The following is a 56,999-nucleotide window of genomic DNA, read 5'->3' on the forward strand; positions in this document are numbered from 1 at the left end:
CGTGCTGGTAGCCGAGGTGGGCATCCATCTCGGCGTTGAGGCCCCGGTTGATCGAGGCCTGGAGCAGGCCCCGGACGAGATCGTTGGCATCCGTGGTGGAGGTGCCGAGCTCGTCGATCAGCTTCGCCATCTCAGGATTGGCGAGGAGCTTTTCCTCGATCGCTTTGATCTTTGCGGAGTCCTCTGGGTTTCGTCGTGCCACGGTAGTCATTCTGGTTCATCTCCTTGGTGTGAGGGGAATCCCTCACACACAAACCATCTGACACCCTCTTGTACGATGCATTAGGGCTCGACCGCTCCCAAAATTCCTTTGATCTCGCAAAGCAGATTGATCAGAAGATCAACTCCGGGGTCGCTACCAATCCAGGTGGACCAGAGGAACTTCGCATCGCGCGGGATATCTTGGGCAACGATCAGCGTCGCCGCATGTACGATTCCAAGCTCAATGATTCTACCGCGCCAGAAATCAACATTGCTGCTCTGCGTGATCTGGCGAAGCTACAGGTCGTCGAAAGCAACTCGACAGCGGATGCTGCTCCCACAGTTGCCTCGCCGACAAACAACTTGCAGTTTACGAGCCCTAACTCACCCCAGCAGAACCAAGGACATTCTTCGGCAGACAAAGCGCGTCAAAATTTCAGCAAAGAGTTGGAGCAGCGCAAAGGACAAATTGTCACCTGTTGTGTCAAAAACGCGCGACAAATTTCAAGGCTCCTCCGGGAGCATTAACGGTCGACTCCTTCTTATAATCGCGCTGGTTATTGTTCTGATCTTCGTCCTTTTCGCTCTCGTGCCGCGGCTTGGTAACGATGAACGTCAAGTAAAAGCAGTAGCCAATGATTTCCTAGAACTGCGCACCAGCGAAGAAACGGAGTCATGGCTTGCAGACAATGCATTCAGTGATAGGCGTGACATTTTGATGTCCGGCCTCAGCGTCAAGAGCGACTTCGCTGGTATCGATAATACGTTAAAGGTCACCGATCCTCGGGCTGGCGAAGTTATCAACCTGGACGGTGTTTTCCACGCTTTCTCGTATGGATCTGAAGAGGATTACGAGACTGCCTACCGCGCCGCAGGCTTCGACCAAATGGCTGTGGTAACCGTCAACAACAAGGACGGAGAAGACACCGAACATCGCCTGATGTTTGTATCGGTCGACAACGACTGGAAGCTATTCGACCTAGACGACGTTCCACGCATCGACAGGGATGCCCTGAGGTATTAATAAGCACTAGTACTCCCACCTCACACACCATTTGATAAGGAATCATGTTCTCATGGACACGACGGCCCTAGCCCAGCAGCTCAACGATCAGTACGGCCTCAGCCAGCTTAAAGAGATCGGCACCACCGAGATTTCTACTCTCCTGCGTGCAACAAACACCTGGGGCACCACGGTCCGCGAAGTCGAAGTCTTCCGCAAAGAAGTGCCCGAACCTGACCGCGATAGTGTCCCTCAGCTTGAGGCGGCACTTCAGTCAAGTGCTCACCCAGGGTCAGTCACAGTTACAGGATGTGGCTTGACCCCCGGCAGCCAACTATTCGTTCTCAGAGACCAAGTTACTGGCCGCAGTTTAGAGTCGCTTATCGAAGGGCGTGCGGCATGGGGCAATCACTTCACCACAGAGGAAGCTACCAAACTTCTTCAGCAGATCGCGAGCGCTATTGACCAGTTCAATAAGGCCAACCATTCGTCGTTCTTGCTTCGAAGCATCAATACGGAACGGATACTCATTCAGGACGGGTCTAACCCGGCGATTTTAACGTTGGTTGGTCCTTCTATTGGCGCTGGCACCGCTTCACCAGACGATAACCGTCGCGCTTTCGCAGATGTCATAGCCAAGATGACTGGAACAGCCATCGACGAGGATATCTTTGCCGATGCTGCTAGCTGTACGGAGTACTTGGAGGCTCTGACGCGCCCAGCTTCCCGAGAGCCAGAATCAACCGCCCCATCCAAGGACTCCAATGCTGCCGGATTCAGCGTTGTGGGGCCTTCAGAAGCTGACACTATCGATTACGCACAACACCATGAGAACTCGAACCCTGAGGAAGATACTGTAGTCACTGACGTTGCGAGCACTAAAGAGCACGCTGACAATGGGGAAAACGTGCATCACGCCGACAGTCGGAACACTTCAAATGACTCGGATGACTCCCCGGCCAGAGTGGATGATGCTCGCCCCGTCCAGCACTACCCCAGCACTGACCCGTCAATGCGTGCCGTAGAGCAGGATGGCACATATGCCTACTCCCAACAGGACTACCAAGGGCCCCCACCGGGTTACCAGGGCTATGAAGAACCCGAGAAGAAGCGCAAGGTATGGCCTTGGGTGCTTGCGCTGGTGCTCATCCTAGCTCTGATCGCCGGTGGTGTCGCCGTCTGGTACTTCTTCTTCAATAAGGAGCCATGGTCCGACACCGACCAGCAGACCGTCGACGCCTTCCCAGGCATCGTCTCCGAGAACCAAGGCGGTTCTGGCTGGCAAGACCTGACCTGCACGTCCATGGAAGCAGAAGCTTGCCAGGACTCTGAGATTCGCTGCGCTGACGAAGCACTCGGTGTGACCATCACGCGCTTCCCATCCGAGGAGGACCGCGAAGACGCGCTGCCCAACGGCGATGCCGTTACCTTGGGCGCTGACCAGTGCGAAGTCACTTCCTACGAGATCGAAAGTCAGGAACCACCTGCCTTCATCATGGCGCCAGAGGGCGATAACAGCTCCTACCTGATCACCATCAACGGTGCAGACGCCGAGCAGAAACGCCTGTCAATGCCGATCTGCTAAACGCATCAGCCCAACCACCGGGCGCGCCCCACACAGCACGGTTGTGTGGGGCGCGTTTTTCGTCGTAAAGCAACCCGTCACCCTAAGGGTGATCCCTGACCCCGTTAAAGGGGAACTGCAGCTCAAGCGTTGATTTCGCCGATCTTTAAGGCTTATCTTTAACTTGCTTAAGTTGAAAAGGCGGCTCAATAAGAGGTCGCTCCGACGAAGAAAGAGGCCACATCCATGTTGGCGAAATTGCGTAATCTACCCCTCTGGGTGTGGCTGACGGGCGCGGCAGCCGTCATCGTGGCCATCGCCCTCATTAGCGTGTTCGCGCTAACGCAGGCGGGCCCAAGCAACCACGTCGATTCCAGCGATGTCTATGCAGTGGAAAGGCGCGATATCACGAATTCCGTGGTCGCCTCAGGCACGGTCGACTCCGACAACACCGCGGAAGTCTACACGCGCCTTACGGCCCCGGCGTCCCAGGTCGCGGTGAAGGTCGGCGACCGCGTCCAGAAAGACCAGGTACTGCTGCGCCTCGACGGCACCGAGATCACCCGCCAAATCGCCGTCGAGCAGGCCACCAAAAACTCCACGCAGGCCAGCAACGAAGAAGCCCTGCGCGCCGCTCAGCAGGCGTATAACCAGGCCTACAACGCCTACAACCAAGCGGTCTCTGAAGGCGGCGCAGAAGCCGTCGACCGCAGCGCACTCACCGAAGCCGAATCCGCCCTCGCCGCGGCACAAAGCGCGTACAACAACGGCACGTTGGCCTCCGACGCGACGATCGGCCACTTGGAAAATGACCAAGCCAGCACCACCATCATCTCCCCGATGCCGGGCGTGGTCGCCCAAGTCAACGCTCAGGTCGGCCAGCCCGCCGGCGGAGTACTGGTCAAGGTCGCCGACGACCAGCAGCTCATCATCAACGGCACGGTCGACGAAAAACAGCTCAGCCGCATTACCCCTGGACAGAAGGTGGAATTCACCACGGGCGCCACCGGTGAAAGGAAGTTCACCGGCCGCGTCGATTCGGTCTCTAAGATCGCGCAGACTCCCTCGCCAGAGGAGATGGCCGCCGAGATGAAACCGAACGAGAAGAAATTCCCCGTCAAGATCATCGTCGACGGCGAAAAGGAGGACCTCGCCATCGGGGCCAGCGCCAAAGCGCACATCATCAGCGAGCAGGTCAAGCAGGTCTTGGCCGTGCCGCGGGAGGCAGTGCTTGTCGACGAGGACGGCACCACCAGCGTTCTCGTCGTGGTGGAACGCGACGGCCTTACCTTCGTCGAAAAGCGCGAGGTCACCACGGGTATACAGGATGATTTTTACGTAGAGATCACGGGCGAGGCACTTGCCGACGAAGGCATCAAGGTTCTGAACCAGGCGACAAAGTACCGCGATTTCGCAGACCAAGAAGTCCTGCTCATGGCTACGGAAGAAGAGAAATAATGTCGGTCGTCGATATGCGTGCCATCACCAAAACCTTCGGGCAGGGTACTGACAATGAGCTGACTGTCCTCAAGGGAATCGATGTGCAGGTCTCCCCCGGCGAGTTCGTCTCGATCGTCGGTACGTCCGGCTCCGGCAAATCCACGCTGATGAATATCATCGGCTTGCTCGACCGGCCCACCACCGGCACCTACCAGTTGGGTGGCCGAGATGTGCTGGAGGCGTCCGACAACGAACTGGCGTTGATCCGTTCCTTGGAGATCGGTTTCGTGTTCCAGAACTTCAACCTCATTCCGCGGATTTCGGCGCTGAAGAACGTGGAGGTCCCCATGCTCTATGCCGGCGTGTCGAAGCGGGAGCGCAGCCATCGCGCCGAAGAATTATTGGCCGCGGTGGGCATGGGCGAAAGGATGGATCACGATCCTAGTCAGCTGTCTGGTGGACAGAAGCAGCGCGTGGCCATCGCGCGCGCCATGGCGAATAACCCCAGCTTGATCTTGGCTGATGAGCCAACAGGTGCCCTCGACACCGCGACCGGCGAGATGGTGATGGACATTTTCACCCGGCTTAACGCTGCCGGAACAACCATCGTGTTAATCACCCACAACCCGGAGATCGCCGCGGCCACCGACCGCGTGCTCACCATGCGCGACGGCCTCTTCATCTCTGGCAGCGAGCCGGTCACCGCGCCGATTGTGAAGGCGGAATAATCATGAACTTTTGGGAATCAACACAGCTGGCCTTGACCAGCCTGCGCGCCAACAAGTTGCGCTCCCTGCTCACGCTGCTGGGCGTGATCATCGGGATCGCCTCCGTCATCGCGATCATGACCATCGGTTCATCGCTGAAGGCCCAGACGATGGAGGGGCTCGAGTCCTTCGGCGCGGGCGACGTCCAGGTGACGGTCACGGAGAGAACAGCGCGTGACGACGAAACCTCCGACGACTCAGCAGGCTCCGACAGCGGCGAGTGGGTCGAGCCCATCAGAGCCGCGGACCACCCGGAGGAACTGATCACGGAGGAGATGCTCGGCCGCATCTCCCAGCAGCTCGGCCCGTCCTTGGTGGGCTACTCCGTATCGTCGGGAAGCATCCCGAAAGCGGAGGTGCTTTACGACGGCTTCACCGGCACTCTCGCCGACGCCACAACGTCGGCCTCCGTGCAGGGTATCAACGAGAACTTTCTGTCTTTTAACAGCACGGATCTGGCGGCCGGTCGTGGTATCAGCGCAGAAGATGTGACGCAGTCCCGGCCCGTCGCGGTGATTTCGGAGAAGGCTGTCCAGGCCATGTTCCAGGGCGATGCGTCGGCAGCCCTTGGCAAAGATATTCGGGTGCGCGATGCCACGTCCGAGGCCACGGTGACCGTCATCGGGGTGGCGAAATCTCAGGTGGGTTCCGGGTTGGTCGGGTTCAACGACGGAGAAGCGCGCGTGTACCTTCCTTACCCGGCGCTCAATGCCATGGTCGATGGCCCGGAAGGCTTCGCGAACGTGTCATTCCGTCCCGCGGATAAAGACTCACTGCAGGACATGCGCCAGCGGCTGGTCGATTTCTTCACCGCTGCCTACGCCGATAGCACGGTGGCAACAGCCAAGGTGTCTGACTTTTCTCAGGGCATCGAAGAGATCAACACTGTGATCTCGTCGATTTCGCTAGCGGTGTCTGCCATCGCCGCGATTTCTCTGCTGGTCGGTGGCATCGGCGTGATGAACATTATGTTGGTGTCGGTGACGGAGCGCACGAGGGAGATCGGGATCCGCAAGGCACTCGGCGCCACGAACGCGGCGATTAAGACGCAGTTCATCACCGAAGCGATGGTGGTGTGCCTGCTCGGCGGAATTCTTGGAATTCTGCTTGGCGGCGGGCTCGGTTTCGCGGCCAGCTCCGCGTTCGGCGCCCCGGGGCTTCCACCGCTGTGGGCCGTGCTGGTTGCTTCGCTGTTCTCGCTGGGGATTGGCCTGTTCTTCGGCTACTACCCCGCCGCGAAGGCAGCGAAGCTCCACCCGATCGACGCGCTGCGCTACGAATAGGCAGTACCGCGTCTCGAACCTCGGGGCTACTTCTCGGGCTTGACCATCGGGAATAGCACGGTCTCGCGGATGCCCAGCCCGGTCAGGGCCATCAGCAGGCGGTCGATGCCCATGCCGCAACCGGCGGTCGGTGGCATCGCCTGCTCCATGGCCTGCAGGAAGTCCTCATCAAGCACCATGGCCTCGTCATCACCGTCGGCGGCAAGGCGCGCCTGGTCGACGAAACGCTCACGCTGCACAACCGGGTCAACCAGCTCGGAGTAGCCGGTGGCCAGCTCAAAACCGCGCACGTACAGGTCCCACTTCTCAGTAACGCCTGGCTTCTCGCGGTGCTGGCGGGTCAGCGGAGAAGTCTCAACCGGGAAGTCCTTCACGAACACCGGCCCGTAGAGCTGGTCTTCGCACAGCAGCTCCCATAGCTCTTCGACGAGTTTGCCGTGGCCCCAGCCCTGGCCCTTCGGCACATCCAGGCCCACGGCCTCCGCGATGGCCAGCAGCTCGTCGACGGTGCTTTCGACGGTCACCTCTGGCTGGCCCGGGTGCTTGCGCTGCAGCGCCTCATTCAGCGACGGGTACATTTCGAAGACCTTCCACTCCCCGCCCAGGTCATACTCGGTGCCGTCGGAAAGCGTGACGGTGGTGGAGCCGAAGACTTCCTGCGCCACGAACTGGACCAATTCACGCATGGTGCGCGCGCCGTCCTCGTAGGTGCCCCACGCCTGGTAGGTCTCCAGCATGGTGAACTCTGGCGAGTGCGAAGAGTCCACGCCCTCGTTGCGGAAGTTGCGGTTGACTTCGAAGACGCGCTCGAGGCCACCAACGACGGCTCTCTTCAAAAACAGCTCCGGCGCGATGCGCAGGTACAGGTCAATGTCCAGGGAGTTGGAGTGCGTAATAAATGGACGTGCCGCCGCACCGCCGTGCAGGGTCTGCAGCATCGGGGTTTCAATCTCCACGAAGTCCTGGCCGGTGAGGTACTTCCGCAGTGCCGCCAGCACCTTGATGCGGGTCATGGCGTTGGTGCGGGCATCCTCACGCATGATCAGGTCGGTATAACGGTGGCGGATGCGTTGCTCTTCGTTCATATCCGCAAAAGCCACAGGTAGCGGGCGCAGCGCCTTCGAGGCCATGTGCCACGATTGCGCCTGGACCGACAGCTCGCCTCGTCGTGAAGCGATCACGCGCCCGCGGACCGACACGATATCGCCAAGGTCGGTCAACGCCTTCCAGTCAGCCAGGGCGTCCTCGCCGACTTCCGCCAGCGACAGCATGACCTGCAGCTGCGTCCCGTTACCCTCTTGGAGGGTGGCGAAGCACAGCTTGCCCGTGTTGCGCTGGAACATGATGCGGCCAGCGATCGCAACCACGTCGTCAGTCTCCTGGCCGGCCTCCAGCTTGTGCTGGCCGTCGCCCTGGCCCTCGTCCACGATCTGGTACTTCTCGCGGATCTCGGACAGGGAGTGGGTGCGGTCGACGAACACCGGGTACGGGTCATGGCCGGCGTCGATCAGCGCATCGCGCTTGTCTCGACGAATCTTCTGCTGCTCTGAAAGGTCCTGGTTAGTCACAACACAACAGGGTAGCCGATCAATCGGCCCGGTAGTGCCCCAACCCGCTTTATGCGGCTCTACCAGTACTCAGGCAGGTCCCACACGGGCGTATCCACCAGCGTGCCGGAGATGGAAATTTTCCCGTCGGGCGCCGTTATCTTAAAGGAGTCGTGGCCGGAGGTGCACTGGAGGGTGCCGTCGTCCGGGTACCAGCACTTTGCGTTGCCCACCGAGATTGACTGGCCTGGGTTTAGTTTGCCTTGGGAGGGGCCGACGCCCTCGAAGATGGTCCAGTGCATGCCGTCGCGCCCGATATAGATGGCGTCTGCTTGACGCGGCGGCAACGGGCGGGCGGTGACCATCGGCGCATCGGTGGGGGTGCCGCCCTGGCAGGTCGCGCCGTGGGGGCTGATGGCGCAGTCGCCCTGCACGCCGTCGATGTTGTAGGTGAAAATGCTCATTCCGGCGCGTTCGTAGTCCGCCGGGTTGACCTGGGTGTGGGAGCCACTGCGTGTCGTTGTTTCGCTTGTCGACGAGGATTCGGACGAGGAAGGCTCTGTCGTTTCTGATTCGTCTGTTTCTTCTGCTTCCGTCGTCTCCTCCACCGTGGTGAACGCGGCAGAGGTGAGTGCTTGGCCGCCACCACTGCTGCTGCCACCGCCGCCGACATCACACCCTGTCAATAGGGCCGTGGCGGCGAGGAGAGGGAGGATTCGGCTGAATGTAGACGATCGCATGCTGCCTGTACTAGTTGAACCGCTTAAGAAGTTGAGGAAACTGTGACGGCACCGTGACGGCTCGGTGTATTCAAAGGAAGGTGTACGGACTGTGCTTCGCCCTGGGCAACTGTATATCGATGATCTTGCGGGGTCCACGATTCTCCTGACCCCTGGCACATCGGTGGTGGTGGGGCGCAAAGGAAATTTCAAAATTTGCACGGATGACATGGCCATGCATCGGAAATTTTTGCAGTTTTGGGATGTCAATGGTGCGTGGCAGGTGCACAATATGGGGTCGCGCCTGGTCGCCACGTTCGCTGCCACAGGCAACTCTGAGTACTACACACCTCTACGTCTGTCGCCGGGGCAGTCCTTGCCGGTGCCTTTGGGCTATTCGACGATCACCTTTGAGACTCCAATGATGGCCTATGAAATGGAAATCACTAATGCGCGCACGGCCCGTCCGCCGCGACAAGAGCACCCCGGCTTCGTTGGCCTGACGGAACACCATTTCGAACCGACCGAGGAGCAGTTCGTGCTGCTGCGCGCTTTGGCGCTGCCGGTGCTTCAGAATCCGACGGAGCCCGCCCACCAGGTGGTCCCCGGCATTAACCAGTTGGCCGAGGAGCTGGGGTGGAGCGAGAAGAAGACGAACCGCAAGATGGCCAACATCGTTGATGCTTTGGCCCAGGCCGGGGTGCCCGAGTTTCAGCCTGGTCCAACGCGGGTGAACTGGCGTATCCCGTTGGCGCGCTACGCGGCTGAGGTCTGGGGACACACGCTGCGATGAGTAATCATCCCCTCTCTGCTGAGCAGCGCGCCCGGTTCATCGCCGATGCCCGCGCAAAACATTATGAGGTCGCGGGCCAGCTCGGAAAAGGTGGCATGGGCACGGTATTCGCGGCCCGCGATATGCATTTGGACCGGGAGGTGGCCCTGAAGGCGATTCAGCCGCAGTTGATTTCTCAGCCAAAGGCACAGAAGCGTTTCACCGATGAAATGCGCACGATGGCGAAGCTCAACCATCCTGGCATCGTCACGATTTATGCCGGGGGAATCACAGCTAGCGGCGTGCCATATTTCGCGATGGAGCTGGTCAAGGGACAAAGCCTCGCGGACTACTTGCGTCAGCGCGGCCAACCCCTGTCGTTGCGGGAGACCGTCCATATCTTGCGCCCCATCGCCTCTGCGCTGGACTATTTGCACTCTCCCTCTGACCGCCATGGCACGATCGTGCACCGCGATATCAAGCCGGGCAATATTTTGCTGTCACCAGAGGGAGCGAAGCTGACCGATTTCGGGATCGCCTTGGAATCTGAGGTGACCCGCTGCACCGCCGAGGGCCTGGTCATCGGCACCGATGCGTACATGGCCCCGGAATTGTTCGGCGGCGGCGCATCGCTACATCAACCCGCGCCTGGACCCACTCCAAGCTCCGACCGCTACGCCCTCGCCCTCGTCGCCTTCGAGATGTGCACCGGGGTGTCGCTACGGGACCGCTTTCAGGCTGCGGCGTGGCGCGGCCCCCGCAAGTTCAAGCTTCAGGGGGCACCTGCACGCGCGGTGTTTGAGCGTGCGCTTCACGACGATCCCTCGCGCCGTTTCACCAGCTCCACTGAGTTTCTCGATGCTCTTCTTGCCCCGCAAGTGTCTGGGAAGCGCTCGTCGACAAGCAAAAAAGTCCTGGCGACGCTGGGGGTCATCGTGCTGGGCGTCGGGGTGGGTGCGGCACTTCCGGCGCTGGTCAGCGACGAGGAGGGTGGCTCGGGGTGGCGGGAGGCCACCTGCGAGAGCGCTCGTCCGGATGAGGGGCAGCTGGCGAAGATCGTGTGCCGCAACGGGGCCGAGGCTTTCACGGTGGCCGACTACGGGACCCAGGAGAGCCGGGATGAGAAGATCCCGGCGGAGGGGGCGCAGAGGTTTTCTTCCGCTGGGTGTTCGATGCGCTCAGCGGAGGTCCCGGGCACGCAGGTGCCGACGTTCACGGTGCTTCCCGACGACGAGACCGGCCGTTTTGCGGTGTCGCTTTCCAGCGATCTGGCTGAGTCAATTCGCTTGTCAATGCCGGTATGTCAACTTTCCTATCGGCTAGATAGGCAAAATAACCCCGCTACTATTCACCAACTTGTCTCCCAGATTTAGCGGACTGGTCATATCCGCCTCCTAGGCTTTCCTCAGTCCTGAGATATGGAACTACCACCGATGAACATTCCAGAGGAGACACCCATGGCGTTTAAGGGCCTGAACCTGTTGGCCAACCCATTTCAGTCAAGCCGTTCACGCTTGACCTGTACCTATAAGTGCGGCAACGCCTGCTTCGGCGAGTGCAAGAACACTACTGATAATGAGTACTTCGGCGACATGACTCGTCGTAACGTGTTGAAGGCCGGCGGCCTGTCCGTCGTCGCTGTTGGTGGCGGTGCAGCCCTGGCAGCCTGCTCCCCTGCGGAAGAAAATACGGCGGCTTCCTCTTCTGCTGCAGGTTCGTCCTCCTCTGACGCAGCACCCACCTCCGAGGCGCAGGTGGAGCACGTCTCCGTCGAAGGCATGCAGTTCGAGCCAGTCGCGCCGAACACCACCGACGACGTGACCGTGCCAGAGGGCTACGAGTACTCCGTGCTGATCGCCTGGGGCGACCCAATGTTCGAGGGCGCACCAGAATTCGATATCAACAACCAGACCGCTGCCGCGCAGGAACAGCAGTTTGGCTTCAACAATGACTTCCTGGGCCTGTTCGAGCACCCAGAAGATCCCAACAAGATGGTCTACGTGTGCTCCCACGAGTACACCACCGAGCCACAGATGCACCCGAACTACGACGTGGAAAACCCCACCGAAGAGCAGGTCAACATTGGCTTGGCAGCGCACGGCCAGTCCATCCTCGAGGTCTCCAAGGTCGAAGGCACCGGTGAGCTGAAGGCAGAGTTCGGCCCGCTGAACCGCCGCATCACCGGCACCACCCCAATGACCTTCTCCGGCCCTGCTGCCGGCTCTGATCTGCTGAAGACGAAGGAAGACCCGACCGGCAACCGCGTCCTGGGCACCCTGAACAACTGCGCGGGCGGCGTCACCCCATGGGGTACCTACCTGTCCGGCGAGGAAAACATCGACCAGTACTGGACCAACTCCAACGCACTGGACGGCCGCAATAAGGAATACGCCGACCGCATCGGCGTGGCCGAGGAAGGCCAGTCCGAGCGTGCATGGGAGCTGTACCACGATCGTTTCGACATGGCCAAGGAGCCAAACGAGATCAACCGCTTCGGCTACATCGTGGAGATCGACCCGATGAACCCGGACTCCACCCCGGTCAAGCACACCCTGCTGGGCCGCTTCAAGCACGAGGCTGGCAACACGCACATTGCCGACGATGGCCGCGCCGTTGTCTACATGGGCGATGATGAGCGCTTCGAGTACATCTACAAGTTCGTCACCGCCGACAAGTACATCGAGGGCGACCGCGAACACAACATGAAGCTGATGACCGCCGGCACCCTGTACGTCGCTTCCCTGGAGGGCAACTCCCCAGAAGACGAGATCGACGGCTCCGGAGAACTGCCTGAGGACGGCCAGTTCGACGGCACGGGCACGTGGCACAAGCTGGTCACCGTGGACCTGGACGGCAACGCAGAGTCCCACATTGAGGGCTTCACCCCGGAAGAGGTCTGCGTGTACACCCGCCTGGCCGCCGACACCGTGGGCGCTACCAAGATGGACCGCCCCGAGGACTTCGAGCAGAACCCTGTGACCGGCAAGGCCTACGTGGCCCTGACCAACAACAAGTACCGCGGTGCCACTGGCGACGACGCTGCCAAGAACGAGGAAGACCCCACCGAGTACGCGCCGATCAAGGAAAACAAGAACGGCCTGGTCATGGAAATCGACGATGCCGCACAGGGCACCGCCGAGGAATTCAACTGGAACCTGTTCCTGGTCTGCGGCGACCCAGAAGAGGCCTACACCTACTTCGGTGGCTTCGACAAGGAGAAGGTCTCCCCGATCTCGTGTCCTGACAACGTCGCATTCGACAACCACGGCCTGCTGTGGATCTCCACCGACGGCAACGCTCTGGGCACCCACGACGGCCTGTACGCAACCAACACCGAGGGTGACACCCGCGGTGAGCTGAAGTGCTTCCTCACCGTCCCAGCGGACGCTGAAACCTGTGGCCCACACATTGACGACGAACGCGTCTTGGTCAACATCCAACACCCAGGTGAGGGCGACGAGTCCACCGTTGAGAACCCATCCTCCCACTGGCCAGGTGGTGGGGATTCCAAGCCACGCCCAGCAGCAGTGGTCGTGTGGAAGTCTGACGGCGGCCCAATCGGCATCGCCTAACCACAATCAACGCTCAAGCCGCCCAGAACCCACGCAAGGGTCCTGGGCGGCTCATCGTTTTAGTCGACTTAAGCTTCGTCGCCCAGGTTCTTAAACCCGATGCCCACGGGCACGCCAACATTATCGATGAGGCGCACCCCACCTAGGTCCACACCCACCAGCAGGCGGGCATCGCCCTTCTCTGGGGCGGGCCCAAAACCGAGGTCACGCAGCTCCAAGTAGGCGGGCTCTACTTCCCCGGCCTCAAGCACACCGCGGGCGGTAGACACAACTACCTCGGCGCCCTGCTCGGCCACGTGGGCACCGGCGGTGAGTGCTGCGGAGACGACGACGGCCTTGGCGCGATCCGCCTCAGCGACATCGGCGTTGCGCAGCGAAATTGCCAGCCCGTCGGGCATGCGCACCGTCGGCACCGAATGCAGCTGCACCTCCAGCTGCAGCGCCCACACGGCATGCTGCACAGCAACCAACAGCTCGAAGTCTTTCTCACCCAGCACCACATCGGTAGCGCTCGCCGCGATGGTAGCGGCCAGGATCCGGGTGGTGGCGTCGTCGATAAGCGCCGGCTGCTCTAGGTGATCCAAGCCAGAGGTGATGCGCACGCCGTGGGTCGGGAATTCGCCGTGGTAGACGACGTCCACCTTCTCGCGGGCGAAATCCTCAGGCACCTCGTCGCCGCTGAACGTGACCATGACGACGGCGCCCGTGATCGAGCGGGCGGCGCGGATCAGGGAGATCTGGCCGGCGTGAACACCGCGCCCCAGCGGGATCAGGACGATGCGGCGGCCGGTCTTACGGAACGCGCGGCCGTAGGTTTTGAACAGGGCAAGATCGTCGACGACGGTGGCTTCGCCTGGGGTAAAAGTCATGTCACTCCTTGTAGTCCAGCTGGGAAATTGCCCACAGCTCAAGGTCTTGGTCGTGCTGCAACTCGGCGCGGCGGCGCACCAGAGAGGCAAAGATGTGCGCGCGCCCGGAATCCTCGATGGTGCGGTGCATTCGGTCGTAGGCCTGCGCGTCGAGGTGTTCGCGCGTGTGTGGGGGCCGCGGGGGCGCGGGAATCAGGTCGTCTGCCAGTTCCGGTCGGTCAAGCGTATCGACGAGCATGGCGCGCGCATCCAGTTCCGCCTCCACGGCGAGGTCCCGGTATTCCAATGCGGTGCGGATGGCTATCCGCTGGTCATCGCTGACCGGGATGGATGTGCCGCCGAACTCGCCGACGAGCAGTTCGATGATGGTCTCCCCGAGCTCATCGGTGGCGGCGGTGATCCAATTATTGTCGCCGATGTGGTGGGCAGCCAGCACGATGGCGCCGGTGACCTCGATTGGGTCCAGCACCTGCACCCCGTGGTCCAACGAGGTGTGGATGAACATTTGCCCGTGGCGAGCGTGATCGGCGATCTTTTCGACGAGCGCAGCGGCAGAATCGTGGTCGTCGAAGTCAATCACGACGAGGTCGTAGAGGCTGATCTCGGCCGGATCCGCATTACGCGTCACGGTGTGACCGGTGGATTCCAAACTGTCCGCCAAGAAATGATCACCGATCACGCCAATATTGAGGCGTGGTGCGCTCACTCCCGCTCAGCTCGCTTTGCGCGCGCCAGCAGTTCGGCGACGGAAATGCCGTCCTTGTTCTCATCACGGCGGCGGCGTCCGCGGGAATCCTCCGCTGGCTCTGCATGCTTAGGTGCAGACTGTGGTGCGGACTTCTCCGCTGCTTCTTCGCGTCGCTCGCTGATCAGCTGGGACAGCGGGTTCGACTCGCGGTTGGTTGGCTGCTCGTATCCGCCAACACGGCCGGCCACGGCTTCTGGTGAAGGTGCGCGCGGGGTCGGCGCAGCGGCTGGCTTTGCGGGTTCGGCAGGCTCCTTCGGCGCTTCAGGCTCTTCCTTCTTCGGAGCGTCCTCGACAACGCCTAGCTCCGTGGTGTCCACGGTGGATGGGCGCGGTGCGAAGTCCTTCTTGTCCTTCTTCGGCGATTCCTCCTCCGGAATCAGTTCCGAATCGACGGGGGCTTCGTCGTCAAGCACCTTCTTTTCCGCGGCCTCGGTTTTAGCCTGCAGCTCACGTACGCGGCGCGCCTCGGCCTGCAGGGCGGCGGGCTCGTAGCCCCATTCGCGGCCGGCGAGGTCCTCAAGCTGGGCGCGCAGGGCGGCCAGCTCGTCCTTAATTTCCTGGAGCACATCCGTGTCGACCACAGGCAGGCCCTCCTGGGCGCGTGCGAGCTCCAAGGAGGTCCTGCTGTTTTCTAGTTCAGCTTCCTGGGCCTTGAGTTCCGCGGCGTGTGCCTGTTGTGCCAGTTCCAGTTCGCGCTCGGCGGCAAGTTTGTCCTGCCGGGAGCGGCTGACCATGAAGGCGCCAATCGCGGCGGCCCACAGTGCGGCGAGGAGGGCGATCTTCAATCCCACGTTGGAGTCGGTGAGCAACATGATGATTGTGGCAAGGATCGCCAAACCGACGAGCCCCCACAGCCACAACTGGCCACGATCGTTCGAGCGGTTGTCCTCAGTCATATTGTTTACCCTATCCAACAGTTTCGCCGTCAGCGGGTGGCGACACCTCACACGCCCGCTCCAAAATAACTCCAGCAATACTCAAGGCTACCCCACCAATTGCCCCGGAAAGCACACCCGGAAGGTCCGCCTGGGCCGCTGCCAGCACGGACGCGTTCGGCACCACGTACACCGCCATGCCCACATATCCGCCGCTGACGATCGCGCCCGTCCACGCGCTCGCCTTCCCGATCACCATGAAATTGGCCACCATCATGGGGTTAAGCTGGGAGCGGTCCAGGCCGATCAGCCCCTCATTGCGTCGCTTCTTCACCCAGTACGTCAGGAAGGCGCACACCACCGCCATGATCCACAAGGCTGCGGACGCCAGCGGGGAGATCGCGGTGAAACTGCCGTAAAAACCCCAGGTCAGTATGGCCAGGGCGGCTGCTGTGAACAGTCCTGCCCCGACGAGTCCTGAAATGGGAGTGCGTGTCACCTGTGCACCAACCGAATCTGTTCAACTTCATCGGCATCAAGTTCGCCGATCAACTCCGCGACCGGCCGGCCGTTCAACTGCGCATCCGGGTCGGCGTCGAGCCATGGCACCAGCACAAACGCACGCTCGTGGGCGCGCGGGTGCGGCAAGGTCAGGACCGGATCGTCGCTTGTCACTTCGTGCTTATCGACGATCACCTGAACCACGTCCACATCCAACGTGCGCGGACCCCAACGCACTTCGCGGGTGCGGTTGGCCTGGTTCTCGATCTCTTGGCACCGTGCCAGCAGCTCGTCGGGCGTGCCATCGACCTCAACAATGAGGATCTGGTTGAGGAAGTCGCCTTGTTCCACAGGCCCCCACGGCGGGGTGGAGTACACACCCGAAGAAGCGATGACGCTCGAACCGAAGGCCTGGCTCACGCTATCGAGGTGAGCCCCAGAATCCTCCAGATTGGAGCCGACGGACAGTACTGCGCGCATTAAGCCCTCCTGGTCTCTCTAGCTTCTGCTGGGAGGATACGCGGCCCGGATTTGCGCGAACGACGAGCAACCACTGCCACGTCCTCGAACGCCAGCGGGATCGGCGCGTGTGGTTTGTGCAGCGTGACCTCCACGGAGTGGAGCTGCTCAAAACGCGCAATCGCAGTGTCGGCGATCTCTGAGGCCACCGTCTCGATGAGCTGGCGCGGCGTACCACCGGCGATGTCGTAGGCCAACTGGGCCAGCTCGGCATAGTTGATGGTTTTCGTCAGATCATCCCCGGCCGCGGCCTCTGCGAAGTCGAGCCAGCAGGTGATGTCCAGGCTGAATGCCTGGCCGTGCTCCGTTTCATGTTCCAGAACGCCGTGGTGGGCGTAGACCTGGAGACCTTTCAGTTCGATCCGGTCCGCCATTAGCTCTTCCCCTGGCCGGCCATATCCTCAGGTGGGGTGCCCATGCGCCACGACGCAGCCACGTCCACGGCGTCGCGGGAGACGGCGACCTCGTGCACGCGCACACCCCACGCGCCCAGCTGTGCGGACAAAGCGGTGACGGCCGCGGTGGCCGGATCAGCATCGAGTGGCCCGTGTTCCAAACCACGCGCCGCGCGGATCCCGGTGAGGAAACGCTTCCGGCTCGCACCCACCAGCAGCGGGAATTCACTATCGATGAACTCGGGCAGCGCGTTAAGCAGCGCCCAGTTATCGGCGGCGGTCTTGGCAAACCCCAGGCCCGGGTCCAGCACGATCTGGTTGCGCTCTACTCCGGCAGCCAGCGCATTATCGACGAGGCGCCCCAGCATCTCATGGACGTCGCGCACCACGTCACCGCCGTGGTCGGCGGAACCGGCCGCATCACCAAACTCGCCGGACTGAACAGTGCGCCAGTGCATCAGGCACACCGGCAGCTGCGTGTCAGCCATCACGTTATACATCTGTGGATCGGCGAGCCCGCCGGACACATCGTTGATCATGTCCACACCAGCTTCGGCGGCCGCCAACGCGGTAGAAGCACGCATCGTATCCACAGAGGTGCGGATGCCTTCGTCGTGAAGCACTTTGATCAACGCCGATGCCCGCTGCGCCTCTACCTCGGGGTCGACGCGGGTTGCGCCTGGGCGTGTGGATTCGGCGCCCACATCAATCATGTCGGCGCCGAGGCGGACGAGGTCATGCGCGTGGGCCACGGCGTCGTCGATGGCGAGCCACTGCCCACCGTCCGAAAATGAGTCCTCGGTGACGTTGACGATGCCCATGACCATCGTGCGGCCGGGCGTGGACAAATCTGCAACTGTAACCATTGTTATCCCCTAATCAGACTGAGAACTTCGGCGCGGGAGGCCGCATTGCGCTGGAAACCGCCGCGCACCGCACTGGTAGTAGTGATCGCGCCCGGCTTGCGGATGCCCCGCATGCCCATGCACATGTGCTCGCATTCGATGACCACAATCACCGATTGGGCTTCAAGCTTTGCGACGAGGGCGTCGGCGATTTGGCTGGTCAGACGCTCTTGGACCTGGGGGCGTTTCGCGTACATGTCCGCCAGGCGGGCCAGCTTGGACAGGCCCGTGACCTTGCCCTCCTTGTTCGGGATGTAGCCGATGTGCGCCTTGCCGTAGAACGGCACCAGGTGGTGTTCGCAGGTGGAGTAGATCGGGATGTCGCGCACCAAGACCAGTTCCTGGTGGTTCTCCGCGAAGGTGGTCCCGAGGACCTCTGTGGGGTCTTTGTGCAAGCCGGCGAAAGTTTCGGCATAGGCGCGCGCGACCCGTGCAGGCGTGTCCTGCAGGCCCTCGCGATCCGGGTCCTCGCCCACGGCAATAAGCAGCTCGCGCACCGCGGCTTCAGCGCGGGCGTGGTCGAAGTCGGCGACTGCGGGGATATTGGGGTTCTTGTCCATCTTTAGTCCCTCCGGTGCTTTCCGGGGTCGTCACTATCAGCGTGGTCTGCCGGATCATCCGGCAGCTGTGGCTCAGGTGCTTCTGGTTGCGCGACCTCAGTGGGGTCAACCTTCGGCATCTGCGTGGTTTCTTCCTCAGACGGCCAGGCGTGGTCGGGCCGCTCGTGCTCCGGGAGGCGGAAACCGATCTGCTCCTCCGGCTGCTGCTGGCTCTGCTCGCCGGAACCATAGTTCTTCACACCGGGGTGTTCGGCGGGAGCCTGCTGCGCTGGTTGCTCCGGCTGCGCTGGTTGCTCCGGCTGTGCCGGCTGGCTCGGGGTGCCCGGCCATGCGCCACCTGGCACCTGCCACCCAGCTGGCGGCTGCTCGCCGTCGTAACGTGGTGGCTGCGCGCTGCGGCCGGGCTGCTTGCCCGCACCGATCGCGGTGGAACCAGCATTCGCCGGATTCGGCGCCCCAGCGTTGCGCTTGGCCTGCTCCTCACGTTCCTTCGCGCGCTTGGCACGCGCCGCGCGCGAGGCCTCCAGCAGGGAGAACTGCTTCGGCGGCTCTTCGCCGCGTTCCTCGGCCAGCTCCACAGGTGTCTTCACTGGCTCGTATCCGGCCTGCTGTGGGAAGCGCTCGTCGAGAAGCTCCAGGCCCGAAGGCTGCGGCTCGATGTCGTCGAAAATCACTTCCAAGTCCGGGCGGCGCAGAGTTTCCTTCTCCAGCAGCTTGGTAGCCAGAGTGTCTAGGTACTCGCGGTGATCGCGCAGGATGGTGTAGGCGCGCTCGTGGGCGGCGTCGATCAGCGCGTGGACTTCGCGGTCGATCGTCTCGGCCACGTGCGGGGAATAATCCAGGGATCCCCCACCGCCGCGACCAGAGAAAGGATCGCCCTGCTCATCGCCGTACTTCACGGTGCCCAGGCTCGCACTCATGCCGTACTCGGTGACCATGGCGCGCGCGATCTTCGTGGCCTGCTCAATATCGGCCGATGCGCCCGTGGTGGCCTCGCCGAAGACCAGCTCCTCGGCGGCGCGCCCACCCATGGCGAAGACTAGGCGGGCGTAGAGCTCATCGCGGTTGTACATGCCCTTATCGTCCTCGGCGGCGGTCATCGCGTATCCGCCGGTGCGGCCGCGGGCAAGGATCGTCACCTTATACACGCGCTCGATATCCTTCAGCGCCCAGGCAGACAGGGTGTGGCCGCCTTCGTGGTAGGCGGTGATCTTCTTCTCGCGCTCAGAGATCACGCGTGAGGAACGGCGTGGCCCGCCGATCACGCGGTCGGTTGCCTCTTCCAGGGCGTCGGCGGTAATCACGTTGCCACCGATGCGCGCGGTCAGCAGCGCCGCCTCATTCAGCACGTTGGCCAGGTCGGCGCCACTCATGCCGGCGGTGCGCTTGGCCAAAGAGTCGAGGTTGGCGTCGTCGGCAAGCGGCTTGCCCTCCGCGTGCACCTTGAGGATCTGGGCGCGTCCCGCCAGGTCCGGGTTGGTCACGGGGATCTGGCGGTCGAAACGGCCCGGGCGCAGCAGAGCCGGGTCCAGGATGTCGGGGCGGTTCGTCGCCGCCATCAGGATGACGCCTTCGCGGTCGCCGAAACCGTCCATTTCGACGAGCAACTGGTTCAGCGTCTGCTCGCGCTCGTCGTGACCGCCGCCCATGCCGGAGCCACGCTGGCGGCCCACCGCATCAATCTCGTCGATGAAGATGATGCACGGCGAGTTCTCGCGGGCCTGCTTGAACAGGTCACGCACACGCGAGGCACCCACGCCGACGAACATTTCGACGAAGTCCGAACCCGAAATGGTATAGAACGGCACGCCGGCCTCACCTGCAACGGCGCGGGCCAGCAGCGTCTTACCCGTTCCAGGAGGGCCGTAGAACAGCACGCCGCGCGGAATCTTCGCGCCCAGCTTCTCGTAGATGGAAGGGTCCTTGAGGAAGTCCACGACTTCTTGCAGCTCGTCCACGGCATCGTCGGCACCTGCGACATCCTTGAAGGTGTTGTCGGGGTTGTCCTTCGTCATCTCCTTGGCCTTGGAGCTGCCGATGCCGAACATGCCGCCTGACTGCATGCGGTACATGAAGAAGAACAGCAGGCCGAAGATCAGGATCATCGGCAGCATGAAGCTCAGAATGCTCATCAGGAAGGAATCCTGCGTGACATTCGTCGTGTATTCTTCAGCGCCGGAGTTGGTCACCGCGTCGAACACCTGGGGGGTGGTCCGCGCGGGGTATTGCGTCATGATCTCTTCGACGCCTTCACGCTCTTCTACCGTGATCGGCTCATGCAGGGTGAGACGCAGACGTTGCTCGCGGTCATCGATTTGGACCTCTTTGACGTTCTGGTTTTCCAACTGCTCCATTGCGATGGAGGTTTCCACGCGCTGGAAGCTGCGGGTGTCGTCGCCAAGCAACGTAAAGAGGTACAAAATCATCAGCACTACGGCTGCGATGATGCCGTAGCGCAAGACTTTCGAATTTTTCATTGAATACTTTCGTCAACCGGAAAAGTAGCTACTGGGTGTAACGGTTCACCCGGGGTTTTCGTTCCCCGGTCTTCTGCCTGGTCTAATGGTTGTCGCTGTACACACGCGGATGGAGCGTGCCGACGAACGGCAGGTCGCGGTAGCGTTCTGCATAGTCTAGGCCGTAACCCACCACGAACTCGTTGGGAATATCGAAACCAATGTCCAGCAGGTCCACGTCGGCTGTCTGGATCTCTGGCTTGCGCAGCAGCGTGATCGCGCGCAGGGAGCGGGGGTGGCGGCCGCGCAGGTTCTTCATCAGCCAGCTCAAGGTCAGGCCGGAATCGATGATGTCTTCGACGATGAGGACGTCGCGGTCAGCGATTTCCTTGTCCAAGTCCTTCAGGATGCGCACCACGCCCGAGGAGGTGGTCGAGTTGCCGTACGACGACACCGCCATGAACTCCATCTCCGAGGGGATGGACAAGGCGCGTGCGAAGTCGGTGAGCATGAACACCGCGCCCTTGAGCACGCAGACCAAGATGAGGTCTTTTTCGCTGTCGGCGTACTGTTTGCTCACCACGTCGGCAAGTTCCTGGATACGCTCCTGGATTTCTTCCTGGGTGATTAGGACCGCTTCAACATCGTCGCCGTAGCGGTTGGCAGGTACGTTGAAGTCTTTCTTGTCATGCATGTCAGTCATGGACGCCCTCGAATACTCGCTGAAAGGTGGCTGCTGGGAATTGTGGCCCTTAGTCTAGTTATTGCTGACTAAGTGGGGAAACTGTGCCCGCCCCCGTTCTGTCCTAGCGCGCGGCAACATAGTCCGTGGCGATCACGGACGGCTCCGCCTTTTCTTCGCCGACGTTACGCAGGTTCATCGCTGTGAGGTCCTCCGTGGTCAGGTCGCGGTTGATCGCGGCGAGCGCGTCGAGGGCTTCCTGAGGTACGCCGCCGGCGGTGTAGATCGGCAGCACGTTTTGCGGCAGGATCATATTTTCCGGGTCCTCTAGCTCGACCAGCTCCACCTCGTTGCCGTCGGAGTCCAGGTGGGGCGAGGTGGTGTAGATGTCGGCCACCGTGGCTTCTCCCTGCAGGAGTGCGGCGATGGTCAGGGGGCCGCCGCCGTCGGAGATGGGGTTCATGGTGATGGAGTCCGCCGGCACGTTGTATACCTCGTCGAGGCCTTGCGGGCCGTAGGGTCGCTCGGCCAGCTCGGGGTTGCCGGCCAGGACGATGGAATCAATCGCCGAGAGGTCGTAGAGCGTGCTCAGGTCATACTGCTCGGCGACTTCCGGGGTGACCATGTAGGCATCTTTGGATTCGGCCGGGGCGTACTCGCCTGCTGCTAGGGCTTCGGGGAGAGCGTTTTCTACCTCCGCGTACACCGCCTCCGCGTCGGCGCCCTGCTCGATATCCGCTCCGTAGAACTGGGAGAGGTTGCCGGTGTATTCGGGCACGATGTCTACCTCACCGTTTTCCAGGGCAGACAGGTACACCTCCCGCGAGCCAATGCCGGAGGTGACCTCCACGTCGAAGCCGGCCTCGCGCAGCGCCTCGGCCCACACCTGCCCGATGATTTCAGATTCGGGGAAGTTGGCGGTGCCGATCGTAATCGTATCTGCGCCACCACCGTTGTCTGCCTGGTCGGTGGCCAACGGGTCCTCAGACGCGCACGCGGTGACCGTGAAGCTGGTCGCGGCGAGTGCGGCCACAGCCAGCGGGGCGCGGCGTGCGGGGAGGGAGAAGAAGTGTGTCATGACTGCCTGATTCCTTTCGGTTGCGCCAGCTTCTGGCCGGCGGCGAGGATGAGGTCAAAGATGAGTGCAAGGAGAGCGACGAGAATGGCGCCTGCCAGCATGAGGGGATAATCCCGCAGCGCCAGCCCGTCAATGAGGTAGCGGCCTAGGCCCGACAGCCCGATATAGGCGACAATGGTGGCCGTCGCGATCACCTGGACGGTCGCGGAACGGATACCGCCGACGATACCCGGCGCGGACAGCGGTAGTTCGACCGCGCGCACGATATGGGCTTCGGAAAATCCGGAGGCGCGCGCGGAGTCCACCACGTCGCGTGGGATGGCGACGAACCCCGAGACGGTCGCGGCGACGATCGGCGGGATCGCCAGGATGACCAGCACGATGATGGAAGGCACGATGGGCATGCGTACCCCGATGCTCATCTCCAGGGTCAGCCACGTCAGCAGGCCCAACGAAGGCAACGCGCGCATCGCCCCAGAGAGCGCGACCACCGCGTTGGCGCCGCGCCCGCTGTGCCCGATGGCGATGCCCACCGGCAGCGCGATCAGGGCCGCGATCCCCACGGAGACCAGCGTGTACAGCACATGGTGAAGCGTGCGCGCGCCGATACCCTGGTCGCCGGACCAGTTCTCCGCGGTGGTGATGAAGCTCAACGCTTCGACAAGGAAGTTCATCGGGCTGCCCTCCTCGACCTAGTCCAGGGCATCAGCCACTTGCCGACGATCACCAGTACCAAGTCCACCACGACCGCTAACAGCACCGTGCCGATCAGGCCGGCCATGATCTGGGTGGGGAAATTGCGCTGGAAGCCTTCAGTAAACAGGGTGCCTAGGGACTGCACGCCGATCAGCGCGCCCACCGAAATCAACGAGATCGTGGACGCCGACACCACGCGCAGTCCCGACAAAATCACAGGACCCGCCAACGGCAGATCCACGCTGGCGATGCGCCGCGGGGTGGCATACCCCATGGCAATCGCGGACTGGCGCACACTATCCGGCACCGTATCGAAAGCATCCGCAGTCGAACGGACCTGCAGCGCCAGCCCATACAAGGTCATGGCCACCACCACGTTGATGGGAGACAGCATCGAGGTCCCCAGAATCAGCGGCAAAATAATAAACAGCGCCAGCGAAGGGATCACGTACAGCAAACTGGTGGCCGCCACCACCCACTCACGCACACGCGGGTAGCGGTGCGCCACCCACCCGATCGGCAAGGCCAGCACGAACGCCGCTGCGATCGCCGGGATCGCCAGCAGCAGATGGTCGACCGTCAGGTCCCAGATCCGCGGAAAATTGGCCCCGATCCAGTCCCACCTCATAGGCGTTCGGCCCCATCGTCGTAAAGCCCTACGACCTTGCCGCGCGTATCGACGACCACCTCAACGCCATCGCGGCGCTCCACGTGCAGCTGGCGGGAATCCATCCCGACGAAATGACGAACCTCCCCGTTGGCAGGGTCGGTGATGAAATCATGCGGAGTACCGGCCTGCTGGATGCGGGCGCGTTCGCCGAGCAAGACGATATCGTCGCCAAGCAAAAAAGCCTCATCGATATCGTGGGTGACCAGCACGATCGTCTTGCTCCACCGCTGCTGCAACTCAAGGACCTCGCGCTGCAGCTCACGCCGGACCACCGGATCCACAGCGCCGAAGGGCTCATCCATCAACACGATTGTCGGATCGGCCACCAGCCCGCGCGCCACCCCGACGCGCTGTGCCTGCCCGCCCGAAAGCTCACCCGGGTAGCGATCAAAAAGCGCCGCATCCAAGTGAACGCGCTCCAACCACTGCGCCGCCCGCTCCCGCGCCTGCGCCTTGCTAGCCCCCGACAGCCGGGCCACCGCCGCCACATTCTCCAGCGCGGTCTTGTGCGGCAGCAGGCCGGAATTCTGCATCACATACCCGATGGAGCGGCGCAGATGCACCGCGTCCTCCTCGGCGATGTCTTTGCCGTCGATACGCACCTGGCCCGCGCTCGGGTCCACCATGCGATTGATCATGCGCAGCAGTGTCGTCTTGCCGCAGCCGGAGGGTCCGACAATCACGGTGGTCGCACCGCCTGTGATGGCGTAGCTAAACGACTCCACAGCGGGGGCCGTCGCGCCGGGGTATGTCGTGGTCACATTGTCGAACTCGATCATGGTCCTACCCACACTACCGACCCCACGACAAATAAGCCTGTTTTTATCCGTTTATTTCCGTCCCGCGCATCACCAGGCGCCCGCCCTCGCGCACCACCGCCAGCCCGCCACCTACCGGGATCGGGCCCTGCCCACGCCAGTGCGTACACAGCCGCGCGATCTCGCTTATCGACGACGCACTGGGCACTATCCCATTCTCGTGCAGCCACGCAGCAATTTTGCGCTCACGCACCGCGGGATGATCTCCAGCAAGAGCAGCGCAATCAGTTGTGGGCCGCGCCAAAGGCGTGAGGAAATCTTCCGTGGCGACCAGCTGCTCAGCGGCATGCGCCAACGGTTCGACTGCATCCCCGCCCAGGACCTCCGCCAGCAGGGGCAGCACTTCTTGGCGGACCCGCACTCGTCGATAAGCACTGTCCGCGTTCATCGGGTCCTGCCAATACGCCAGACCAAGTTCTTGGCAGGCGCCCACCGTGTCCGCGCGGCGAACGCTCAACAGCGGGCGCACCACCTGACCGGCGCGCTCACTCATCCCGATGGGACGCGCGCGCAACGCCATCAACAGCAGGGTCTCGGCCTGATCGTCGCGGGTGTGCCCTACCCAAATATCGCGGCCACCAGCCACCTCATGCAAAGCGGCGTAGCGGGCGGTGCGGGCCTGCGCCTCCACATTGCCCGGCGCGACCTCCACCGCGACAACCCGCGCAGGCACGCCAAGGCTGCGGGCCTGATCCGCGGCCTGCTGCGCGATCGCGGCCGAACCTTCCTGCAGGCCATGATCAACCACCACGGCCTCCACGTCCTTCTTCTCCGCGGCGGCTGCCGCCACCAGAGCCAACGAATCAGGCCCACCAGACAGGCCCACCACCGCCGGGCCCTCCCACCGGCGCACCGCCTGCCGACACGCCAAGAAGTGCGGCGAATGACGCGGCCAGAACGGGTCCATCAGAAATCGCGCAGGGCCGAGGCCATCGTGTCCATTGCCCGGCGTGCCGGGTCGATCTCTACCCCGTTGGAGAGGAACGCGAAGGTGTACACGTTGCCTTTATCGCTGGTCACGGTGCCGGCCAGTGCGTTGACGCCGGTGAGGGTGCCGGTTTTGGCGCGTACCCAGCCTTTGCCCTGCAGGTCACCGTAGCGGGTGGTCAGGGTGCCTTCACCACCGGCGACGGGCAGGGTTGTGAGAAGCAGCGGGATCTCGTCCTCGCCGGCGCTGCGGACGAGGATGTCGTCGATAAGCGCCGGCGTGATGCTGTTCACGGTGGACAGGCCGGAGTTGTCGGCGAGGGTGACGTCGGTCAGGTCGAAGCCGTGATCGCGCAGCACGTCGAGGGTGTGCTGCGGGGCGTTGACCACAGCACTACTATCGCCGACCACCGCGGCGGCGACCTCGCGCCCGATCGCTTCGGCCATGACGTTGTCAGAGTTTTTCATCATCACACGCAGGCGCTCGATCAGCTCGGGCGACTCCACCTCGGCCACGACTTCGGCGGCGTCGGGGGCCTCGGAAAAGCCCACGGTGGTTGCACCCACCTGGTCGGCCACGGCCTGCGCCACGTCGAGTGCCGGGGTGTGGGAGCGCGGCACATCACCCTCGGACGCCCCGATGCGGCCGCCGTTGATCATCACCGGCTGCAGTGGCGCCACGTACCCGGAGTCCACGTTTTCTGGGTCCCACTCGGGCATCATTTCTTGCTGGCCTGCCCACGCGCGCGTATCGACGAAGACCGCGTTGGCCTCGCCGATCTGCTCGGCAAGCTGGGCGATGGTCTCCTCGGTGAACCACACATCGCCGGCGGCCTTGATGACCACGTCGCCCTCATTGGCGCCGCGCACCACCTGGGTGGTGATCCGGTCCGTGGGCTCCAGCGTGTACAAGGCCGCCGCGGCGGTGAGGACCTTCGTCGAGGAGGCCGGCGTCAGCGGTTGTTCGGAGGAGGCGTCGAAAAGCACCTCACCTGTGAAGCCGTCGGAAACGCGGGCGTGGAAAGTGCCCAAGGCGGGATCGTCGGCAAGCGCCTGCAAAGTGGCGGTCAATGCGTCCCGGTCGATCGGGTCCGGCGTAGCGGGGACCAGGATGTCCGTGGCCGTGGGCAGGCTATATGCGGGGGCGACCTCAAGCTCGGATAGTTCCGAATGGACGTAATAGCCCGTACCCGCGACGGCGCCGACCGCGCCGAGGGCGACCACCGTCGCGATTGCTGCCACTGTTTTCTTCCCACTCACAAGCAACCAGCATACGCAAGGTAAGGTAGAACATGATTTTCACGCCTATAGATAAAGGAGTACGCCCCATGGCCATTGAAGTCATCATCGAAATCCCTAAGGGTTCGCGCAACAAGTACGAAGTGGACCACGAAAGCGGCAAGATCTTCCTCGACCGCTACCTGTTCACCCCCATGGCCTACCCTGCGGACTACGGCTTCATCGACAACTCGCTTGCCGACGATGGCGACCCACTCGACGCGCTGGTCATCACCCCAGAGCCCGTATTCCCAGGCGTGACCGTCATCGCCCGCCCCATCGGTGTGTTCAAGATGACCGACGAGGCTGGCGGCGACGACAAGCTACTCTGCGTTCTCGACGACGTGCGCTACGAGAAGTACCAGGACATCGACGACGTCGACGACTTCACCAAGGACGAAATCGAGCACTTCTTCGTCCACTACAAGGACCTCGAGCCAAACAAGCACGTCACCGGCTCCGGTTGGGGCAACCGCGAAGAGGCAGAGCGCATTCTGCAGGACTCCCTTGACCAGTTCAAGAAGGTTGGCGACAACTCTCGCGAGAACCTCGAGGCCGAGAAGGAAGCAAAGACCGAAAACTAAGGGCTTTACTTTCCTGCGCAGGCTTTAAAACCGCGTAAACTTGGGCAGCATGAAGGAAGTTAACGTAAAAGAAGTTCCCGACAATGCCCAGCTAATCGACGTACGCGAGGTCGACGAGTTTGAGGAGGTTCACGCCAAAGGCGCTGTGAACCTGCCCTTGAGCAACCTCACCCACCTGGCAGACAAGATCGACCCGGACCAGCCGATTTACCTGATCTGCCGCTCCGGTGGCCGCAGCGCCCAGGCCGCGGAGTACCTAGAGAATGTCCGCGGCTGGGAGGCCATCAACGTGCTTGGTGGCACCACCGAATGGGTGGAGCAAGGCCTACCCACTGAGTAACTGAGTCTTTCTAGCTCACCGCCGTCATCGTTTTGCGCGATGGCGGCGGTTTTCTTTGTGCCCTTGGCCATCTTGCACCAGGTCCCTCCCCCTATGACCAGGGGCTTTAGATTGCAGCGGTGCAAGATGGCGCCATCCTGCACCGCTGCCAAATAAACCCGCAGGTCACGTGACCCCTGACCTGGTGCAACTTTGCCCCAAATCAGTGGGCGCACCACAATCATTTTACTTTCTAAAGATAGATTCCTACCATAGTGGACATGTCACAGCCGATTACTCTCCCCGCAGCACTGCTGTCCTCCCCCTCGTTCCAGATTGAGCGCGTCCGCCGCCGCACGCGCGACGAGGTCGAGGCTGTGCTGGCGAAAGAAGACACCACGATGCGCGAATACTGGGTACTCACCTGCATCGTTGAAGAAAACGCAGCTTCCCAAACCCACCTTTCAGAAACTCTGGCGATCGACGCCTCCGACATGGTGCGCCTCATTGATGCGCTAGAGAAGCACGGGTGGGCCGCACGCGAGCGCGATGCCGATGATCGCCGCCGCCAGATCATCGCACCCACCAAGGAAGGCAAGAAGGCGCAGAAACACCTGTCCACCCTTGTCGCTGAAGCAGAGGACCGCGCCCTAGACGCGTCGACGACGAAGCAGCTGAAGCATTTGAAGAAGCTGACTAAGGCGATCCTCAAGGAAGAGGACTAGTGCAGCAGTTCCACGCAAGTGATAAGGCTCCCGCTCCGCGCACACTGATCGATATCCTGGTCGCCACCGCCTCGGAGTTTCCGGAGGCCGCGGCGATCGACGATGGCGATGTGGTCACCTACGCCGAGCTCCTCGAGGAGGTCCAGGCGTGGTCCGCTGAGCTGCATCGTAACGGGATTCGTCGTGGGGATCGCATCGGCATCCGCATGACTAGCGGTTCGCGCGAGCTCTACACGGCGATCCTAGCCACGCTTTACGCCGGCGCCGCTTACGTGCCCGTGGACGCGGATGATCCGGACGAGCGCGCGGAGTTGGTCTTTTCGGAAGCCAGCGTGAACGGCATGTTCACCGACGATGGCTTCCGCATGCTTTCCGACGATCGCTCCGGCGACACCGAGCTGCCAGCGCTTGACGACGACGCCTGGATCATTTTTACCTCCGGTTCCACCGGCACCCCGAAGGGTGTGGCAGTGCAGCACCGTAGTGCAGCCGCTTTCGTGGACGCGGAGGCGCGCATCTTCTGCGCCGATAATCCGCTGGGCCCTGAGGACCGCGTGCTCGCGGGTCTCTCGGTCGCGTTTGATGCCAGCTGTGAAGAAATGTGGTTGGCGTGGCGCTCGGGCGCGTGCCTGGTGCCGGCCCCGCGTTCTTTGGTGCGTTCGGGCCAGGACTTGGGTCCGTGGCTGATCCGCCGCGACATTACCGTCGTGTCCACTGTTCCTACCCTGGCTGGCCTGTGGCCCGCGGAGGCGCTCGACCACGTGCGCCTGCTGATTGTCGGCGGTGAGTCGTGTTCGCAGGAGCTCGTCGATCGGCTTGCCACGCCAGAGCGCGAAATGTGGAATACCTACGGCCCCACGGAGGCCACCGTTGTTGCGTCGGCCGCACAGTTACATCCGGGTCAGCCGGTGGGCATTGGTCTGCCTTTGGACGGGTGGGACCTGGCGGTCGTCGATAAGAACGATGAGCAGGTGGGATACGGCGAGGTCGGCGAGCTGATCATCGGCGGTGTTGGCCTGGCGCGTTATCTAGATCCGGAGAAGGATGCGGAGAAGTATGCGCCGATCCCCACGCTGGGCGCGGAGCGGGCGTATCGCTCGGGCGACCATGTGCGCTTGGAGGAGGACGGCCTGTATTTCGTGGGGCGTGTTGACGATCAGGTGAAGATCGGCGGCCGGCGCATCGAGTTGGGCGAGGTGGACGCGAATGTGGCCGCCCTGCCGAACGTGTACAACTCGGCGGTGGCGGTGCAAAAGACCGGCGCGGGCGATTCCGTGCTGGTCGGTTACGTGTCGCTGGATGATCCGGACCTGGGCTTTGATCACCAGCAGGCCCAGGAGCAGCTGGCGGAGACGATGCCGGCGGCGCTCGTGCCGCGCATGTGCGTGATGGATGAGCTGCCCGTGACCACCTCCGGCAAGGTGGATAAGAAGGCGCTTCCATGGCCGCTGCCCGGCGTGGGCGTGGAGGCAGCGGGACTGACCCCGACCGAGTCCTGGCTGGCTGAGATCTGGGTGGACGTGCTGGGCGTGTCCGTCGACGACAAGAATGCGGATTTCTTTGAGCTCGGCGGTTCTTCGCTGGCCGCCGCGACCCTTGTGGGGCGGGTGCGCGAGAAGGTCCCCACGGTCGCGGTGCGCGATCTTTATGATCACCCGCGTTTGGAAAAGCTTGCGGAGACGATCGATAAGATCGCTGCCGATCGGGGCATTTCGCTTAACGACGATACCCCTGCCGAAATCCGCACTGTCACACCCGTGGGGGCTAGCACACGTGTTGCCCAAACGCTGTTCAATGTGGCTGCGATGACGCTGCAGGCGGCCAGCTTTGTGTCTTTGTGGCTGGTGGTCTCCAACGTGTTGTTCATGGTGGGTATCGAGTGGGCGGTGCACACCAACTGGTGGTTGGTCGTCGTTCTTGTTCTTGTGTTTGCCACTCCCCTGGGCCGGATTCCGATCGGCGGGCTGGGCGCTCGCCTGCTCATCGGTTCCATAGAACCGGGCACTTACCCGCGCGGTGGTAGGACCCACCTGCGGATTTGGATGGCGGAGCGCTGGGCGGATGCTTCTGGCTCGCGTGCCATTTCGGGTGCGACCTGGGTGAACTATTATGCACGCCTGCTGGGTGCTTCGGTGGGCCGGGGTGTGGACCTGCACTCGCTGCCACCAGTCACCGGTCTGCTGAGCTTGGGTGACCACGCCGCCGTGGAACCCGAAGTGGACCTCAGCGGCTACTGGGTGGACGGCGATGTGGTGCACGTCGGCCAGATCACGATTGGCGACGAGGCCCGCATTGGGGCTCGCTCCACCCTCTTGCCGGGGACGGTCGTCGGCACGCGCGCCCATGTTGAGGCGGGCTCCACCGTGACCGGTGATAAGCCGATCAAGAAGGGGGCGCGGTGGTCTGGGTCGCCGGCGAAGAAGGTCGGCCGTTCCAAGCACCGCTTCCCCGATGAGCTGCCGCCGCGGCGTTCGTACTGGGTGTGGGGCTACGGGCTGACGTCGCTGGCGCTGGAACTACTGCCCGTGGTGGCTGCCGCCCTGGCGGTGGCCGTGACCGTCGCGCTGATCGAGACCACCGGCGGCAATCCTTATGTGGGCGCGCTGCTGTTCGCCCCGCTTGGTGGGCTGGCGATGTTCGCGTTCACCATGGTGGCGACATGGATCGGCGTGCGTGTTCTGCAGATCGGGCTGAAACCTGGGGTGACCCCGGTGCGTTCCTTCGGTGGTTGGCGGATCTGGGCGATCACCCGCTTGATGGACGATGCCCGCACCCGCCTCTTCCCGCTCTACGCTGGCGCGATTACGCCGGCGTGGCTGCGTAGCCTGGGCGCGAAGATCGGCACGAACGCTGAGGTATCCACCGCGGTCATGCTGCCCACCCTCACCGAGGTGCGCGAAGGCGCCTTTCTTGCCGACGACACCCTGATCGGCGGCTACGAACTTGGTGGTGGCTGGATGATGACTGGTGAGGCCACCGTCGGAAAGCGCTCCTTCGTGGGTAACTCGGGCATTACCGCGCCCGGGCGCAAACTGTCCAAGAACTCGTTGGTGGCCGTGCTCTCGTCGACGCCGAAGAAGGCGAAGGCGGGAACAAACTGGTGGGGTTCCCCGCCTGAGCGGATGCGTCGCGTCGAAGTGGAGGACGCTGCCGGTGAGGCGCGCACCTATTCCCCATCGCTGGGGATGAAGGTGGCCCGCGGGTTCATTGAGACCATGCGTCTGTTGGCGCCGATGACTTTCGCGCTGATCGCGGCCGGGGTGGCTGGTGGATTCCACTACCTGCTGGATTCTTTGGGCGTATGGGCGCCGTTCGTCTTCGGCGGCCTGATCTTGATGGCAGCCGGTTTGGTCGCGATGCTGGTGACCGTGGTGGCGAAGTGGGTGTGCGTGGGCACGCATCGCCCCGGCGACCACCCACTGTTCAGCTGGTTCGTGTGGCTCAATGAGTTGCAGGATGCTTTCGTGGAGGCCGTCGCCGCCCCGTACTTCCTCAACCCGGTCTCCGGTTCGGGTGAGCTGAATCTGGCGCTGCGGGCGCTGGGTGTGAAGGTGGGCCGGGGCGCGTGGATCGAGTCCTACTGGTTCCCCGAAACCGACCTATGCTTTGTCGGCGAGGGCGCGACCGTTGGCCCTGGCACCGTGGTGCAAACACACCTGTTCCAGGACCGTGTGATGAGCTTGGACACCGTCACCATTGAGGCCGGTGCCACCTTGGCGGCGCACTCTGTGGCGTTGCCGGCATCGTCGATAGGCGAAGGCGCGACCGTGTGGCCGGGCTCCCTGATGATGCGCGGCGACCAGGTTCCCGCCGGCACTGTGTGGCAGGGCAACCCGATCGAGCCGCGCAATTAGCTGAGTTGAATCAGAGCTGGTTTAGTACAGCGCTGGGCGGATGTGCTGCCAGGCTGGCTCCAGCTCTTCCTCGAAGTTCTCCCAGTTGTGACGTCCATCGCCCTTGTAGTGGACCTTCTGGTGCGTCATGCCGGCAGCGCGCATCGCGTTGTCCAGGTTGCGGGTGCACTGCAGCACGCCGTTTTCAAGGACGTAGCCAACGACCATGCCTTCAGTAGAGGACTCGTCTTCGGTAGGCACCGGGGAGATTCCACCATCAGCTGCGGAGAGGTATACAGGCATGTTGGCGAGGCCCTCCGGATGCGCGACGGTGTTATGACGGCGCCACTGCTCGCTACCATAAGGGCCGAACATGTTGGTCACGTCGCCGCCGCGAGATTCCACGACCGCGCTGGTGATCTGGTAGCCGATGGAATCCATCGTCGAGTAGCAACCTGATAGGCCGAAGACGCCGTCGAACTTATCTGGGTGGGTCGCCGCGAGGTGAACCGCGCCGGTCGCGCCCATAGAGAGGCCGCCGATGGCGCGCTTGCCATTGAACTGGATGTCTGGCTGCTCCTCAATGAGTGGCAGCAGCTCCTCCATGATGAACGTCTCCCACTTCTGGCGGCCAAGTTTTGGATCGTCCTCCGCCCAGTCGGCGTACCAGGTGCCGTTGGCGTCGAGTGGGAAGACGAGGGTGGCAGGTTCGTCGCCAAATGTCTCATCAATCTCTTCTTCGCCTGGGCCGTAGAGCCAGCCGGAGCGGATTGGTGCCTCCACGCCGTCCAGCATCACGACGATTGGCCCCTCGGACTCTGCGGTCGGGCGGACATCGACGAGGATGTTCCTACCCATCGATGGGGATGCGACGGTCCAGCGCTCGATGCGACGCTCTGCCGCACTGGGCGACTGCGGCGAGGTCTCGCGGTTGACCAGACGTACTTCGGTGATCGTTGGATCGACCGGATAGGGGTAGCCTTCCGGCAGCTCAACGAAATCATCCGGGACAGAGAACGCGCTCGAACCAGGGAGGGTGACGGAACTTAGGACGGCTTCGATCGCTGCAATTGAGGACAGTGGGCGCTGGCTTGAGTTAGCGATGAGCTCACGAAACCGTTGGTCAGAGTTTTCACTGCTTTCCGGGCTGGAGCTGCTGCTGAGGCTGGAGCCGGTTGCAGACGGGTCAGCTTGACTCGACTGTGCGTGCGCGACGCTTGTTGATCCTGCTGCCACAGCAATACTGGTAAGGATTGATGTAGCAAGCACCACTGGCTTACTTGAAGTAGATACTTTTATCATGTTCTTAAGTCAACAATATTCCGACCGAATTGGCTACTTAATGAGTAAATTGTCATAAAGCGGGGGCATTATTAGCTTGCCCTCAACTACTCTCCGCGGAAAACCGGCGTTCTCCTCTCCTGGCGGGCGCGACCGACTTCGCGGAAATCGTCCGACTCCCACGCGGCAGTGCGCGCGGCGTCGCGCTCGACCTCGGTGAAAGGCTGGGAAGAGGCGTGGGCGAGCTCAGCTTTGAGGTTTCGCAGCGTCAGCGGAGCGAGGCCCGCAACGGTCGTGGCCAGCGTGGTCACCGCTTCCTCGCCGCGCTCTGGGAAAAGAAAACCGCAGGCTTGCGCTTCTTCGACGCTCATTGTGGCACCAGCAAGCAGCATCTGGCGCGCACGGGAACCACCAATCAGCAGCTCGAGGTTGCGGACGGTTGCGGTGTCCACGCCGATCGCCATTCTTGCCACCGGGAGCGAAAAGTAGATGCCTTCGCCGCCGCCTGCGACGCGGAGATCGCAGGCCATGGCCAGCAACATGCCGGCGCCGATCGCGGGGCCCTCGATGAAGGCGATCACGGGAACCGGCAAGCGCTGGATATGGGCAAAGAGCTTCTCCAGCTGTGGATACAGCCCACCGCTGAAATCCTTTTCTCCGAGGTCAGCTCCGGCGCTAAATACGGGGCCTTGCGCGGTGATCACAATGGCGCGAGCCCCGTTATCCACGCAGCGGTCGAGTTCGCCTATGAGCTCGTGGCACATTGCGATGTTGAGCGCGTTGCGCTTTTCTGGTCGCGCCAGCTCTAAGCGCCACACGCGATCGTCGATAAGCGAAAGCTCAACGAGGCTAGTCACCGATCTGGTCACGTCCGCGCATCACAAGCAGTGGGTCGGGCTCGCCGACGACCTCGTGATCTTTGTTCGTGTACTCGAACTTGCTGAGGATATAGCGCATCGCGTTGAGGCGGGCGCGCTTCTTATCGTTGGACTTAATGGTGATCCACGGGGACTCATCGGTATCCGTGTAGCGGAACTGCTCTTCCTTCGCGCGGGTATAGTCATCCCACTTGTCCAGGCTGGCCAGGTCCATGGGGGAAAGCTTCCACTGGCGCACGGGGTCGACCTGGCGGATGGCGAAGCGGGTGCGCTGCTCCTTCTGGGACACCGAGAACCAGAACTTCGTTAGCGAAATGCCGGAGCCTAAGATCATGTTCTCCAACATCGGCACCTCGCGCAGGAATTCTGCGTGCTGCGCTTCGGTACAGAAGCCCATGACACGCTCCACGCCGGAACGGTTGTACCAGGAACGGTCGAAGAAGATGATTTCGCCTGCCGACGGGAAATGCTCGATATAGCGCTGGAAGTACCACTGGGTAGCTTCCTTCGACGTTGGCTTCTCTAAGGCGATGGTGCGGGCGCCACGGGGGTTGAGATGCTCGTTGAAACGCTTAATCGTGCCACCCTTGCCTGCTGCGTCACGGCCTTCAAAGAGGATAATGTGGCGCTGGCCGGTGTCCTTGGTCCAGTTCTGCCACTTCAGCAGCTCGATCTGGAGCTGGCGCTTCTTGTGTTCGTATTCGTCGCGGCCCATGCGCTCGTCATAGGGGTAATTCTCGCGCCAGGTTTCAATGGGCTTGCCGTCTGCAGTCAGGAGAACTGGGTCGTCCTCGTCAGAATCGTCGACCGTATAGCCTTCGGTTTCGGCGAGGTCGATCATCGGAAGTTCGTCATCCTTGTGGTCAGCCATATCCTTATGTTACAGCGCCATTACAGCAACCGCTTGATTGGACAGCATTTTCACTTAAGCCATTTGTGCGCTACACGAAAACTCTTCAGCGGGCGCCCCACGCCAGCCCTCGCGAGCCATCTTGCACCGATTCATTTGAGCACCGCAGGTCGCGCGAGAAGGGACCTGGTGCGCTTTTGCCAGGAATGCAAAAACCCACCGCACGAAGCGGTGGGTTCCGTTTTTACGCGCTAGGCGTAAGGGTGCTTATGCAACCAGGCCGATGAGCTTAGCAGCAGCCTCTGCCCACTTGCCGAGAATCTCTGCGAAGCCGGTCAGCTGCTCGACCAGGCCAGTGGAAGAAAGTTCGGACCAGGTCTCCATTGCGTCTGCGAAGTTCTGTGCGGAATCCATGTTTACTCCTTGAAAAGATTTGGTGTTCAGGGTTCTAGCTTAGTTAGAACCCAGTGGGTGACGGGTGATTACTTGCTAGAGCTGAGGAGGCCAGCGGTGGTGTCCCAAGCGGAGGACAGGGTGGTGCCCTCGGTCTTCTCAGCAACGTCCTGGGAGAAGAAGCCGCCCAGGGTCTTGATGATCTCGGCCGGGCCCTCCAGGAACTGGCCGATGTTCTTGCCGAAGGTTGCAACGTTGTTCAGAATGTCCTGGACTACAGAAAGATCCATTGTGTCTCCTCAATTGGAATGCCACCCAGGCGGGTGACAGGAAGTTTTCAATTCACTGACACCCTGTCGGCGTCATCGAGAAATATCTTGTCACAAATTTTTCGTACGTCAAGCGGTGATGCGCTGCGATTATGAAATTTCCGTAACCTTAACGTTATCAATCCGTTGTTCACTTTTCGCTCACAGAATTCACAGACACACTTCTACCTGCAACTATTTCCCCGAGGAAGTTAATGGCGCATGAACTGCACCCAAAGCGTGTAACGCACATGACACAGCATGCGATAAAGCGCATTCCCAAAGCGCCTGGCAGAAAACACATACCCCCGAATGGGTGAAGCCCCGCTTATCGGCGCTGGAATCGTCGATAAGCGGGGCTTAAAAGCTACGCACTTGGGGCGTGCGTTTTACATCATGCCGCCCATGTCACCCATGTCTGGTGCTGCTGCGCCTGCTGGCTCAGGCTTGTCAGCAACGACAGCCTCAGTGGTCAGGAACAGTGCAGCGATGGATGCAGCGTTCGCCAGAGCGGAACGGGTCACCTTCGCAGGGTCATTGATGCCGGAGTCCATCATGTTGACGTACTCGCCGGTCGCAGCGTTCAGGCCCTCGCCATCAGGCAGGTTAGCCACCTTGTCGGCAACAACGCCTGCTTCCAGGCCAGCGTTCAGTGCGATCTGCTTCAGCGGTGCAGACAGTGCCTCACGCACGATCTTCACGCCGGTTGCCTCATCGCCCTCCAGGCCAAGGTCGCCCTCAAGGGACTTCGCAGCCTGCAGCAGTGCCACACCGCCACCAGCCAAGATGCCTTCCTCAACAGCAGCCTTCGCGTTGCGCACAGCGTCCTCGATGCGGTGCTTGCGCTCCTTCAGCTCCACCTCGGTGGCTGCGCCAACCTTGAGCACTGCCACGCCGCCGGCCAGCTTTGCCAGGCGCTCCTGCAGCTTCTCACGGTCGTAGTCGGAGTCAGAGTTCTCGATCTCAGCGCGGATCTGCTTCACGCGGCCGTCGATCTGCTCCTTGTTGCCAGCGCCGTCGACGATGGTGGTCTCGTCCTTGGTCACCACCACCTTGCGTGCCTGGCCCAGCAGACCCAGGTCTGCGGTCTCCAGCGACAGGCCAACCTCTTCAGCGATGACCTGGCCGCCGGTCAGGACAGCCATGTCCTGCAGCATTGCCTTACGACGATCACCGAAGCCAGGTGCCTTCACAGCAACGGACTTGAAGGTGCCGCGGATCTTGTTCACAACCAGGGTGGACAGGGCCTCGCCCTCAACGTCCTCTGCGATGATCAGCAGTGGCTTGCCGGACTGCATGACCTGCTCCAGCAGAGGCAGCAGGTCCTTCACGTTAGAGATCTTGGAGGAGACCAGCAGGATGTATGGATCCTCCAGGACTGCCTCGCCACGCTCCATGTCGGTAGCGAAGTACGCGGAGATGTAGCCCTTGTCGAAGCGCATACCCTCGGTGACCTCAAGGTCCACACCAAAGGTGTTGGATTCCTCAACAGTGATCACGGAGTCCTTGTTTACTTCGCCGTTGCCCACTGCATACATTGCCTCGGCGATCTTCGCGCCGATCTCTGGGTCAGCAGCGGAAATGCCTGCGGTAGCAGCGATCTGCTCCTGGGACTCCACTTCCTTCGCAGCGTCCAGCAGGTCAGCGTTGACCTTCTCTACTGCCGCCTCGATGCCGCGCTTGATGCCCATTGGGTTGGAACCAGCCGCAACGTTGCGCAGACCCTCGCGGACGAGCGCCTGAGCCAGAACGGTAGCGGTGGTGGTGCCGTCACCGGCAACATCGTCAGTCTTCTTCGCTACTTCCTTGACCAGCTCTGCGCCGATCTTCTCATAAGGATCCTCAAGGTCGATTTCCTTGGCGATGGATACACCGTCATTAGTAATGGTCGGCGCGCCCCAGGACTTTTCCAGGACCACGTTGCGGCCCTTGGGGCCGAGGGTGACCTTGACTGCGTCTGCCAGAGTGTTCAGACCGTTTTCGAGGCTGCGACGTGCTTCCTCGTCGAATGCGATCATTTTTGCCATAGTGTTTGTTGCTCCTCTATATAGTGGAAAAAGCGACGACACTCTACGTCTGTGTCCAAGCAGGCGCCCGCGACGGCACGGCTGATGAGTGTGTTTCAGCCTCATCCCACTCGGCGATCAGTTTTTAGCACTCTGATCGTTCAAGTGCTAACACCTTTTTTAGCACTCAGCGCCGACGAGTGCAAGAATTGGGCAGTATGACACCAAACCGTGAACTCATTTTCAAGAACCTGTCCGAGATCGTCGCCTTCAATTCCGTGCACTCAGTGCCGGAGCTTGCCGACGATCACTCCGCAGCCGCACAGTGGGTCGTCGATAAGCTGACCGAAGCTGGACTGGACACCACGGCGTACGCCACGATCGACGGGACCAAGACCATCATCGGCACCAAGGACCCCGTCGGCGATGCCCCGACCGTGCTGCTGTATGCGCACTATGATGTCGTTCCCGCCGGCGACCCCGACGCGTGGACCAGCGACCCCTTCACCCTGACCGAACGCGATGGCCGCTGGTACGGCCGCGGCTCCGCCGACTGCAAGGGCAACCTAGTCATGCACCTTGAGGCCCTGCGCCTTGCCGGCGAATTCGATGCCGGCCTGAAGGTAGTCGTCGAAGGCTCCGAGGAGATGGGCGGCAGCGGGCTGGAGGCGCTTATCGACGATCAACCCGAACTCTTTGCCGCTGATGCCATCTTGATCGCCGATTCCGGCAACTCCGCCGTGGGTGTGCCCACCCTGACCACCATGCTGCGCGGCGGCGCGCGCGTCGATGTCACTGTAGACACCTTGCGCACCGGGGTCCACTCCGGCCAGTTCGGCGGCGCTGCCCCCGACGCGGTCGCAGCGCTGGTGCGCATCCTGGATTCGCTGCGCGACGAGCACGGCCGCACCGTCATCGACGGCGTAGAAACCGCGCAGAAGTGGGAAGGCGAGCCCTATGACCGCGCCCAGTTCCGCGAGGATGCTGGCGTGCTGGAAGGAGTGCAGCTGATGGGCACCGTCGAGGACGAACCCGCCGACATGGTGTGGGCGCGCCCGGCCGTCACCGTGATTGGTTTTAGCTCTACCCCAGTATCGGAGGCGGTCAACGCGGTACCGGCCACAGCGTCGGCAGCGCTCAACCTGCGTGTGCCACCGGCGGTGGATGCGCAGGATACCGTCGATAAGCTCGTGGCTCACCTGGAGGCGCACGCACCGTGGGGCGCCAAGGTCACCGTCACAGCCAGCGATACCAACCAGCCATTTTCCACCGACCCGAACAAGCCCGCTGCGAAGCTTTTGGGCGAGTGCCTCGTGCGCGCCTACGACGCATCCGAGCTGAGCATCGTCGGCTCTGGCGGCTCCATCCCGCTGACCGCGAAGCTGCAGGAAAAGTTCCCTGACGCGGAGATTGCCCTGTTCGGCGTGGAGGAACCGCAGTCGACGATCCACTCCCCCGACGAGTCTGTGGACCCCACGGAGATCGAGAACATCGCCGTGGCCGAGGCCAACTTCCTGCAACAGTTCGGGAAATAATCGTCGGGATGCAACAGCACTATATATAACTGACACTTCGCACCCAACGATTTTTATGGGTAAGGTGTGTGTCGTTGGCCGCGCCTCCTTGACGCCGCCGTTTTTGGGTGTTTCTCAGTTCTACATAGTGTCCGCGTTTGTGGACCGCCAGCCGCTGGGGGCAGCACGCATGGGCGTTGATAGAGCACGGCTTGATGTCTCGTGTCCGTCAATGCAATAAAGAGGAGCTGCCCAACGTGCTCACACTGCTTGTTGCCTTGGCTATCGCGACGATTGCTGCACCCTTCCTCATCAGATCGATGGGGCGGATTGCGTTCTGCCTGCTGGCTTTGGTGCCGGCGGCAGGCTTCGTCTGGATAGTCAGCCTCTTCACCACCGGCGCTTTTGCCCAAGGCGTAGAAATTCGAGCGGCCTATGAATGGATGCCGTCGGCGCATCTCAACCTCGAATTCCGCCTGGACCCGCTGGCTGGTCTGTTCAGTCTTATCATCTTAGGCGTCGGTGCTTTAGTCCTGCTGTATTGCTGGGGCTATTTTGATTCCAATCCCCGGCGCCTTTCCATGTTCGGCGCCCAGATGGTCTGCTTCGCGGCAGCCATGTACGGTCTGGTGATCTCCGACAACTTCCTGTTGATGTACATCTTCTGGGAGATCACCTCCGTTCTATCCTTCCTGCTGGTCGGATACTACGGCGAGCGTGCCTCTTCCCGCCGCGCCGCAGGCCAGGCCCTGATGGTGACCACCCTGGGTGGTTTGTCCATGCTGGTGGGCATCATCTTGTTTGGCCGCCAGACTGGCGTGTGGCGCCTCAGTGAGATCGCCACCTTCGACGCCGTGGGCGAAACCCCTTATGCCACCGCCGCCGTGATTTTGATTCTGGCTGGTGCACTGTCCAAGTCCGCGATTGCCCCGACGCACTTCTGGCTGCCCGGCGCGATGGCTGCCCCCACCCCGGTGTCGGCTTACCTGCACTCCGCGGCCATGGTGAAGGCCGGTATCTACCTGGTCGCGCGCTTAGCCCCGGATTTCAATGCGATTGGCACCTGGCACCTGGTGGTGATTCCGCTGGGCGTGTTCACCATGCTTTTGGGCGGGTGGATGGCGCTGCGCCAGAAGGACCTGAAGCTGATTCTGGCCTACGGTACGGTCTCCCAGCTGGGCTTCATCATGTCGATTATCGGCATCGGTTCGGAAGAGGCTTTGCAGGCGGGCCTGGTGCTCACCTTCAGCCACTCTCTGTTTAAGGCAGCGCTATTTATGATCGTCGGCGCGATCGACCACACCACCGGCACCCGCGATATCCGCGAACTGTCCGGCCTGGGCCGCAAGCAGCCGCTGATAGCCACCTTGGCGGTCATCTCTGCCGCATCGATGGCGGGTATCCCGCCGCTGTTGGGCTTCATCGCTAAGGAAGCAGCGCTGACCAACGCGCTGACCGAGCCGCTGCTGACCGGCATGCCGGGCCAGTTGCTGCTGGTCGGCGTGGTCGTCGGTTCCATTCTGACGATGGCCTACTCCCTCTACTTCCTGTGGGGAGCCTTCTCGACGAAGGAGCTTGCCGACGGCACCGACAACGCCGTGGAGACGATGCACAATATTGGCCCGTCCCTGTGGTTCTCCCCGGCTGTGCTCACCGCACTGACGGTTTTCCTTGGCCTGTTCCCTGGCTGGCTGGACCGCGCGATCACCTCGCACCTCAACGCCCGCTACCCAGAAACCCAGCCGGAGCCACTGGCACTGTGGCACGGGTTTAATATCCCGCTGCTGCTCACCGTGGTCATCATCGTCCTGGGTTCGCTGCTGTTCTGGAAGCGCAAGCTGCTGCAGTACTTCTACGATGAGAAGCCGGCCCTGGGCTCCGCCGACACTGTCTACGACAACACCTTGCGTGGCCTGTCGCAGATCTCCCTGCGTTTGACGGCGTCCACCCAGCGCGGTTCGCTCACCATTAACTTGGGTGTGATTTTCGCCGTGCTCATCTTGGTGCCGCTGGTGTCCTTGATCTTGGGTGAGCGCACCGATATCCGCATGGTGCTGTGGGATAGCCCGTGGCAGGCGATCGCCTCGGTGATCATCATCGTGATGGCTTTCGCCGCAACCCAGATGGAAAACCGTCTGTCCGGCATTATCGCCGTGGGCATGACCGGTTACTCCCTGGCGTTCATCTTCGCGCTGCACGGCGCACCGGACTTGGCGCTCACCCAGACCCTGGTGGAGACCATCGTGATGGTGGTATTCATGCTGGTGCTGCGCAAGATGCCCACCCAGATCGAACCACGGCAGAACCAGGACAACCGCCTGCGTGCGTGGCTGTCCGTGGCCGTGGGCCTGTCGGTGACCATCGTCGCTGTGTTCGCTATCTCGGCGCGCACGGAGCGCCCGATTTCGGATCTCATGCCGGACCTGGCCTACGACATCGGCCACGGCGCCAACACCGTCAACGTGTTGCTCGTGGACCTGCGTGCCTGGGATACCTTCGGTGAGATCTCCGTGCTTGTCATCGCCGCGACCGGCGTGGCCAGCCTGATTTACCGCACCCGCTCCTTCGTGCGCCCGTCGCGTCGCCCAACCCTGTCGACGACGTCTCGTCGCTGGCTGGCCGCCGATGTGGATTCGGAGAAGGCACAGAACCGCTCGCTCATGGTGGACGTGGTCACCCGCGTGCTCTTCCCATCGATGATGGCGCTGTCCCTCTACTTCTTCTTCGCGGGCCACAATGCTCCGGGTGGCGGTTTCGCCGGCGGCCTCGTCGCCGCCTTGGCGATCACCCTGCGCTACCTGGCGGGTGGCCGCGACGAACTGGAAGAGACGCTGCCGATCGACCCCGCGAAGATCCTGGGCACCGGCCTGATCCTGTCGGCAGCCGCCGCAGTGATCCCGATGTTCCGCGGACAACCGCCACTGACCTCGGATTTCGCGGAAGTGACCTTGCCGCTGATCGGCGAAATCGCCATCCCGTCCGCGCTGCTTTTCGACGCCGGCGTATACATCATCGTCGTCGGCCTGATCATGCACATCCTCACCTCCATGGGCGGCCACCTCGACCAGGAGGAAGAGGTGCGCAAGCAGCGCGCACGCGACCGTGCTCGTTCACTCAAGCGCAAGGCAGAATTCCGCCGCCGCCAACAGGAGCAGCGCAAGAAGCGGATTGCTGCTCAGCACAATGCGCCGGGTTCGTCGTCAAGCGCAAGCGAGACATCCGGTTCCACGGTAGCCACCCTGGAAAAGGGCCAAGAAACAGACCACAGTAAGAACCGAGAAGAAGAAAGCGAGGACAAGTAAATGGAAGCCAATCTCTTTCTCATCCTCGCCTCCGGCGCCCTCATCGCGTGTGGCACCTACCTGATGCTGGACCGTGCGATGACGCGCATGCTGATGGGCATCCTGCTCATCGGTAATGGCGCGAACTTGCTGATCCTGCAGGCCGGTGGCTCGGCGGGCTCACCGCCGATCATGAACCGTGACTCTGAGGTCTACGGTGACCAGGTCGCCGACCCACTGGCTCAGGCCATGATCTTGACCGCCATTGTGATTTCGATGGCGATGACCGCGTTCATTCTCGCGCTGGCCTACCGCCAGTACCGTTACCGCACCGCCGACATCATTGAGGATGACTCGGAGGACCAGGCAATTGCGGCGCGTCCGGCCACCGCTTCGGCGGCGCCGGACCATGACGCCTCCGATGACCCTGAAACTGGGCGTCTCACTGCAGAAGGCGACGCCTTCGGCCCGCGTTCATTCGAAGACCCAGTCACGGAGGCCGACGATGACTAGTTTTTCCGCAGAGTACGTCGAAGCGCTGCTTCCGTACATGCCCTATCTGATCCCACTGCCGGTACTCTTGCCGGCGATCGCTGCCGCGTTGGCCCTGCTGTTCGGCAAGCACGTCAACTTCCAGCGCACCATCGCAATCATCACCCTGATCATGCTGATGGTGCTGAACGGCTCGATGATCCTGGTCACCGACCTCGAGGGCATCCAGACCGTCCAGCTGGGCGGGTGGGACGCGCCGATCGGCATCACGCTGGTCGCGGACCGCTTGTCGACGATGATGCTGTTCGTCTCCGCCATCGTCCTGTTCTGTGTGATGTGGTACGCCATCTCCCAGGGTGTTCGCGACGGCACAGACGAAGAGCCAGTGGCTGTCTTCCTGCCGGTGTACATGCTGCTGACCATGGGCGTGAACCTATCCTTCTTGGCGGGTGACCTCTTCAACCTGTACGTCGGCTTCGAGGTCTTCCTCGTCGCCTCCTACGTGCTGCTCACGTTGGGCGCATCGCCGGATCGTGTGCGTGCCGGTATCGGCTACGTGATGGTCTCGATGCTGTCCTCCATGATCTTCCTGTTCGCCCTAGCCGGCGTGTACGCCGCGGTGGGCACAGTGAACATGGCGCAGATTGGTCTGCGGATGGAGGACATCCCGGACGGCACCCGTACCGCCATTTTCGCTACCCTGCTTGTGGCCTTCGGCATTAAGGCGGCGATCTTCCCGCTGGATGCCTGGCTGCCGGACTCCTACCCCACCGCCCCATCGCTGGTCACCGCCGTGTTCGCAGGCCTGCTGACGAAGGTGGGTGTGTACTCGATCATCCGCATGCGCTCCGCCGTGTTCACGGACGGGTCGCTGGATACCTTGCTGATGTGGGTGGCGCTGGCCACGATGATCGTGGGTATTTTGGGTGCGTTGGCGCAGAATGACATCAAGCGTTTGCTGTCCTTTACCCTGGTCAGCCATATCGGCTACATGATTTTCGGTATCGCACTGGGTTCCGCCCAGGGACTCAGTGGTGCGATCTTCTACGCGGTGCACCACATTCTGGTGCAGACCAGTCTCTTCCTCGTGGTTGGACTGATCGAGCGTCAGGCCGGTACCTCGTCGTTACGCAGGCTGGGTTCGCTAATGTACACCGCGCCGGTGATCGCCGTCTTGTACTTCATCCCCGCCATCAACCTGGGCGGTATCCCACCGTTCTCCGGCTTCCTGGGCAAGATTCTGCTGCTGGAGGCCGGCGCGAACGAGGGCTCCTGGCTGTCCTGGGTCCTGATCGGTGGCGCCGTGGTGACCTCCCTGCTGACCCTCTACGTGATGGTTCTGGTGTGGTCGAAGGGCTTCTGGCGCGACCGCAAGGACGCACCGGAGGGCGAGCTTGTCGATGCTCAACCGTCCCCATTGGTTGATGTCACCGACACCATCACCCTGAAGGAGCGCGCTGACGTGGGACGCCTGCCTTTCGGCATGGTCGCATCCACCGCCACCCTCATCGTGGCCTCGCTGTCCGTGACGGTGCTGGCCGGCCCGATTTCCGGGGTGACCGGACGTGCCGCCGAATCCGCACAAGACGTCAATATTTACCGCACCGCCGTTCTGGGCGACCGGGCTGATAACCCTGGACGCACCGTCGACCAGCAGCGTCTCGACGATGGCACCGACTCCCTGGACCAGCGCAAGCACGAGCTGCCAGAGCCGGCACCAGGGATCGTGGAGAGCCGTGCCCCTGAATCCCCGACGGAAAGAATCACGAGAGAAACCCCCACCATGTCTGGCGTGACTACGGAACCTATCCCGCTGCCCGCCCCCACTGAGGAGGTGTCCCGCTAATGTCTGGAGTGCGCAACCGCCTACGCGTCTCGTTTATCATCTGGCTCACGCTGATGTGGATCCTGCTGATGGGCGAATTGTCCTGGGCGAACTTCTTCGGTGGCTTTGCCGTCGGAACGCTGATCGTCTTGCTGCTGCCGCTGCCGGCGATGCCGTTGGACAACTTCCGCATCTACTGGCCGGCCGCGATCCGTTTCGTGTTCACCTGGATTGGTGAGCTGATCGTTGCGTCGGTGAAGGTGTCCTGGTTGGCGATCCGCCCGAAGGACCCACCGAAGACCGCCATCCTACATGTGCCGATGCGCGTGTCGAACGAGCTCGTGCTCTACTTCGCCACCTCCGCATATAACCTGCAGCCGGGTGGTTCGGTCAGCGATATTGACATCGCCAACCGGATGTGGACGATCCACGTTCTCGACGCCGACGACCAAGAAGACATCGACCGCGAAATTGAAAGTGTGGCCACCCTGGAACGCCGCATGTTGGCCATCTTCGAAAGGGGGCTATAAATGAATCCCGAACTGTATAACTCTTTTCTCCTCATCGCGGCCGTGTTCCTCACCGCCGGTTTCCTCTTGATGACCTGGCGCATCATGGTCGGCCCCGACTCGCTGGACCGCATGCTGGGTATGGACGGCGTGGTCGCCATGCTGCAGTGCGCGCTGGCCACCTATATTTGCTGGACACTGGACACCACCGTGGCCAATGTCATGATGGTCATCGCCCTGCTGGGCTTCATCGGATCCCTGTCCGTGGCACGCTTCCGCAAGAGGGATGGTTCCTAAATGTCTGATTTTAATTACTCACTGATCAGCGACATTATCTCGCTGATCCTGATCATCTCTGGATCTTTCCTGGTGTTCTCCGCGGCGGTGGGCGTGATCCGGTTCAAGGACACGATGAGCCGCATTCACGCGGTGACCAAGCCACAGACCACTGGCCTGATCCTGATGGTGATTGGCGCCATCGTCCGGCTGCTGGGCTCTCCCGATTTCGGGGTCGCAGAACGCTCCGACATCGGCATGCTGATCCTGCTGATTCTGTTTGCGCTGATGACCAACCCGGTTACCGCGCAGCGTTTGGGCCGTGTTTCGCGCCGCGAAGCGCTCTACGGCTCCAAGAAGGACATGTCGCGTAACGACGCCCCTGCCGAACACCGCCCGCGCCGCGGCAAGCCTGGCGGCGAGCGGCGCTAAGGTTTCCAGACCAGCGTCTCCATCTCCTCGCAGGTGGCGTCGACAACGTCGCGCCAATCGCGGGTGACATCAAAGATGCGGCGCTGGCGCTGGTAGCCGCCACCGCGTTCAAGAATCTCAAGAACTAATTCGAGCTCGTCGACGCAGCCCAGGCGCTCCGCTACGGGGCGTAGGTCGTCGACAAGCTCCACAAGTTCTTCGGTGACCCAGCGCTCATCGGTGTCGCGGGAGGTCACCACCAAAGCTTCCAAACCATAGCGGGCACCACGCCACTTATTTTCGGCGACGTGCCACGGCTGCAGGGTGGGAGGTTCCACGCCCTCGTCGATAAGCGAATCGTAGTAGACCACCAAGCAGTGCGTTAGCGCCACGATGGCGGCAAGTTCGCGCAGGTTGGAGGTAGCGTCGCTGATGCGCACCTCAATGGTGCCCCACTTGGCGGCGGGGCGGATATCAAAGTGCATGGACCCGGTGTGGTTGATCACGCCGGAGGTGCGCTGGTCCGTCATGAACTGGACCCATTCCTCCCACGAGCCGAACTGGTAAGGCATGCCGGCGGTGGGAAGCTGCTGGTAGAGCATGGTGCGGTTGGAGGCGTAGCCGGTATCCAGCCCGTCCCAGCCCGGCGAGGACGCTGAGATCGCCAGCAGGTGCGCATACTTCGTCATCAGCGCGTTGATGATGGGCCACACGCGGTCTTCGTGCCGCACGCCAACATGCACGTGGATGCCCCAGAGCAGCATCTGTTGGCCCCAGTACTTGGTGCGGTTGATGATCTCCGCGTAGGTCATCTTCGCCGAGACCGGCTGCTTGCGGAAATCAGAGAAGGGGTGGCCGCCGCTGGCCCACAGGCGCAGGCCGCGTTCCTCGGTGACTTCGCGGATCTTGCCCAAGGTGTCGTCCAGGTAGGCGACGGCCTCGGGCGTGGTGTGGCAGACAGGGGTGACCAGTTCGATGGTGTTTTGCAGGAATTCGCGTTCCAGGTGCAGGCCAGGATTGCGCTGCTCAACCTCCTCGATCACTTCGACGGCGAAAGGTACGAGGTCGCGCGTTTCTGGGTCAACGAGGCAGATCTCCCACTCCACACCAAGGGTGGGTTCGGGTGAGCGCGCAAAGTCCCGGTATGGATCCACTAGAGGTTTACCTGTCCTGTCAGTACGAGGGTGAGGGCACCGCCCTCAGTTGCTTCCCTGGGAAGATTATCAACATTAGCGCGTGCAACACCACCGACCTTGTCGGCAAGATCACGCGCCTTCTTCTCCGCGCCATCAACTGCAGGGTCGAAGAACACGGTGGTCTCTGTGAGGATCATCTGTTCTTCGGGAATATTGCCGGATTCGACGCCGACTTTCGTGCCGTCTTCGCGCAGCTGCTGCGACACGTCCGCCGCCAGACCGGTGATGGTGGAGTTGTTGTAGACGTTCACCACGTCAGCCTTGGGCGCGTCCGGTGCGTTCGCCGCTCCGCGGTTGCTTACCGACGAGTCCCCCGCCCGGTCTGCGCCACCCGCGGGAGCTGGCGCGCGGTCTGCTTCGCCTTCGCGTGCAGGATCACGGTCAGCGCCTTCTCCCTCGCGGGCGGCGTCGCCGCCTGGGGCTGCAGGCTGACCGGCCTGCGGGTTATCAGCTCCATTGGTCCCTTCAGCACCTGCCACGCCTTCGGCGCCCTGCTCGGCAGTCGCGGTGGAGTCCACGTCGCCAGATGCAGCTGTGTTCTCAGAATCGCCGCCCTGGGTAAGCGCGTAGAGCGCCCACAGGCCCAGGGCAACGGCCACGGCGATCAGGATCATGGCCAGACCGCGGTACGGGAAGGCGCCCGCGGCGGCACCACCTGCGGCGGTCGAGCTTGCAGAGGTAGAGCCCGCGGCGACGGTCTCAGCAGCGTCGGTTTCTACGTTGTCATCGAAGAAGTCATCGTTCTGATTCTCATTAGTCACACACGCAACATTAGTCACTTCCGCCACTATTGCCATCTCGGACACGCTGCAGACGCCGCACTAATTGCGGACGCGCCGCCAGGGCCAGGGGGTCGTCGATAAGCATGTTGAGCCGCTGGTAATAACGCACCGCGCTCAGGCCGAGCTCGCGCCGAATCGCGTCCTCCTTCGCGCCGACGGAACGCGGGGCCCTGGCTTCGAAGTCCAGCAGGCGGAGGTCCTCGTCGTTTAGTTTCTGGGGCATGCCTAAACTGTAGGGCATGACCATTCGACCAATCGTGATCCACGGCGACCCTGTCCTGCACAACCGTTGCGAGGAAGTCACCGAACCTATCGAGGACCTGCAGGAACTCATCGCCGACATGCATGAAACCATGGATGCGGCTAATGGGGTGGGGCTGGCGGCGAACCAGATCGGCATCAATAAGCGCATCTTCGTCTACGCCTGCCCGGACAACGGCGAGATCCGCCGCGGTACCCTGATCAACCCCGTGCTGGAAACCAGCGAGATCCCCAAGACCATGCCCGCCGACGACGGCTCCGACGACGAAGGCTGCCTCTCTGTGCCTGGCGAGGGCTTCCCTACCGGCCGCGCCGACTGGGCAAAGTGCACGGGTCTCGATGAGAACGGCAACGAGGTCGAAGTCGAAGGCTATGGCTTTTTCGCCCGCTGCCTGCAGCACGAGATGGGCCACCTGGACGGCTTCACCTACCTGGACGTGCTGACCGGCCGCTACAAGCGCCAGGCGAAAAAAGTTGTGAAGGCGAATGGTTGGACCGAGCCGGGCAACACCTGGATGCCGGGTGTCGACGAGGATCCCTTCGGACACTAATGAGCCGCATCTTCCGCTCCGACGAGGTCTCAGTCGGCGAACGCGTCGTGGTCCGCCGCCGCATCGGCGACCAGTTCTCCGACGTCATCGGGCACGTCGTCTCGCTTGAACCGCTGGTCCTGCGCCCGCAGGAAGTCGGCGGCTACCCCTCCAGCTTGCCGACGATCACCGTGTCACCCGAGGAGCTGCACATCATCAAGCGTCTGAGCCCCCGCAGGATCCGCAACTCCGACATCCGTGCCGTCGAAACAGCCACCGCCCTGGCCTTCCCCGGCCGCGAACAACAGTGGTGCGGCGGCTGGCTGGCACGCGCCGGCGCAGAGATCGCGGAACGGTCCAACTCAGCCACTCCCCTGGGCCGCTCGGTAGGGTTTGAGCCCTTGCCGATCGACGAGATCACCGAGTTCTACCGCCAGCGCGACATGCCCGTGCAACTACTCATCCCCGAACGCATCGGTGCCGCCGCCGAAAGATGGGTGGCCCAGCACGAAGGGTGGACGCTATCGCCTGAGATCCTGGTGATGACGCGCGAGTTGGGGGGCGACGGCGGCGACGGCTCCGCCGTCACCGAAGAAGTCGGCGTCGACGAAGTCGTCGCTGCCGACGAAAACGCTCTAACCTTCTCAGTTGACGAGAAACCCGACCAAGACTGGCTGGACATGTACCACTTCCGCGGCCAAGAACTGCCCGTGGAAGCACTACGCGAACTTTCCCAGACCATCGACGGTGAGCTCGGCTTTGGCAGGCTGCGCACCCCGGAAGGCCGCACGGTCGCGATCACCCGCGGCACCATCACCGACAGTGAAGATGGCCGGCGGTGGCTGGGCTATTCCGCGGTAGAGGTGGCAGAAGACTACCGCCGCCAAGGGCTGGGCACCCGCCTTGGGCAAGAAATGTTGAGGTGGGGCGCTCGTCGTCAAGCAACACACGCGTACCTGCAGGTCATCTCCACCAACGCGGCGGGAATTGGCCTGTACGAAAAACTTGGATTCATCGAACACCACCGGCACCGCTACGCGACGGCCGATGCCTTCGCCACGGAGATGGAAAAAGAATAGGATTACTGCCATGCGCATTGCCACTTGGAACGTCAACTCCGTCCGCACCCGCGCCGAGCGCATCATCGCCGCCCTCGAGCGCAACGACATCGACGTCTTGGCCATGCAAGAAACCAAAACCGCCGACGACAAATTCCCCTACTCCGTCTTCGAAGCCGCAGGCTACGAGGTGGCGCATGTGGGCTATAACCAGTGGAACGGCGTGGCCATCGCCTCACGCGTGGGCCTAGAAAACGTGCGCGACCACTTCGACCGCCAGCCCGGCTTCCACAAAGACCCCACCGAGGAACAGGCCCGCGAAGCCCGCGCAGTCGGTGCCACCTGCGGCGGGGTCGACGTGTGGAGCCTCTATGTGCCCAACGGCCGCGAAATCGGCGACCCGCACTACACCTACAAGCTGCGCTTCCTCTACGAACTGACCAACACCGTCGACCCTTCAGAGATGCAGGTCTTCTGCGGCGACTTCAACGTGGCACCCCGCGACGAGAATGTGTGGGACATCCGCGCCTTCGAAGGCAAAACGCACATCACCGAACCTGAGCGCGCCGCCTTCCAGATGCTGCTCGAGGCAGGCCTGGAAGAGATCACGCACGACGACGAATACTCCTACTGGGACTACAAAGGCATGCGCTTTCAGAAGAATGAGGGCATGCTCATTGACTTCCAGCTGGCCACCAGCATCCTGGCGCAAAAGGTGGGCGAGGTGTTCGTCGATAAGCAGGAACGTGCGGGCGAAGGCGCGTCCGACCACACGCTGGTGATCGCGGACTATGACGTCTCCGGTGTGCGTTTCGACGAGGTCCGCTAGTGAGTTTTGATTGGCTAAGTGAATTCTCCACCTGGCAAATAATCGGCCTTGTTGTTGAATACACCATCAAGATCGCGGCGATCGGTATTGTCCCGGAGGGCCGCAAACCGGGTTCCTCGAACGCGTGGCTGCTGCTGATCCTGTTCCTGCCGGTCGTGGGCTTCCCGCTGTACCTGATCCTGGGCTCCTCCTATATCAACCGGCGGCGCCACCGCATCCAGCAAGAGGCGCAAGTGATGATCGAGGACGTCCAGCGCGACGTACCCGATGTGCCCGCCGGCACCGCCTTTTCCGACGAGGTGGACGGGATGATCCACCTCAACCGCCGCCTGACCGGCTACCCAGCGCTGCACGGGCACGTCAAAGCGCTGTGGAGTGACTACGAGAAAACCATGCTGCGCATGGCCGAAGTCATCGACACCGCCGAGGAATATGTCTCCGTGGAGGTGTACATCCAGGCATGGGATGAGACCAGCGCCGCCTTCTACGATGCGCTGGAACGCGCCGTGGCCCGCGGGGTGAAAGTACGCCTGATGTTCGACCACATCGGCTCCTGGAAGTACCCACGCCGGTACGCCTTCCGCAAGCACCTCGACGAGATCGGTGTGGAGTGGAAAATGATGATGCCACTGCTGCCTTGGCGTGGCCGCTTCCGCCGCCCCGACCTGCGAAATCACCGCAAGGTCGTTATCGTCGACGGGCGCGTAGGCTTCATGGGTTCCTATAACTTGATCGATCGCTCCTACCTGATGCGCAACCACCGCAAGGCCGGACGCCAGTGGATCGACGTGATGGTGGAGCTGACCGGGCCCATCGTGACGTCGCTTGAAACGATGTTCGCCGTGGACTGGTACACCGAATCCGGCGAGGCGCTACAACTTGAGCCCCCGCGTGACGACGATCCCTCCCTGGCAGACATCAACGTGGTGCAGCTGGTGCTCTCTGGGCCTGGTTACACCGCTGAGCCGAACTTGAAACTGTTCAACTCGATGATGTACCACGCCAGGAGGCGCCTGGTCATCTGCTCTCCCTACTTCGTGCCCGACGAATCCTTGCTGAGCGCGGTGCAAACTGCCTGCCACCGCGGGGTGCAGGTGGACCTGCTGGTGGGTGAAAAGGCCGATCAGTTTATGGTGCACCACGCACAATCCGCCTACTACCAGCAGCTTCTGGAAGCCGGGGTGCGGATCTGGCAGTTCCCGGAGCCCTATATTTTGCACACCAAGTTCGCAATTGCCGATCCAGGTGAGGATTCCTGCATCGCCGTGATCGGTTCGTCCAACATGGATATGCGTTCCTTCCAGCTGAACTACGAAAATACCCTGCTGGTGGTGGACGGTTCCCTGCTGGAAGACATCGATGAGCTGGCGGCGAACTATTTGCGCGTGTGCAAGGAGCTCACCCTTGCGGAGTGGAACAAGCGGCCGTGGACGCGCCGCTATATCGACAACGTGATGAAGCTGTCCTCTGCCTTGCAGTAGCCCTGCAGTAGCGGGGGCTGTCCCTCGTCGGCAAGCACAAAGCCGCCCCGAGGGCGGCCTTATGGTTAGCACACGTTAGCGGTTGTTACCGGAGAACGTTGGCCAATCTGGCAGTTCAGGAAGCAAGGCGTTGTACTCGTCCACCAGCTGCTGCTGGTAGTCGCCTTCGAACTCCTCGTTGAGGAACTTGTCCAGTGCTTCCTCGCGGAAGCGTGCCCAGGACTCCTTCTCCTTACCAGGAAGGATCGGGTACCACAGCGCGCCCTCGGAGAACGCGGAGTCGCGGTCACCAGGTGCGTCACCAATCAGCATGATGTGGTTGTCTGGGTACTTGCCCTTCGCGGCGTAGCGAAGGTGGTCTGCCTTCGAGCCCATCTCCTGGCCAGCGATGACCTTCATGTACTTCGCCAGGTCGTGCTCGTTCCACTCACGCTCGAGCGCGTCGATCGGGGTGGCGGAGACGACAAGCTGGTCGACGCCGCGGTTCTGCATCTCTTCGATGGCTTCGCGGGCACCTGGGAATGGTGCAGCGTTCTTGACCATGAACTCGATCATCTTGTTGACCAAGTGGCCCCACTCGATGCACTGCTGGATCTCCGGGGAGTCATTGCCAGCGGCAGCGTAGTTGGCGATACCGGCATCCGAACGCGGGTAGCCCGAATCCAGGAACGCCTTCAGGTCATCGCCCTTCGGAACCTCCACGCCGCGCTCCTTGACCTCGGGGCGATCCCGCAGCAGGTCGAACAGGCGGGACAGCGCAACCCAACGGTTGGTGCCACGGGTGGTGGAGTACAGGTTGACGAACAGGGCTGTCTCGCGGACAAGCGTGGACGCTGCCTGCAGGTCAAAGCCCTTGATATAGGACGGGGTGAAGCACTCGTAGTGCTTGATGTCCATGGCGTCCATGGCGCAGCCGTCGGAGTCAATACCGACGAAGAACTCAGAGGTCGGCTCAAAATCCTGGAGGACCTTGGCGCGCTCTGGCATCTTGTCAGACATATATCTTCTCTCCTTGCTTAAGTTTTAGGTGTCGTTGTGGGGATTAGATATGGGAATCCGGCAGGCCACCGAACGCATCAACTGGGGAGACACCGGTGAACTCGGACTTGCCCTCGAGCTTGTCTAGGACAGCGTCGACGGTGTAGTCCTTGTCGTCGTATGCGTTGATGAAGGTCTTGATCTGCGGGACGTCTGGCAGGTGGTTCGGGCAGGCGAACGAGATGAAGATGGTCGGCACCTCGTGGACGTACCATGGGATATCCATGGTGCCCTTGGTCGACGGCCAGTACACGCGCTCGACTGGCTGCATCAGGCCGTTGACCTTCGCAGCGGAAATCACCAGATCATAGTTATCGGTGATATCGGCGATCGGTGCCTTACCCTCGTAGGCGCTCATGACCAGCTTCTCCAGCTCGTCGTCACCCTTGCCCTTGGCCTTGTCCAGCAGGGTCTCGAAGACCTCTACCTCGTAGCCACGCTCGCGCATCTTGTCGGCCAGCTTGTTGGCTGGGCGGCCGGAGCCACCACCGAGCGATGCCATGGGGTTCGGGGAGCCCTCGATCGGGACGATGAGGACGCGCTTGTGCTTCTCTGGGGAGATCGGCAGCGGCTCGAAGCGCTTGTCCTGATCCTTCACCAGGGTGATTGCCTTGTCCGCAACCTCTTCTGCGACAGCCTTGTGCTCTGGCGTGCCGATGGTGGCCATTGCCTCATCCTTTGGCTTGAGCATGTCCTTGCGGTCCATCTTGTGCAGACCGATCTTCGCCTTCAGGCCTAGGGTGCGGGTGACTGCCTCGTTGAGGCGCTCCTCCGTCAGGCGGCCATCCTTGTAAGCCTCCATCATCCAGTTGAAGTCCTCATCCGGATCGTTGAAGAAGAGGAAGAGGTCACAGCCAGCCATGATGGCGGTTGGCAGTACTTCACGACGAGGCATCGCACCGGTCATCGCGACCATGTGGGATGCGTCCGTCACCACAACACCTTCGAAGCCGAGCTTCTCGCGCAGCAGCTGCGTGGTGATCTCGTAGGAGAGGGTTGCCGGCATGATGTCCTCATCGGTCATGTCCGGGTTGAAGTGCTTCTGGTAAGAAGGCAGTGCAATGTGACCAGCCATCATGGAAGGCAGGCCTGCGTCGATAAGCCCCTTGTAGACCTTGCCGAAGGTCTCGTCCCACTCTTCCATGGACAGCCAGTTCGGTGCGGAGGACAGGTGCTGGTCGCGCTCGTCGATGCCGTCGCCAGGCCAGTGCTTCGCAGCGGGCATGATGTTGGACTCCATGATGCCCTTCATGTAGGCCTTAGACATCTCAAGCGTCATGTCTGGGTCCTGGCCCCAGGTACGGACGGAAATAATCGGGTTGCGCCAGTTGTTATTCAGGTCCACGATCGGCGCGAACGACCAGTTACAGCCGATCGCCGAAGCCTCAATACCGGAAATGCGGCCCATCTCGTAGGCGTACTTCGGATCGTCGGTAGCCGCGATCTTGACCTCGTGGCCAACGTAGGTGCCGTCGGTAGCAGCGCCGTCGCCGCCGGCCTCAGTGTTCGCGGCGATCAGCAGAGGAATCTTGGAGTTGTCCTGCAGGATGCGGTTCTGCTCCCAGATCTCATCTGCTGGGCCCTTCTGGTAGCGGACACCAGCGATGTGGTAGTTGTCTAGGACGTCGGTGAGGTACTCCGCGGTGCGGGAGGAGCCCATGTTAATGAAGAGCTGACCGATCTTTTCTTCGTCGGTCATGCTTGCGAGGGTGTCTTCGACCCACTTCACGCCCTCATCATCAAGGTTGTACGGGGTGGCTTTCAAATTGACCATCTAAAACACTCCTTAGTTCTTAGAAAGGGTTCCATTACCAAGTCTAATGATTGATTCGACCAAATGGGTCCTTTCTCTGTGAATAATATCACTATTGCGCGTTTGTTGTGGTGACGGTTTCAGTCACGCTGTTGACTAAGTAGCAAAAGCACTGGGCAGAGCGGGTAGAATACCGATGTCTTAGAACCAGCCCAGAAAGGAGCGCCAGTGACCACCAGCTTTCGCGGCCCCGGCACCATCTCCACGGTGTTCCCCCTGGAGGAAGGTACTGACCGGGTCGCGCTGTCCACCGCCGGCAAAGCGGTGCGCATCGCTGTGGTGGTGGTCGCCGTCTTCCTTCTGGTGCTGTCGGTCTACCTGGTGGCTTTGGGTGTTAATGAGCTAAGCGCAACCCGCGCGCAGCGCATGTTTGATTTCGCCGGCCACCCCATCGTTGCCCTTGCCGTGGGTGTCTTGGCGACGGCGCTGGTGCAGTCTTCGTCGACGGTGACTACTTTCACGGTTGCCGCCGTGGCCACGGGCGCCCTGGACCTGTCCTCGGCGATCCCGCTGATCCTGGGCGCGAATATCGGCACCACCATTACCCCGCTGCTGATTTCTTTTTCCTACGTTCGTGACAAAGACGCTTTTCGACGAGCGCATGCCACCGCAGCCTTGCACTTCTGGTTCAACGCGATAGGCGTGGCACTGGTGTTCCCGCTGGAATACTTCTTCGGCCCAGCGCGGCGCCTGCTGCCGGAGATTTCGCTTCCCGACGAGCAACTGTGGTTCGGGCCCGTCTTCGAAATCGCCACCATCCTCCCCGTCTATGGCGGCTGGGCAATTCTTGCGGGCGTTGTTCTTTTGATCGTGAGTATCCACCTGATCGACAGGCAGTTGAAGCACCTGCTCACCCCGCTTGCCTGGCGCGTGTTAGGGCATACCTCTCACCGCAGCGCGCTGGCTGGTTTCGGTGGCGGTCTCATGCTGACGCTGCTCATTCAGGCGTCCTCGGCGACAGTGTCCGCCACTTTGCCTTTTGCCACCGCCAAGCTTGCCGATGCTCGCGGCTACCTGGCCATCATCACCGGCGCCAACGTAGGCACCACGTTCATCGCGGTGCTGGCCGCCTTTGCCACCCCTGGCGACTTCTCCGCGATCGCCCTGCAGGCCGCCCTCGTCCACGTGCTGTTCAACGTTGCGGGCGCCATCACAGTGGCAATCATCAGCCCCCTGCGCCACCTGATCTACCGCTTGGCCGAATACCAGGGCCAGCAAGCCCAGCGTTCCGCGTGGTCCGCGGCGGCGTTCATCGCGGTAATCTGGTTCGCGCTGCCAGCGCTGTGCATGCTGGCTTATACCATCACGCACTAGCATCGATTATGTTTGCAGCGAAGGCTTGCCTTCGCTGTTAAGCGTCGCGCTTTTCCAGCATGAAGATGCCGATGATCCAGAAGACCACGGCGAAGGCGGAGAAGATACCCAGGGAGGCCCACACGCCCCAGTCCGGCCCGGGCGAGTCCATCATGAACCGGCTGAGGTTGTGGAAGGGAGCATACTTGTAGATGTCACTACCCACCCGCGGGATGAGGTTGAGCATGCCCTCGAGGATCAGCCACCACACAAGAACCAGGGAAACTGCGCCGGCTGTCTGGCGGACGATCCAACCGATGCCCTGGCAGAACACAATCGCGATCGCTACTGCCAGCGGGAATGCCCACAGGTTGCGCAGCGCGGCGTC

Annotated in this window: 55 protein-coding genes and 1 pseudogene (1 of these 56 running past the window's edge); 25 read left to right on the top strand and 31 right to left on the bottom strand. The window is 61.9% G+C overall.

The window, feature by feature from the left end; all coding sequences use genetic code 11:
* A pseudogene (locus B097_RS13675) lies at positions 1 to 211 on the bottom strand (IS256 family transposase); the annotation flags it as partial.
* Positions 212 to 270: 59 nt separating this feature from the next.
* On the opposite strand from B097_RS13675, the gene B097_RS13450 reads away from it, so the two are divergent.
* The 6 genes from B097_RS13450 (at position 271) to B097_RS0102620 (ending at position 6,258) form a co-directional block, all read left to right on the top strand.
* Complete coding sequence (locus B097_RS13450; protein WP_147287072.1) at positions 271 to 729, top strand: hypothetical protein; 459 nt, start codon at positions 271 to 273, stop codon at positions 727 to 729.
* On the top strand, positions 683 to 1,225 hold the full coding sequence (locus B097_RS0102600; protein WP_018580982.1) for a hypothetical protein: 543 nt from the start codon (positions 683 to 685) through the stop codon (positions 1,223 to 1,225). Before B097_RS13450 ends, B097_RS0102600 begins: the two co-directional genes overlap by 47 nt.
* A 52-nt stretch (positions 1,226 to 1,277) precedes the next feature.
* Positions 1,278 to 2,789 carry a hypothetical protein gene (locus B097_RS0102605; protein ID WP_018580983.1) on the top strand — a complete coding sequence of 504 codons (1,512 nt, stop codon included), beginning with the start codon at positions 1,278 to 1,280 and terminating at the stop codon, positions 2,787 to 2,789.
* 225 nt (positions 2,790 to 3,014) lie between these two features.
* A complete protein-coding gene (locus tag B097_RS0102610) occupies positions 3,015 to 4,226 on the top strand; it encodes an efflux RND transporter periplasmic adaptor subunit (RefSeq protein ID WP_018580984.1) in 1,212 nt (403 codons plus the stop codon).
* A complete protein-coding gene (locus B097_RS0102615; RefSeq protein ID WP_018580985.1) occupies positions 4,226 to 4,936 on the top strand; it encodes an ABC transporter ATP-binding protein in 711 nt (236 codons plus the stop codon). The genes B097_RS0102610 and B097_RS0102615 overlap by 1 nt, the downstream gene beginning before the upstream one ends.
* Before the next feature lie 2 nt (positions 4,937 to 4,938).
* Entirely contained in the window at positions 4,939 to 6,258 is a 1,320-nt protein-coding gene (locus B097_RS0102620; RefSeq protein ID WP_018580986.1) for an ABC transporter permease, read from the top strand.
* A 26-nt stretch (positions 6,259 to 6,284) separates the two neighbouring features.
* On the opposite strand, the gene lysS is transcribed toward B097_RS0102620, so the two are convergent.
* Both lysS and B097_RS0102630 read right to left on the bottom strand, forming a co-directional pair.
* On the bottom strand, positions 6,285 to 7,826 hold the full coding sequence (gene lysS / locus B097_RS0102625) for a lysine--tRNA ligase (protein ID WP_018580987.1): 1,542 nt from the start codon (positions 7,824 to 7,826) through the stop codon (positions 6,285 to 6,287).
* Between the two features lie 59 nt (positions 7,827 to 7,885).
* Positions 7,886 to 8,545: a hypothetical protein gene (locus B097_RS0102630; RefSeq protein ID WP_147287075.1), complete on the bottom strand. Its 660-nt coding sequence runs from the start codon at positions 8,543 to 8,545 to the stop codon at positions 7,886 to 7,888.
* 91 nt (positions 8,546 to 8,636) lie between these two features.
* Between B097_RS0102630 and B097_RS12340 the strand changes: the two genes are divergently transcribed.
* From B097_RS12340 to B097_RS0102645, 3 genes are all read left to right on the top strand, one after another.
* Positions 8,637 to 9,317 (top strand): hypothetical protein, encoded by a 681-nt coding sequence (locus tag B097_RS12340; RefSeq protein ID WP_018580989.1) that lies wholly within the window; start codon positions 8,637 to 8,639, stop codon positions 9,315 to 9,317.
* Positions 9,314 to 10,669, top strand: coding sequence for a serine/threonine-protein kinase (locus B097_RS13065; RefSeq protein ID WP_081617993.1), 1,356 nt, complete (start codon positions 9,314 to 9,316; stop codon positions 10,667 to 10,669). Before B097_RS12340 ends, B097_RS13065 begins: the two co-directional genes overlap by 4 nt.
* An 84-nt stretch (positions 10,670 to 10,753) precedes the next feature.
* Complete coding sequence (locus B097_RS0102645; RefSeq protein WP_026254255.1) at positions 10,754 to 12,868, top strand: PhoX family protein; 2,115 nt, start codon at positions 10,754 to 10,756, stop codon at positions 12,866 to 12,868.
* 68 nt (positions 12,869 to 12,936) lie between these two features.
* Here the strand turns inward: B097_RS0102645 and B097_RS0102650 are convergent, their stop codons facing one another.
* The 16 genes from B097_RS0102650 to dacB form a co-directional block, all read right to left on the bottom strand.
* Positions 12,937 to 13,737 (bottom strand): pantoate--beta-alanine ligase, encoded by an 801-nt coding sequence (locus tag B097_RS0102650; RefSeq protein ID WP_018580992.1) that lies wholly within the window; start codon positions 13,735 to 13,737, stop codon positions 12,937 to 12,939.
* Position 13,738: 1 nt separating this feature from the next.
* Positions 13,739 to 14,443, bottom strand: a complete 705-nt coding sequence (locus tag B097_RS0102655) for a 6PGD fold domain-containing protein (protein WP_018580993.1) — start codon at positions 14,441 to 14,443, stop codon at positions 13,739 to 13,741.
* Positions 14,440 to 15,381 (bottom strand): DUF6779 domain-containing protein, encoded by a 942-nt coding sequence (locus B097_RS0102660; protein ID WP_018580994.1) that lies wholly within the window; start codon positions 15,379 to 15,381, stop codon positions 14,440 to 14,442. Before B097_RS0102660 ends, B097_RS0102655 begins: the two co-directional genes overlap by 4 nt.
* A 10-nt stretch (positions 15,382 to 15,391) precedes the next feature.
* Entirely contained in the window at positions 15,392 to 15,859 is a 468-nt protein-coding gene (locus tag B097_RS0102665; RefSeq protein ID WP_018580995.1) for a DUF3180 domain-containing protein, read from the bottom strand.
* The gene (gene folK / locus B097_RS0102670; protein WP_018580996.1) at positions 15,856 to 16,341 is read right to left on the bottom strand and encodes a 2-amino-4-hydroxy-6-hydroxymethyldihydropteridine diphosphokinase; all 486 of its coding nucleotides are present in this window, start codon (positions 16,339 to 16,341) and stop codon (positions 15,856 to 15,858) included. Before folK ends, B097_RS0102665 begins: the two co-directional genes overlap by 4 nt.
* Positions 16,341 to 16,754, bottom strand: coding sequence for a dihydroneopterin aldolase (gene folB, locus B097_RS0102675; RefSeq protein ID WP_018580997.1), 414 nt, complete (start codon positions 16,752 to 16,754; stop codon positions 16,341 to 16,343). Before folB ends, folK begins: the two co-directional genes overlap by 1 nt.
* Entirely contained in the window at positions 16,754 to 17,641 is an 888-nt protein-coding gene (gene folP, locus B097_RS0102680) for a dihydropteroate synthase (RefSeq protein ID WP_018580998.1), read from the bottom strand. Before folP ends, folB begins: the two co-directional genes overlap by 1 nt.
* Positions 17,642 to 17,643: 2 nt before the next feature.
* The gene (gene folE / locus B097_RS0102685; RefSeq protein WP_018580999.1) at positions 17,644 to 18,240 is read right to left on the bottom strand and encodes a GTP cyclohydrolase I FolE; all 597 of its coding nucleotides are present in this window, start codon (positions 18,238 to 18,240) and stop codon (positions 17,644 to 17,646) included.
* 2 nt (positions 18,241 to 18,242) lie between these two features.
* Positions 18,243 to 20,717, bottom strand: coding sequence for an ATP-dependent zinc metalloprotease FtsH (gene ftsH, locus B097_RS0102690; RefSeq protein ID WP_018581000.1), 2,475 nt, complete (start codon positions 20,715 to 20,717; stop codon positions 18,243 to 18,245).
* Positions 20,718 to 20,799: 82 nt separating this feature from the next.
* Positions 20,800 to 21,390, bottom strand: a complete 591-nt coding sequence (hpt, locus tag B097_RS0102695) for a hypoxanthine phosphoribosyltransferase (RefSeq protein WP_026254256.1) — start codon at positions 21,388 to 21,390, stop codon at positions 20,800 to 20,802.
* A gap of 112 nt (positions 21,391 to 21,502) precedes the next feature.
* Positions 21,503 to 22,456, bottom strand: coding sequence for an ABC transporter substrate-binding protein (locus B097_RS0102700; RefSeq protein ID WP_018581002.1), 954 nt, complete (start codon positions 22,454 to 22,456; stop codon positions 21,503 to 21,505).
* A complete protein-coding gene (locus tag B097_RS0102705) occupies positions 22,453 to 23,130 on the bottom strand; it encodes an ABC transporter permease (protein WP_018581003.1) in 678 nt (225 codons plus the stop codon). Before B097_RS0102705 ends, B097_RS0102700 begins: the two co-directional genes overlap by 4 nt.
* Positions 23,127 to 23,780, bottom strand: a complete 654-nt coding sequence (locus tag B097_RS0102710) for an ABC transporter permease (protein WP_018581004.1) — start codon at positions 23,778 to 23,780, stop codon at positions 23,127 to 23,129. Before B097_RS0102710 ends, B097_RS0102705 begins: the two co-directional genes overlap by 4 nt.
* Positions 23,777 to 24,601 (bottom strand): ABC transporter ATP-binding protein, encoded by an 825-nt coding sequence (locus tag B097_RS0102715; RefSeq protein ID WP_018581005.1) that lies wholly within the window; start codon positions 24,599 to 24,601, stop codon positions 23,777 to 23,779. Before B097_RS0102715 ends, B097_RS0102710 begins: the two co-directional genes overlap by 4 nt.
* Positions 24,602 to 24,644: 43 nt before the next feature.
* A complete protein-coding gene (gene tilS, locus B097_RS0102720) occupies positions 24,645 to 25,547 on the bottom strand; it encodes a tRNA lysidine(34) synthetase TilS (RefSeq protein WP_018581006.1) in 903 nt (300 codons plus the stop codon).
* Positions 25,547 to 26,827: a D-alanyl-D-alanine carboxypeptidase/D-alanyl-D-alanine endopeptidase gene (gene dacB, locus B097_RS0102725; RefSeq protein WP_244911205.1), complete on the bottom strand. Its 1,281-nt coding sequence runs from the start codon at positions 26,825 to 26,827 to the stop codon at positions 25,547 to 25,549. The genes tilS and dacB overlap by 1 nt, the downstream gene beginning before the upstream one ends.
* A gap of 68 nt (positions 26,828 to 26,895) precedes the next feature.
* Here dacB and B097_RS0102730 point away from each other — a divergent pair, with 68 nt between their 5' ends.
* The 4 genes from B097_RS0102730 to B097_RS0102745 all read left to right on the top strand — a co-directional run bounded on the left by B097_RS0102730 (position 26,896) and on the right by B097_RS0102745 (position 32,327).
* The gene (locus B097_RS0102730; RefSeq protein WP_018581008.1) at positions 26,896 to 27,429 is read left to right on the top strand and encodes an inorganic diphosphatase; all 534 of its coding nucleotides are present in this window, start codon (positions 26,896 to 26,898) and stop codon (positions 27,427 to 27,429) included.
* A 49-nt stretch (positions 27,430 to 27,478) separates the two neighbouring features.
* Positions 27,479 to 27,769, top strand: coding sequence for a rhodanese-like domain-containing protein (locus tag B097_RS0102735; RefSeq protein WP_018581009.1), 291 nt, complete (start codon positions 27,479 to 27,481; stop codon positions 27,767 to 27,769).
* A gap of 260 nt (positions 27,770 to 28,029) precedes the next feature.
* Positions 28,030 to 28,473: a MarR family winged helix-turn-helix transcriptional regulator gene (locus B097_RS0102740; RefSeq protein ID WP_018581010.1), complete on the top strand. Its 444-nt coding sequence runs from the start codon at positions 28,030 to 28,032 to the stop codon at positions 28,471 to 28,473.
* Positions 28,473 to 32,327 carry a Pls/PosA family non-ribosomal peptide synthetase gene (locus B097_RS0102745; protein ID WP_018581011.1) on the top strand — a complete coding sequence of 1,285 codons (3,855 nt, stop codon included), beginning with the start codon at positions 28,473 to 28,475 and terminating at the stop codon, positions 32,325 to 32,327. The genes B097_RS0102740 and B097_RS0102745 overlap by 1 nt, the downstream gene beginning before the upstream one ends.
* 21 nt (positions 32,328 to 32,348) lie before the next feature.
* On the opposite strand, the gene B097_RS0102750 is transcribed toward B097_RS0102745, so the two are convergent.
* The 6 genes from B097_RS0102750 to groL form a co-directional block, all read right to left on the bottom strand.
* Positions 32,349 to 33,608 (bottom strand): alpha/beta hydrolase, encoded by a 1,260-nt coding sequence (locus B097_RS0102750; RefSeq protein WP_169505186.1) that lies wholly within the window; start codon positions 33,606 to 33,608, stop codon positions 32,349 to 32,351.
* 86 nt (positions 33,609 to 33,694) lie between these two features.
* Positions 33,695 to 34,444, bottom strand: a complete 750-nt coding sequence (locus tag B097_RS0102755) for an enoyl-CoA hydratase-related protein (protein ID WP_018581013.1) — start codon at positions 34,442 to 34,444, stop codon at positions 33,695 to 33,697.
* The gene (gene ppk2 / locus B097_RS0102760) at positions 34,437 to 35,336 is read right to left on the bottom strand and encodes a polyphosphate kinase 2 (protein ID WP_018581014.1); all 900 of its coding nucleotides are present in this window, start codon (positions 35,334 to 35,336) and stop codon (positions 34,437 to 34,439) included. Before ppk2 ends, B097_RS0102755 begins: the two co-directional genes overlap by 8 nt.
* A gap of 246 nt (positions 35,337 to 35,582) precedes the next feature.
* Positions 35,583 to 35,729 (bottom strand): hypothetical protein, encoded by a 147-nt coding sequence (locus tag B097_RS13455; RefSeq protein WP_018581015.1) that lies wholly within the window; start codon positions 35,727 to 35,729, stop codon positions 35,583 to 35,585.
* 68 nt (positions 35,730 to 35,797) lie between these two features.
* Positions 35,798 to 35,998 (bottom strand): PorH family porin, encoded by a 201-nt coding sequence (locus B097_RS0102770; protein WP_018581016.1) that lies wholly within the window; start codon positions 35,996 to 35,998, stop codon positions 35,798 to 35,800.
* Between the two features lie 407 nt (positions 35,999 to 36,405).
* Positions 36,406 to 38,043, bottom strand: coding sequence for a chaperonin GroEL (gene groL, locus B097_RS0102775; RefSeq protein WP_018581017.1), 1,638 nt, complete (start codon positions 38,041 to 38,043; stop codon positions 36,406 to 36,408).
* A gap of 197 nt (positions 38,044 to 38,240) precedes the next feature.
* Between groL and B097_RS0102780 the strand changes: the two genes are divergently transcribed.
* The 7 genes from B097_RS0102780 (at position 38,241) to mnhG (ending at position 46,351) form a co-directional block, all read left to right on the top strand.
* Positions 38,241 to 39,557 (top strand): dipeptidase, encoded by a 1,317-nt coding sequence (locus tag B097_RS0102780; RefSeq protein WP_018581018.1) that lies wholly within the window; start codon positions 38,241 to 38,243, stop codon positions 39,555 to 39,557.
* 236 nt (positions 39,558 to 39,793) lie between these two features.
* Positions 39,794 to 42,838: a Na+/H+ antiporter subunit A gene (locus B097_RS0102785; RefSeq protein WP_018581019.1), complete on the top strand. Its 3,045-nt coding sequence runs from the start codon at positions 39,794 to 39,796 to the stop codon at positions 42,836 to 42,838.
* The gene (locus B097_RS0102790; protein ID WP_018581020.1) at positions 42,839 to 43,330 is read left to right on the top strand and encodes a Na(+)/H(+) antiporter subunit C; all 492 of its coding nucleotides are present in this window, start codon (positions 42,839 to 42,841) and stop codon (positions 43,328 to 43,330) included. It begins immediately after the preceding gene.
* Entirely contained in the window at positions 43,323 to 45,155 is a 1,833-nt protein-coding gene (locus tag B097_RS0102795; protein WP_018581021.1) for a Na+/H+ antiporter subunit D, read from the top strand. The genes B097_RS0102790 and B097_RS0102795 overlap by 8 nt, the downstream gene beginning before the upstream one ends.
* Entirely contained in the window at positions 45,155 to 45,664 is a 510-nt protein-coding gene (locus B097_RS0102800) for a Na+/H+ antiporter subunit E (RefSeq protein WP_018581022.1), read from the top strand. Before B097_RS0102795 ends, B097_RS0102800 begins: the two co-directional genes overlap by 1 nt.
* Entirely contained in the window at positions 45,665 to 45,940 is a 276-nt protein-coding gene (locus B097_RS0102805) for a monovalent cation/H+ antiporter complex subunit F (RefSeq protein ID WP_018581023.1), read from the top strand.
* Positions 45,941 to 46,351: a monovalent cation/H(+) antiporter subunit G gene (gene mnhG, locus B097_RS0102810; RefSeq protein ID WP_018581024.1), complete on the top strand. Its 411-nt coding sequence runs from the start codon at positions 45,941 to 45,943 to the stop codon at positions 46,349 to 46,351. It begins immediately after the preceding gene.
* Here mnhG and B097_RS0102815 read toward each other — a convergent pair.
* Genes B097_RS0102815 through B097_RS0102825 form a run of 3 tightly spaced genes read right to left on the bottom strand, consistent with a single transcriptional unit; the run spans position 46,348 to position 48,531 of the window.
* Complete coding sequence (locus B097_RS0102815; RefSeq protein WP_018581025.1) at positions 46,348 to 47,484, bottom strand: glutamate--cysteine ligase; 1,137 nt, start codon at positions 47,482 to 47,484, stop codon at positions 46,348 to 46,350. The two genes, mnhG and B097_RS0102815, sit on opposite strands and share 4 nt — an antisense overlap.
* A complete protein-coding gene (locus tag B097_RS12350; protein WP_018581026.1) occupies positions 47,484 to 48,287 on the bottom strand; it encodes a LytR C-terminal domain-containing protein in 804 nt (267 codons plus the stop codon). The genes B097_RS0102815 and B097_RS12350 overlap by 1 nt, the downstream gene beginning before the upstream one ends.
* 10 nt (positions 48,288 to 48,297) lie before the next feature.
* A complete protein-coding gene (locus B097_RS0102825; RefSeq protein WP_237559289.1) occupies positions 48,298 to 48,531 on the bottom strand; it encodes a DUF3263 domain-containing protein in 234 nt (77 codons plus the stop codon).
* Positions 48,532 to 48,547: 16 nt separating this feature from the next.
* Here B097_RS0102825 and B097_RS0102830 point away from each other — a divergent pair, with 16 nt between their 5' ends.
* The 4 genes from B097_RS0102830 to cls are packed head-to-tail and all read left to right on the top strand — an operon-like array spanning position 48,548 to position 52,467.
* Positions 48,548 to 49,120, top strand: a complete 573-nt coding sequence (locus B097_RS0102830; protein ID WP_018581028.1) for a peptide deformylase — start codon at positions 48,548 to 48,550, stop codon at positions 49,118 to 49,120.
* Positions 49,120 to 50,178: an N-acetylglutamate synthase, CG3035 family gene (locus B097_RS0102835; protein ID WP_018581029.1), complete on the top strand. Its 1,059-nt coding sequence runs from the start codon at positions 49,120 to 49,122 to the stop codon at positions 50,176 to 50,178. Before B097_RS0102830 ends, B097_RS0102835 begins: the two co-directional genes overlap by 1 nt.
* 10 nt (positions 50,179 to 50,188) lie before the next feature.
* Entirely contained in the window at positions 50,189 to 50,986 is a 798-nt protein-coding gene (locus tag B097_RS0102840) for an exodeoxyribonuclease III (protein ID WP_018581030.1), read from the top strand.
* Entirely contained in the window at positions 50,986 to 52,467 is a 1,482-nt protein-coding gene (cls, locus tag B097_RS0102845) for a cardiolipin synthase (RefSeq protein WP_018581031.1), read from the top strand. Before B097_RS0102840 ends, cls begins: the two co-directional genes overlap by 1 nt.
* A gap of 75 nt (positions 52,468 to 52,542) precedes the next feature.
* Here cls and B097_RS0102850 read toward each other — a convergent pair whose 3' ends face one another.
* A complete protein-coding gene (locus B097_RS0102850) occupies positions 52,543 to 53,466 on the bottom strand; it encodes an HAD family hydrolase (protein ID WP_018581032.1) in 924 nt (307 codons plus the stop codon).
* A gap of 43 nt (positions 53,467 to 53,509) precedes the next feature.
* Positions 53,510 to 55,279: a glycoside hydrolase family 3 protein gene (locus B097_RS0102855; protein ID WP_018581033.1), complete on the bottom strand. Its 1,770-nt coding sequence runs from the start codon at positions 55,277 to 55,279 to the stop codon at positions 53,510 to 53,512.
* A 207-nt stretch (positions 55,280 to 55,486) separates the two neighbouring features.
* Between B097_RS0102855 and B097_RS0102860 the strand changes: the two genes are divergently transcribed.
* Positions 55,487 to 56,632 (top strand): Na/Pi symporter, encoded by a 1,146-nt coding sequence (locus B097_RS0102860; RefSeq protein WP_018581034.1) that lies wholly within the window; start codon positions 55,487 to 55,489, stop codon positions 56,630 to 56,632.
* Between the two features lie 37 nt (positions 56,633 to 56,669).
* On the opposite strand, the gene B097_RS0102865 is transcribed toward B097_RS0102860, so the two are convergent.
* A protein-coding gene (locus tag B097_RS0102865; RefSeq protein WP_018581035.1) for an ABC transporter permease crosses the window boundary here: on the bottom strand, positions 56,670 to 56,999 show its 3' portion. Its footprint extends 405 nt past the window's final position; only the last 330 of its 735 coding nucleotides appear in the window; its start codon lies off the right edge, out of view; the stop codon is at positions 56,670 to 56,672.

The sequence above is a fragment of the Corynebacterium pilosum DSM 20521 = CIP 103422 genome (genome assembly GCF_000373805.1).
In the GTDB taxonomy this organism is placed as follows: Bacteria; Actinomycetota; Actinomycetes; order Mycobacteriales; family Mycobacteriaceae; genus Corynebacterium; species Corynebacterium pilosum.

What these genes read in the sequence shown, in the direction of transcription:
- B097_RS0102605 (WP_018580983.1), top strand. Translation starts at nt 1,278, where the DNA reads ATGGACACGACGGCCCTAGCCCAGCAGCTCAACGATCAGTACGGCCTC.
- B097_RS0102610 (WP_018580984.1), top strand. Translation starts at nt 3,015, where the DNA reads ATGTTGGCGAAATTGCGTAATCTACCCCTCTGGGTGTGGCTGACGGGC.
- B097_RS0102615 (WP_018580985.1), top strand. Translation starts at nt 4,226, where the DNA reads ATGTCGGTCGTCGATATGCGTGCCATCACCAAAACCTTCGGGCAGGGT.
- B097_RS0102620 (WP_018580986.1), top strand. Translation starts at nt 4,939, where the DNA reads ATGAACTTTTGGGAATCAACACAGCTGGCCTTGACCAGCCTGCGCGCC.
- B097_RS0102630 (WP_147287075.1), bottom strand. Translation starts at nt 8,545, where the DNA reads ATGCGATCGTCTACATTCAGCCGAATCCTCCCTCTCCTCGCCGCCACG.
- B097_RS13065 (WP_081617993.1), top strand. Translation starts at nt 9,314, where the DNA reads ATGAGTAATCATCCCCTCTCTGCTGAGCAGCGCGCCCGGTTCATCGCC.
- B097_RS0102645 (WP_026254255.1), top strand. Translation starts at nt 10,754, where the DNA reads ATGGCGTTTAAGGGCCTGAACCTGTTGGCCAACCCATTTCAGTCAAGC.
- B097_RS0102650 (WP_018580992.1), bottom strand. Translation starts at nt 13,737, where the DNA reads ATGACTTTTACCCCAGGCGAAGCCACCGTCGTCGACGATCTTGCCCTG.
- B097_RS0102660 (WP_018580994.1), bottom strand. Translation starts at nt 15,381, where the DNA reads ATGACTGAGGACAACCGCTCGAACGATCGTGGCCAGTTGTGGCTGTGG.
- folK (WP_018580996.1), bottom strand. Translation starts at nt 16,341, where the DNA reads ATGCGCGCAGTACTGTCCGTCGGCTCCAATCTGGAGGATTCTGGGGCT.
- folB (WP_018580997.1), bottom strand. Translation starts at nt 16,754, where the DNA reads ATGGCGGACCGGATCGAACTGAAAGGTCTCCAGGTCTACGCCCACCAC.
- folP (WP_018580998.1), bottom strand. Translation starts at nt 17,641, where the DNA reads ATGGTTACAGTTGCAGATTTGTCCACGCCCGGCCGCACGATGGTCATG.
- folE (WP_018580999.1), bottom strand. Translation starts at nt 18,240, where the DNA reads ATGGACAAGAACCCCAATATCCCCGCAGTCGCCGACTTCGACCACGCC.
- ftsH (WP_018581000.1), bottom strand. Translation starts at nt 20,717, where the DNA reads ATGAAAAATTCGAAAGTCTTGCGCTACGGCATCATCGCAGCCGTAGTG.
- hpt (WP_026254256.1), bottom strand. Translation starts at nt 21,390, where the DNA reads ATGCATGACAAGAAAGACTTCAACGTACCTGCCAACCGCTACGGCGAC.
- B097_RS0102700 (WP_018581002.1), bottom strand. Translation starts at nt 22,456, where the DNA reads ATGACACACTTCTTCTCCCTCCCCGCACGCCGCGCCCCGCTGGCTGTG.
- B097_RS0102705 (WP_018581003.1), bottom strand. Translation starts at nt 23,130, where the DNA reads ATGAACTTCCTTGTCGAAGCGTTGAGCTTCATCACCACCGCGGAGAAC.
- B097_RS0102710 (WP_018581004.1), bottom strand. Translation starts at nt 23,780, where the DNA reads ATGAGGTGGGACTGGATCGGGGCCAATTTTCCGCGGATCTGGGACCTG.
- B097_RS0102715 (WP_018581005.1), bottom strand. Translation starts at nt 24,601, where the DNA reads ATGATCGAGTTCGACAATGTGACCACGACATACCCCGGCGCGACGGCC.
- tilS (WP_018581006.1), bottom strand. Translation starts at nt 25,547, where the DNA reads ATGGACCCGTTCTGGCCGCGTCATTCGCCGCACTTCTTGGCGTGTCGG.
- B097_RS0102730 (WP_018581008.1), top strand. Translation starts at nt 26,896, where the DNA reads ATGGCCATTGAAGTCATCATCGAAATCCCTAAGGGTTCGCGCAACAAG.
- B097_RS0102735 (WP_018581009.1), top strand. Translation starts at nt 27,479, where the DNA reads ATGAAGGAAGTTAACGTAAAAGAAGTTCCCGACAATGCCCAGCTAATC.
- B097_RS0102740 (WP_018581010.1), top strand. Translation starts at nt 28,030, where the DNA reads ATGTCACAGCCGATTACTCTCCCCGCAGCACTGCTGTCCTCCCCCTCG.
- B097_RS0102750 (WP_169505186.1), bottom strand. Translation starts at nt 33,608, where the DNA reads ATGATAAAAGTATCTACTTCAAGTAAGCCAGTGGTGCTTGCTACATCA.
- ppk2 (WP_018581014.1), bottom strand. Translation starts at nt 35,336, where the DNA reads ATGGCTGACCACAAGGATGACGAACTTCCGATGATCGACCTCGCCGAA.
- B097_RS13455 (WP_018581015.1), bottom strand. Translation starts at nt 35,729, where the DNA reads ATGGATTCCGCACAGAACTTCGCAGACGCAATGGAGACCTGGTCCGAA.
- B097_RS0102770 (WP_018581016.1), bottom strand. Translation starts at nt 35,998, where the DNA reads ATGGATCTTTCTGTAGTCCAGGACATTCTGAACAACGTTGCAACCTTC.
- groL (WP_018581017.1), bottom strand. Translation starts at nt 38,043, where the DNA reads ATGGCAAAAATGATCGCATTCGACGAGGAAGCACGTCGCAGCCTCGAA.
- B097_RS0102780 (WP_018581018.1), top strand. Translation starts at nt 38,241, where the DNA reads ATGACACCAAACCGTGAACTCATTTTCAAGAACCTGTCCGAGATCGTC.
- B097_RS0102790 (WP_018581020.1), top strand. Translation starts at nt 42,839, where the DNA reads ATGGAAGCCAATCTCTTTCTCATCCTCGCCTCCGGCGCCCTCATCGCG.
- B097_RS0102795 (WP_018581021.1), top strand. Translation starts at nt 43,323, where the DNA reads ATGACTAGTTTTTCCGCAGAGTACGTCGAAGCGCTGCTTCCGTACATG.
- B097_RS0102800 (WP_018581022.1), top strand. Translation starts at nt 45,155, where the DNA reads ATGTCTGGAGTGCGCAACCGCCTACGCGTCTCGTTTATCATCTGGCTC.
- B097_RS0102805 (WP_018581023.1), top strand. Translation starts at nt 45,665, where the DNA reads ATGAATCCCGAACTGTATAACTCTTTTCTCCTCATCGCGGCCGTGTTC.
- mnhG (WP_018581024.1), top strand. Translation starts at nt 45,941, where the DNA reads ATGTCTGATTTTAATTACTCACTGATCAGCGACATTATCTCGCTGATC.
- B097_RS0102825 (WP_237559289.1), bottom strand. Translation starts at nt 48,531, where the DNA reads ATGCCCCAGAAACTAAACGACGAGGACCTCCGCCTGCTGGACTTCGAA.
- B097_RS0102830 (WP_018581028.1), top strand. Translation starts at nt 48,548, where the DNA reads ATGACCATTCGACCAATCGTGATCCACGGCGACCCTGTCCTGCACAAC.
- B097_RS0102835 (WP_018581029.1), top strand. Translation starts at nt 49,120, where the DNA reads ATGAGCCGCATCTTCCGCTCCGACGAGGTCTCAGTCGGCGAACGCGTC.
- B097_RS0102840 (WP_018581030.1), top strand. Translation starts at nt 50,189, where the DNA reads ATGCGCATTGCCACTTGGAACGTCAACTCCGTCCGCACCCGCGCCGAG.
- B097_RS0102850 (WP_018581032.1), bottom strand. Translation starts at nt 53,466, where the DNA reads ATGTCTGACAAGATGCCAGAGCGCGCCAAGGTCCTCCAGGATTTTGAG.
- B097_RS0102855 (WP_018581033.1), bottom strand. Translation starts at nt 55,279, where the DNA reads ATGGTCAATTTGAAAGCCACCCCGTACAACCTTGATGATGAGGGCGTG.